Source organism: Thermoplasmata archaeon, assembly GCA_038851035.1.
Lineage (GTDB): Archaea > Thermoplasmatota > DTKX01 > VGTL01 > VGTL01 > JAWCLH01.
Window position 1 is genome coordinate 1 of the sequence record JAWCLH010000008.1, and the last position, 57671, is coordinate 57671.

39 protein-coding genes (1 of these 39 running past the window's edge) are annotated in these 57671 nt (G+C 60.9%); 23 read left to right on the forward strand and 16 right to left on the reverse strand.

Going from position 1 to position 57671, the window contains the following annotated elements; genetic code table 11:
• The coding region (locus QW379_03890) for a hypothetical protein (GenBank protein MEM2869548.1) at nt 1-180 on the forward strand (180 nt) is incomplete at its 5' end.
• A gap of 181 nt (nt 181-361) precedes the next feature.
• On the opposite strand, the gene QW379_03895 is transcribed toward QW379_03890, so the two are convergent.
• The 4 genes from QW379_03895 to QW379_03910 all read right to left on the reverse strand — a co-directional run bounded on the left by QW379_03895 (nt 362) and on the right by QW379_03910 (nt 8464).
• Complete coding sequence (locus QW379_03895; protein MEM2869549.1) at nt 362-1579, reverse strand: aminotransferase class V-fold PLP-dependent enzyme; 1218 nt, start codon at nt 1577-1579, stop codon at nt 362-364.
• A 56-nt stretch (nt 1580-1635) separates the two neighbouring features.
• Nucleotides 1636-6447, reverse strand: coding sequence for an alpha-2-macroglobulin family protein (locus tag QW379_03900; GenBank protein ID MEM2869550.1), 4812 nt, complete (start codon nt 6445-6447; stop codon nt 1636-1638).
• Between the two features lie 122 nt (nt 6448-6569).
• On the reverse strand, nt 6570-7838 hold the full coding sequence (locus QW379_03905) for a hypothetical protein (protein MEM2869551.1): 1269 nt from the start codon (nt 7836-7838) through the stop codon (nt 6570-6572).
• Nucleotides 7839-7972: 134 nt separating this feature from the next.
• Nucleotides 7973-8464 carry a DUF131 domain-containing protein gene (locus QW379_03910; protein MEM2869552.1) on the reverse strand — a complete coding sequence of 164 codons (492 nt, stop codon included), beginning with the start codon at nt 8462-8464 and terminating at the stop codon, nt 7973-7975.
• Nucleotides 8465-8555: 91 nt separating this feature from the next.
• On the opposite strand from QW379_03910, the gene QW379_03915 reads away from it, so the two are divergent.
• Together QW379_03915 and QW379_03920 are read left to right on the forward strand one after the other, a co-directional pair.
• Nucleotides 8556-9161 (forward strand): hypothetical protein, encoded by a 606-nt coding sequence (locus tag QW379_03915; protein MEM2869553.1) that lies wholly within the window; start codon nt 8556-8558, stop codon nt 9159-9161.
• A 120-nt stretch (nt 9162-9281) separates the two neighbouring features.
• Nucleotides 9282-10196, forward strand: a complete 915-nt coding sequence (locus QW379_03920; GenBank protein ID MEM2869554.1) for a DMT family transporter — start codon at nt 9282-9284, stop codon at nt 10194-10196.
• A gap of 24 nt (nt 10197-10220) precedes the next feature.
• Here the strand turns inward: QW379_03920 and QW379_03925 are convergent, their stop codons facing one another.
• From QW379_03925 to QW379_03935, 3 genes are all read right to left on the reverse strand, one after another.
• On the reverse strand, nt 10221-14411 hold the full coding sequence (locus QW379_03925) for a PKD domain-containing protein (protein ID MEM2869555.1): 4191 nt from the start codon (nt 14409-14411) through the stop codon (nt 10221-10223).
• A gap of 129 nt (nt 14412-14540) precedes the next feature.
• On the reverse strand, nt 14541-15002 hold the full coding sequence (locus QW379_03930; protein MEM2869556.1) for a hypothetical protein: 462 nt from the start codon (nt 15000-15002) through the stop codon (nt 14541-14543).
• 166 nt (nt 15003-15168) lie between these two features.
• Complete coding sequence (locus tag QW379_03935; GenBank protein MEM2869557.1) at nt 15169-16071, reverse strand: zinc metalloprotease HtpX; 903 nt, start codon at nt 16069-16071, stop codon at nt 15169-15171.
• Between the two features lie 97 nt (nt 16072-16168).
• On the opposite strand from QW379_03935, the gene QW379_03940 reads away from it, so the two are divergent.
• Entirely contained in the window at nt 16169-16621 is a 453-nt protein-coding gene (locus QW379_03940; GenBank protein MEM2869558.1) for a cytidine deaminase, read from the forward strand.
• A 298-nt stretch (nt 16622-16919) separates the two neighbouring features.
• On the opposite strand, the gene QW379_03945 is transcribed toward QW379_03940, so the two are convergent.
• Complete coding sequence (locus QW379_03945) at nt 16920-17117, reverse strand: hypothetical protein (GenBank protein ID MEM2869559.1); 198 nt, start codon at nt 17115-17117, stop codon at nt 16920-16922.
• A 341-nt stretch (nt 17118-17458) separates the two neighbouring features.
• On the opposite strand from QW379_03945, the gene metK reads away from it, so the two are divergent.
• Nucleotides 17459-18613, forward strand: a complete 1155-nt coding sequence (gene metK / locus QW379_03950) for a methionine adenosyltransferase (GenBank protein ID MEM2869560.1) — start codon at nt 17459-17461, stop codon at nt 18611-18613.
• Nucleotides 18614-18727: 114 nt separating this feature from the next.
• Here metK and QW379_03955 read toward each other — a convergent pair whose 3' ends face one another.
• On the reverse strand, nt 18728-22408 hold the full coding sequence (locus QW379_03955; GenBank protein MEM2869561.1) for a PKD domain-containing protein: 3681 nt from the start codon (nt 22406-22408) through the stop codon (nt 18728-18730).
• 217 nt (nt 22409-22625) lie between these two features.
• Between QW379_03955 and QW379_03960 the strand changes: the two genes are divergently transcribed.
• Both QW379_03960 and QW379_03965 read left to right on the forward strand, forming a co-directional pair.
• Entirely contained in the window at nt 22626-24344 is a 1719-nt protein-coding gene (locus tag QW379_03960) for a PQQ-binding-like beta-propeller repeat protein (protein ID MEM2869562.1), read from the forward strand.
• Nucleotides 24341-24832: a DUF4430 domain-containing protein gene (locus QW379_03965; GenBank protein ID MEM2869563.1), complete on the forward strand. Its 492-nt coding sequence runs from the start codon at nt 24341-24343 to the stop codon at nt 24830-24832. The genes QW379_03960 and QW379_03965 overlap by 4 nt, the downstream gene beginning before the upstream one ends.
• Here QW379_03965 and rpe read toward each other — a convergent pair.
• Nucleotides 24813-25481 carry a ribulose-phosphate 3-epimerase gene (gene rpe / locus QW379_03970; GenBank protein ID MEM2869564.1) on the reverse strand — a complete coding sequence of 223 codons (669 nt, stop codon included), beginning with the start codon at nt 25479-25481 and terminating at the stop codon, nt 24813-24815. The two genes, QW379_03965 and rpe, sit on opposite strands and share 20 nt — an antisense overlap.
• Nucleotides 25482-25592: 111 nt before the next feature.
• Between rpe and fsa the strand changes: the two genes are divergently transcribed.
• Together fsa and QW379_03980 are read left to right on the forward strand one after the other, a co-directional pair.
• Complete coding sequence (fsa, locus tag QW379_03975) at nt 25593-26240, forward strand: fructose-6-phosphate aldolase (protein MEM2869565.1); 648 nt, start codon at nt 25593-25595, stop codon at nt 26238-26240.
• Between the two features lie 12 nt (nt 26241-26252).
• Complete coding sequence (locus QW379_03980) at nt 26253-27392, forward strand: zinc ribbon domain-containing protein (protein ID MEM2869566.1); 1140 nt, start codon at nt 26253-26255, stop codon at nt 27390-27392.
• Between the two features lie 109 nt (nt 27393-27501).
• On the opposite strand, the gene hutU is transcribed toward QW379_03980, so the two are convergent.
• On the reverse strand, nt 27502-29145 hold the full coding sequence (gene hutU / locus QW379_03985; GenBank protein MEM2869567.1) for a urocanate hydratase: 1644 nt from the start codon (nt 29143-29145) through the stop codon (nt 27502-27504).
• Nucleotides 29146-29251: 106 nt separating this feature from the next.
• Here hutU and QW379_03990 point away from each other — a divergent pair, with 106 nt between their 5' ends.
• From QW379_03990 to QW379_04025, 8 genes are all read left to right on the forward strand, one after another.
• The gene (locus QW379_03990; GenBank protein MEM2869568.1) at nt 29252-29539 is read left to right on the forward strand and encodes an MTH1187 family thiamine-binding protein; all 288 of its coding nucleotides are present in this window, start codon (nt 29252-29254) and stop codon (nt 29537-29539) included.
• A 10-nt stretch (nt 29540-29549) separates the two neighbouring features.
• Complete coding sequence (locus QW379_03995) at nt 29550-31988, forward strand: tandem-95 repeat protein (GenBank protein ID MEM2869569.1); 2439 nt, start codon at nt 29550-29552, stop codon at nt 31986-31988.
• 241 nt (nt 31989-32229) lie between these two features.
• On the forward strand, nt 32230-34122 hold the full coding sequence (locus tag QW379_04000; GenBank protein MEM2869570.1) for a hypothetical protein: 1893 nt from the start codon (nt 32230-32232) through the stop codon (nt 34120-34122).
• A gap of 57 nt (nt 34123-34179) precedes the next feature.
• Nucleotides 34180-34482, forward strand: a complete 303-nt coding sequence (locus tag QW379_04005; GenBank protein ID MEM2869571.1) for a hypothetical protein — start codon at nt 34180-34182, stop codon at nt 34480-34482.
• Between the two features lie 177 nt (nt 34483-34659).
• A complete protein-coding gene (locus QW379_04010; protein MEM2869572.1) occupies nt 34660-35550 on the forward strand; it encodes a hypothetical protein in 891 nt (296 codons plus the stop codon).
• Between the two features lie 181 nt (nt 35551-35731).
• A complete protein-coding gene (locus tag QW379_04015) occupies nt 35732-36148 on the forward strand; it encodes a 30S ribosomal protein S6e (protein ID MEM2869573.1) in 417 nt (138 codons plus the stop codon).
• Between the two features lie 17 nt (nt 36149-36165).
• The gene (locus QW379_04020) at nt 36166-37395 is read left to right on the forward strand and encodes a translation initiation factor IF-2 subunit gamma (GenBank protein MEM2869574.1); all 1230 of its coding nucleotides are present in this window, start codon (nt 36166-36168) and stop codon (nt 37393-37395) included.
• A 19-nt stretch (nt 37396-37414) separates the two neighbouring features.
• Nucleotides 37415-37846 (forward strand): twitching motility protein PilT, encoded by a 432-nt coding sequence (locus tag QW379_04025; protein ID MEM2869575.1) that lies wholly within the window; start codon nt 37415-37417, stop codon nt 37844-37846.
• Nucleotides 37847-37995: 149 nt separating this feature from the next.
• Here the strand turns inward: QW379_04025 and ppdK are convergent, their stop codons facing one another.
• Nucleotides 37996-40791 (reverse strand): pyruvate, phosphate dikinase, encoded by a 2796-nt coding sequence (gene ppdK / locus QW379_04030; protein ID MEM2869576.1) that lies wholly within the window; start codon nt 40789-40791, stop codon nt 37996-37998.
• 266 nt (nt 40792-41057) lie between these two features.
• Here ppdK and QW379_04035 point away from each other — a divergent pair, with 266 nt between their 5' ends.
• Nucleotides 41058-43718 (forward strand): DNA polymerase domain-containing protein, encoded by a 2661-nt coding sequence (locus tag QW379_04035; GenBank protein MEM2869577.1) that lies wholly within the window; start codon nt 41058-41060, stop codon nt 43716-43718.
• A 465-nt stretch (nt 43719-44183) separates the two neighbouring features.
• Here QW379_04035 and QW379_04040 read toward each other — a convergent pair whose 3' ends face one another.
• Nucleotides 44184-44330, reverse strand: a complete 147-nt coding sequence (locus tag QW379_04040) for a hypothetical protein (GenBank protein ID MEM2869578.1) — start codon at nt 44328-44330, stop codon at nt 44184-44186.
• Nucleotides 44331-44542: 212 nt separating this feature from the next.
• On the opposite strand from QW379_04040, the gene QW379_04045 reads away from it, so the two are divergent.
• The 3 genes from QW379_04045 to QW379_04055 all read left to right on the forward strand — a co-directional run bounded on the left by QW379_04045 (nt 44543) and on the right by QW379_04055 (nt 46813).
• Complete coding sequence (locus QW379_04045; protein ID MEM2869579.1) at nt 44543-45313, forward strand: ATPase domain-containing protein; 771 nt, start codon at nt 44543-44545, stop codon at nt 45311-45313.
• A 192-nt stretch (nt 45314-45505) separates the two neighbouring features.
• Nucleotides 45506-46495 carry a hypothetical protein gene (locus QW379_04050; GenBank protein MEM2869580.1) on the forward strand — a complete coding sequence of 330 codons (990 nt, stop codon included), beginning with the start codon at nt 45506-45508 and terminating at the stop codon, nt 46493-46495.
• 30 nt (nt 46496-46525) lie between these two features.
• Nucleotides 46526-46813 (forward strand): hypothetical protein, encoded by a 288-nt coding sequence (locus QW379_04055; GenBank protein MEM2869581.1) that lies wholly within the window; start codon nt 46526-46528, stop codon nt 46811-46813.
• 25 nt (nt 46814-46838) lie between these two features.
• On the opposite strand, the gene QW379_04060 is transcribed toward QW379_04055, so the two are convergent.
• The gene (locus tag QW379_04060) at nt 46839-49448 is read right to left on the reverse strand and encodes a sodium-translocating pyrophosphatase (protein ID MEM2869582.1); all 2610 of its coding nucleotides are present in this window, start codon (nt 49446-49448) and stop codon (nt 46839-46841) included.
• Nucleotides 49449-49530: 82 nt separating this feature from the next.
• Nucleotides 49531-50733: a hypothetical protein gene (locus QW379_04065; GenBank protein ID MEM2869583.1), complete on the reverse strand. Its 1203-nt coding sequence runs from the start codon at nt 50731-50733 to the stop codon at nt 49531-49533.
• A 350-nt stretch (nt 50734-51083) separates the two neighbouring features.
• Here QW379_04065 and QW379_04070 point away from each other — a divergent pair, with 350 nt between their 5' ends.
• Nucleotides 51084-51365: a DUF749 family protein gene (locus QW379_04070; GenBank protein ID MEM2869584.1), complete on the forward strand. Its 282-nt coding sequence runs from the start codon at nt 51084-51086 to the stop codon at nt 51363-51365.
• A gap of 73 nt (nt 51366-51438) precedes the next feature.
• On the opposite strand, the gene QW379_04075 is transcribed toward QW379_04070, so the two are convergent.
• Nucleotides 51439-52050 (reverse strand): hypothetical protein, encoded by a 612-nt coding sequence (locus QW379_04075; protein MEM2869585.1) that lies wholly within the window; start codon nt 52048-52050, stop codon nt 51439-51441.
• A 151-nt stretch (nt 52051-52201) separates the two neighbouring features.
• Here QW379_04075 and QW379_04080 point away from each other — a divergent pair, with 151 nt between their 5' ends.
• Nucleotides 52202-57671, forward strand: partial view of a CARDB domain-containing protein gene (locus tag QW379_04080; GenBank protein MEM2869586.1) — the 5' portion only. 1208 nt of this gene lie beyond the right edge of the window; only the first 5470 of its 6678 coding nucleotides appear in the window; it begins with the start codon at nt 52202-52204; the stop codon falls past the right edge of the window.

Sequence of the window (57671 nt, forward strand, 5' to 3'; positions counted from 1 at the left end):
AGGCCGCACTGGAGCCTCAGGCTCGAGGAGTGCGAGACGCCGTTCCAGGCGTTCATCAGGAAGATGTGGCCTGCAAAGAGAAGGGCGTTCATCAGGGAGAACATCAAGATGGTTGCCAGATATGCCCCTGCCTATCTATTGGAAGAGGGATTCACGGTAGAGAGGGGGTCCGGGACATGAACTCAAATCAACGAGAGGAACTTAATTCAGGACTCCACAACCGGCAATTGCCGTCTCCTATGGGCACCTGCAAATTTTGGGCCATCCCCCATCAAATCAATATTCCCTTATTGCAGCCACGCTCCGCCAGTTTCCGCGCCCCCGCACCAGTCCGCCGCCCGGCCCACCTCGCCCCCCCGATTCACGAGGAGAGCTCCCCCGCCACCCTCCCCAGAACCTCGAGGAACGTCTTTACCTCCTCCTCGGTGTTGTAGAGGTAGAGCGACGCCCGGGCCGAGCCCTTTATCCCGCGCGCCGCGAACCAGGAGTGCACGCAGTGCTGGCCGGAGCGAATCATTATGTTCGCGACCTCGTCCAGAATCATCGCGATGTCATGCGGCTCCATTCCTTCAATATTGAAGCTCGTGATTCCGCCCCGCAGGGCCGGGTCGGCGGGGCCGAGAATTCTCGCCCCCGGGATTTCCTTCAGGCCCCTCGTGAGCATCGTGTTCAGCCTGACCTCGTGCTCGTGGACATTGCTCCTTCCTATGTTCATCAGATATTCAGCCGCCGCCGCGGCCCCTATCACGCCGGCGTAGTCCTGGAGACCGGCCTCGAACTTCGCCGGTGGCTTCAGCATTCTGTAGTCGTCGTAGGTGGTCCTCTCGACCGTGTCCCCGCCGACGATGAAGGGCCTGAGCGCGTCGAGGAGCTCGTATTTGCCGTAGAGCACTCCGGTCCCCGTCGGGCCGAGCATCTTGTGGACCGAGAATGCATAGAAATCCACATTCAGCTTCCTCACGTCCACCTCGCGGTGCGGCGCGCTCTGGGCCCCATCGAGGAGCACGACCGCGCCGTGGTCGTGGGCTATTTTAATGACCTCCTCCGCGGGGATTGTGTAGCCGTCCAGGTTGGAGGTGTGGACCATCGCGACCAGCTTCACCCTCCTGCTCATCAGCTTCTCGAAGGCCTCCAGGTCGAAGGTGCCGTCGTCCCTTGATTTGACGACGACATGCCTCACACCCTTCTCGTCGCGCAGCCTGAGCCACGGAACGAGATTTGAGTTGTGCTCCTTGTCCGTGGTGACGACGATGTCCCCCCTCTTCAGGTCGAAGGATCGCGAGACAAGGTTGAGCGCCTCGGTCGCATTGCGCGTGAAAACGATCTCCCTGTGCTCGTTGGCGTTGAGGAAGCGCCTCATCCTCTCCCGGCCCTCCTCGAACTTGACCGTGACCTCGGTCGCGAGCTTGTGCACCGACCGGCCCCCGCAGGCCGAGAGTCGGTTGTAGTAGTCGGTCATCGCCTCCACGACCTGACGGGGCTTCAGGGTCATGCAGGCGTTGTCTAGATAGATGATCGGCTTCCCGCCCACCTCCCTCTGGAGTACCGGGAAGTCGGAGCGAATTCTGGCGAGGTCCATGGTGACCCGAGAGCGCTGGTCCCTATTATTGATTTCCTTCCTCGACCCAGCCCCGCTTAGCCGGTCGCCTCGAACCCCACCGCCCCCAACTCGACCATCAGCGTCGTGTTGTACATGTCCCAGGCCCTGACGTGCTGGAGCAGCGAGGTCGCGGGCCTCATCGCGGTCAGCGTGTAGTCGAGCTTCACCGGCCTCTCTCTCTCGACGCCGTCCAGGTAGACCAGCGCCCTGTCCGCTCTCCTGAACTCATAGAAGCTTATTCTCCCTTCAGAGAGCAGCTCGCGGAAGTCGCTCTCGTCGAGCACGAAGCCCGTTGGCGCCCTGAGCTCGACCAGCACCATCCTGAGCATCCCGGCGGGGCCCCTGTATACGAGCTCCGCCTCCGCGACCACCACCTCGCCCAATGAGACCGTTGTGTTGTCGTAGCTGAGGCTCAGCTCCAGCTCCGGCGGCGGTAGGGGCATCGGCGCCGCCCACTCTATGTTCTGCTTCGTGTAGATGTGGTAGAACACACCTCCCTCGCCCGAGCTGCGGAGGCTGATGCTGACCTCCCTCGCCGCCACATTTCCCTCGCTGCTAAGGAACCAGGGCCTCAGGTCCATCATGTACGTCATGTCTTTGTTTTCATCATTGAAGCTTGCGCTCCCGACCAGCGTCCCGTTGGCCCTGACCTCGACCGTCATTGACTTCAAGGGCGTTATCTCGTCCAAGCTGTTCAGGGCTGTGAAGGCGACCGCGGTGTTGTGGGTTGAGCCCCAGTAGCCGCCAGCGCTCCTCTGGAGAACCAGGTACTTTGCCCCGGCCCTAACCAGCTCCGGCGAGCTCCCGGCCCTCGCGAGGGCCATCACCGCGTACCCCGTGGTCTCGACCGTGTTGTCGCTGCACCAGTACCAGCCCGGCTCCTTTTCCGCGTACTCCCAGTACCTCGCCCCCGAGGCCCCCTCCTTCACGGACGCGGCGAGCTTCTGGACGAGCGAGCTCCTGACGCTCCGGCTGCCCTCAGCCATCTCGAGCGCGTCGAGGCAAAGAGCGATGGTGAAGGACTCCGAGGCGCTCCCTATGTTCGCTTCGATGTATCTCACCGCTCTCTGGAGGGCGTCGCTCGAGCCGCTCAGGCCAGAGTAGGCCAGCGCGCGGGCGATGTAGGCGGTCGAGGCCAGCTTCTGGCTCTTCAGAGCGGAGTTCAGGGACCAGTGGCCGACGTCGGGTATCTCCCAGTGGCCGTCGGCGCCCTGCGCGGAGAGCAGGTAGGTCTGCAGGTCCGGGATTATGGAGGCATCGGCCAGGAAGCCGTTGTCCTGAAGGTCTTTGTACGCCTGCAGGGCCCAGGCGGTCAGCCATATATCGGGCGCCTCGCCCTGGTGCCACACGATCGCCCTTCCGTGCCCTCCCGTGTTCGAGCTCAGGTACTGGGCCTCGTGCTGGATGCCCATGTTGATAATGTCCCGGTAGCGCGTGACATTGGCCGGGTCGGGCCGGCCCTTCATGTAGTTCTCGTAGGCCACGATGTCCACCGAGAGGCGGGAGGTTGACTGCTCCCCGCAGCCCGAGACGATCTCGATGAACTGCTCCGCGCCGTCAAGGATGACCGACTCGACCCCGGCCTGTAATTTAACATAGGCCACCTCGCTTCCCGCGATTCTCCTCGGGTCGAGAGAGAAGGTCAAACGGGCGGTGTCGTCGTTCTCGAGAATTCCGTTCCTGATGTCCTCCACGAGCCTCCCGTCGGGCTCGACCGCGAGCTCCCTCACGACGATGTCCTGACGTCCGTCGGTGGTTCCGGTCACCCTGAGCCCGTGGACTCCGACCCTGAGCGCCTGGATTGTGAAGGCGACCGAGGAGACGGAGTTCGCCCCCACGACCACCGTGGAGGTGGGGGAGCTGACCATCCTGTACCAGTCCGAGGGCGAGAGCTCGACGAGCACCGTTCTCTCCTTGGACTCGTAGTTGAAAACCAGCACTCTGAATGTGAACCTGTCGTTCCTCACGATGGAGGCCGGGAGGTCGGGGTCGACGAAGAAGGGCTGGAAGACCACCAGGCTCCCGTTTCCCACGCCGACCCGGCCGTCCACCGTCGAGCCCAGCGCCTCGACGCGCCAGGTCGTGATCGAGTCAGGGGCGTGGAGGACAAGCCGGGCACTTCCGTCCTCGCCCGTGACAACCAGCGGGTTCCAGTACCAGAGCTCCGGGAACCAGGTCCGGACTGTGACCTCTCTACCCGGGCCGATGACGCCCCGGGGCTGGTACCCCATGCCCGCGCTCCCGTTGCCGGCCGCCGATGCTTCCCCCTTAGCGGGCTGCGGAGGCGCACCGCCGGAGCGCTCGGCCTGTCCTCGGTACATGTCGCCGTAGTAGCTCTCAGAGCCCGCTCTCGTGTAGCCGGTGAAGCTGAGGGGCTGGCTGGTGTCGGAGAAGGCCGCGGGACCATGCTGGGGGAAGAAGTAGAGCGCAGCGGGTACGGCTGCCGCAAGTATGAGAAGGGAGGCGAGTAGCGCCAGCGCGATTTTTCTGAACCTGATCCCGAGCTGGATGACGCCGAAGTAGCCAGCGACACCGAGTGCTGCAACGCCGAGGAGCACGCCCCTCGACACCTCCGTGTCGCCCCCTGAGACTGCACTGCCGGCGGATCTCACTTCCGATGAATAGGTGAGGATACCTGCGTCCGGGCGGTAGTCGCTGTAGAAGTCGGAGCGGAAGAGAGGCACCACCATCTCCACGGCCCTCAATCCGCCCCACACATAGGAGTAGATGCTGTACTGCTCGAACCCGGGGTCCTTCTGAAGGTCCTGGCGAATTTCCGCGAAGGCGCTCTCCCCGCCCATCGCGAGCAGGGCCTCGTCCACGATCGCGACTGCAAGGGCGGCGCTTGCGGGGTCCGTGCCGTTGAGCACATTGAACAGAAGCTCGACCTCCTCGCCGGGCCTGAGCTGCTGCTTCGATGGAGTGATGGTCACGTTGAGCTGGTTCGCTATCCCCACGCCGATCGCGGCGCGGTCGGTGGCGACGGTATATCTGCCCTCCAGCCTGTCTCCCGCCGGCCCTGACCCACCCCTGAAATAGTAGTAATAATAGTAGTCTTCGTATAAGCCGTAGTAATAGCTCTCGTACGACATGACAGAGAGCTTCCGCGCCTCAATTTCAATTGAGGGGACCATTTCCTCGGTCACCCTGAACGAGAGGTCACCCTTCCCCCCGACGAGCGCCACGCTCTTCTCAATGACAGGCTCTCCTTCGACGAGAACACTGACGAAAGCCAGTCCGGCGACGCCGTAGAGGTCGTCCTGGGGGTCCGCGTAGACTGTGACGCGGGCGGTCTCTCCTGCATTGTAGAACCTCTTTTCAGGAACGACCTTGACTGCCGAGATGTCCCAGAAGGAGTAGCTGGTGGTCTCTGCTGCTGAGGGGTCGCCTGTCCAGACCTTTAGCTCCAGAGTTTGCTCTTTGTTATAAATAAAGGTCACGCGCGCAATGCCCCGCTGGTCCGTCACGACCTCGGGCAGGGGCCTCTTGGCGCTCCATTTCTTTAGGGAGGGGGCCACGTGTGCCCCCTGCACCGGTGCTCCAAGCGGGTCCCTGACGAGGACCTGCGCCGTGAAGGGCTGGCCTGGCGTGGCGGTCTCCAGAATCGCGGTGGCGTAAAAGGCCTCTGGGCTTAGGACGATTGTGGTGTTTTTGGCCTCAGTGTGTCCACCTGTGTCCGTGACCTCGGCCCTGATGTCGAGATTGTACTGCCTGTATTTGTCTATCCAGGAATAACCTGTATAAGATATAAATTCCCGTGCTGGGGGGAGGGTGAAGGCGCACCTCCCCTCCCTCACCTCGGCCGTGGCGTTGCCGATTATTCTGTCCACCGCTCCCGTCTCCGTCTCGTACCAGTACCACATATCGCTCGAGTAGAGGCGCGCGGTTATTCTTGCCGAACCCTCCACCGGCTTTCCGAAGAAATAGCTCACGTATATCTCACCCGTCACAGGCCTGTCGAGGGTCAGAGGGCTGGAGACGTTCCTAAACTCTATCCCGAACTTTGGCAGGACGTACCGCTCCACCGGCACACTTTTGACCGTAAGGGCGGAGGTTGTGCTGGCCGAGACCCTGTACTCGCCCAGAGGAAGGATATCCGAGAGGGGGTAATCTAGGAATGTGACACCAAATTTGTTCGGGACGAGCGTTGTCCTGAAGAGCTTGTTCCCGGAGGGGTCGGAGATTTCATAGGTCACATTTTCGGTGTTGGCCGCGCCGGGCCAGAAGGAGAGGGTGCGGAGGCGCATCGTCTGCCCGGGCTGGTAGCGGGGCTTGTCCATCGTCAGGTATAATTTCGGGGGAACCCGGTCTTGAACGGAGGGCCTCTCACCTCCCTCCGGCGCCTTCGATGCGAAGGCGCCCGGGTCGGCCGAGAAGGCACCCGAGTAGGATGGTTGGTTGTAGACCTCAAGCCTCCTCTGAATCGTCTCCCTGCCCGCCACAACCGTGAGGAGGACCCTTCCGTCATACTCCGGGGCCCTCTCCCGCGCCCCGGACCCACCCGGCTGCTCCGGGACATAAAACCTCGCTTGGAGAACCCCAGCGTTGTCTGTTTTTCCATTGAAAAGCTCGAAGGTACCGCTGGAATTCGTGAGGTAGACCCTGACTTCCTGCCCTGGAAGGGGGTCGTTGTTCCTGTCAGCGGTGACCACAAGGAGCTCGTTCCCGCCGCCGCCGAAGAGGTAGGCGTCCGTAAAGACAAAGGCCCCCGTCGAGTAGGCGCCCGGCCGGAGGGTCCCGGAGTGGAGCGCCAGGACGGCCCCTCCGAAAACCGCTCCGAAGACCAATAGCCCACCAATCAGCAGCGCTCTGCCGGACCGTGACACTCTTTCTCTATCCCCGCTCACACCCATTCCTCCGGTCTTGCTGGCCAATCCTGTTGTTTGCTGTATATTAATTCATCTATGAATTGTAGCTTATATGTAGCCATGTAGCGTCCGGAACTGCAAATGTCGGGGGGCCCCGGGTCTTAAGATGGCTCCGACCTCGCGAGCAGCTCCTGCAGCATTCGGTCGACGTCCTCCATACCAGCGGTGTTCCCGTCCCAGTTCCTGAGCCTATCGCCATGCCTCTCCATTACCTTGTTAAGAATTGCCCTGACGTCCCTTCTCAACTCGGGGGCCTCATGGCCTGTAAAGACAAGGGCGATATACAGAGGGGGTGCGTGTTCAATAAGAATTCTGTGCTTCCCTAGACTTATCGTGCGGACGTTGTCCCGGCCCTCGGATTTGAAGGTGTGGAGGATGAACTGCTGGACCGCTGTCAGCATTCCGCCCGCGAGGTCCTCGTCCATGGCGGCTTCCGCCCTGCTGGCTGATGAGACCCTGATGCCGTTGTAGTCCATCAGGAAGACCTGCTCCAGCCTGCACTCCTTCCACTTCAGATCGGGGGCCAGCCATTCTACGAACCTTGTTCCCGAGTCATATATCGGCCTGAAGAACCAGGTCGAGATGACGACGATGAAAAATGTGAGGAGGCGTGCCTCACGCGTGACTGCTAAATTGAACATTACTGTGAGGACTGAAAGAATGGAATAGACCAAAGCCCCTAGTAACACGGAGGTGAGGAAAATCACGAGCCCGCTCCTTAGTATTATTTCCGTGTTCAGTATGTGGTATCGCAGCATCGCGTAGATTGCTATTCCCGATGAGAATGCCATGAAGTAGCCCGAGAGCCAAGTCACGTCCTGGCTGAGCAGAGGGGCGATGATTATGGAAAGGATGAGCCAGATAAAAGGAATCAGGAGAAAGACCACCATCAGCCCCTTCTGCGCTCTCGAGAGGGGGTTCCTTTCGAGCCTGAGGGTGTGAATCGAAAGGAACAGCACCGCGCCCAGCGCCCCTATCCAGAATATATAGAAGAGCCTGAAGACTGCGGGCTGGGCTAGTAGTAAAATCTGAATGATCGCGGGGATATAGAGCATCGATGGGGGCCATACCCTATCCACAAGCCACCTCGCCCTGCCAATATAAAGGAGAAGGAAGTGAATCTGAAGGGGGAAGAGGGTGACAATGAAGAGGGAATTCATTAGTGTCCAGAATAAGCGTGTCTGGGCGTCGGCGGAGAGAGTTATCATCGCCCAGGTCAGGGTTGTGACGCCCGCGAAATAAACGTAAATGGCAAGAATTCTCATTACGCGTGTGTGGGGAGTGAACAGGAGGAGGAAGTAGAGCATGAGGAAGGTCAAGAGGGCTCCGGTGATATTAGGTAGCGCCAGAGGCGTGAGCTCGTAGGCCAAGGAGGTCCCCCTAATCGATTATAAATGGACTTACGATAATGATAAGGATTGCTCCCGGGAGAAAGCAGGACTTTTCCCAGAAGATGGTCAAGAAGGAGAGACCCTAGGCGCGACCGGTTAGAGGGAACCGTGGCTTAAAGAATCACCAGCAGCACGAAGGTCATCAGGAGCGCGGCCATCAGCACAAGGGCCAGGAGGAGCATCCAGCGCGCTATTCCTGGGTCAGAACCATAGACAATCGGAATTGGTCCTATAAGAACCACCGCGCCCCCTCGTGTCCTCGCCCCTGCCGTTTCCAGCCGTGTGTCGGGCGAGCCACTGCCTGATTTCCTACTAGTATCTCCGCGCCAGAGCGCCCTCCAGACGTTACCCGCGTTGAGTGGAGCCTCATCCGGGGCCCCCTCCTCCCAGGCATCAGCCAAGCGCCGGAGAAATCCGGCGATGAGACACAGCCCCCCGGAGAAGAAGAGAAGAACCGCTAAAAAGGCAAGAGGGCCGGTGCCGTAGAAAAAGGGGATGAAGAGAGCGAGACCGGCTGCGCCCTCGCCCCTCAGCACGCTCAGTGCGAGGAGGGCGCCCCCGGCGGCGAAGAGGACGATCGAGACCCCAATGAGGCGCGGGCTCATACGTCTCAAAATGCGGGCGGGGCCTGATATCCCTTTCGGATGGCGGGGAAACCCCAAATACAGGGATGGCATCTACCGCACAGGGTTGTTCATGAAGCCGAGGCCGCGGAAGGGGGGTCCGGGCCCGTCCCTCAAACTACCGGACTTGTACATCGAGAATCAAGAGCCATTCTCGGAGTGGCTCATGCTCGAGTACAGGCACTGCATCGAGAGCTGGGAAGGGTTGATTTTCACAAATGTCCGTGATGAGAGGCTGATCGAGGCCCTCAGGCCCCTGAGCGTTGTTTATAAAGAAAGCGCGCGGGAGCTGGAGGGCTTCGACCCTAAGAGCACTCTTGTTCTCGACCCCGACGCAGAAAAGCCCCTCACCACCTCGGATGTCGACGCCTGCCGAGCGCTTGTCGTCGGCGGAATTCTGGGCAGCGAGGGCTTCACAGGAAAGACCAGGGAGCTTGTCACAAAAAAGCTGGAATGCCAGGCTCGGAATTTGGGTCCACGACAGCTATCCATTGACAGCGCTGTGGTGGTGGCAAGACTCATCGCACTAGGTATGAGGCTCGAGGACATCGAACTGACCTCGGAGGTTGAGGTGAGGCACGACGTGGGTCACAGCACAGTCCTGCCTTACGCCTACCCGATTCTCAACGGAAAGGTGATATTCACCCCCGGCCTTGCGGAGTACCTGAGGAAGCACTGATGCCCCGCGCGCTCTCAGGCGATTGCATTGTCCGGGCGAGCCCCACAGACCCCACGGTTGTGGGAGACGGGGACGCAAGGGACTTTGCCAGGGGGTAGAGCGATACAAGCTTGGGGAAAAATGAAGGATGCCGGAACTCCGGGAGGCTCCACCGGAAAAACAGGCCTCGCAATACTGCCCGGAGCGGGGGGCCTCAACGGCCGGCTCGCGGTGCTCGTGGCGATCCTAGCCGTAGGGACATCGGCCATCATGATTCGCTACGCGCAAAGTGGCCCCCTGACGATCGCCTTCTACCGCCTTCTATTCACCACCTTGATACTGGTCCCGTGGGTGGCGCTCAGGGAGAGGGGCGCGATGGGGAGTCTTGACAGGGCGCGCGTCGCCAGGTTGGGTGTGGTAGGGCTTGTGCTGGCGGCCCATTTCTCCCTTTGGGTAACGTCGGTGAAGCTGACGACGGTGGCAAACAGTGTGGTTCTCGTGACCACACACCCGCTGATGGTCGCCGCAATATCGACGGTTTTTCTAAAAGAGAGGCCGGCCGGGCCGGCGCTCCTTGGAGGGCTGCTCGCCAGCGCGGGCGTGGTGATGATGTTCTCCGGGGACCTCGGCACCGGGGGTCTGCTGGGGGACGCACTCGCCCTTCTCGGGGCCGTGGCCGCCGGAACATACATAGTCGCGGGGAGGTCGGAGAGAAGGGCCTTGCCCACCGGGACCTACTGCATCGTCGTCTACGGCTTCACCACGCTATTCCTGCTCCCGCTCGCCTTCTGCGAGACGCGCCTTCTCCCCACCGCGCAGACGGACTGGGTCTGGTTCGTGGCGATGGCCGCGGTGCCCGGAATTCTGGGCCACACGCTCTATAACTACGCGCTGGGGCATGTCCCGGCCTTCTTCGTTTCCACATCCCTTTTAGGCGAGCCCATAATCTCCTCCCTTCTCGCCGCGCTGCTCTTCACTGAGATTCCATCAAAGTGGACGCTTCTGGCGGCGCCGCTGGTATTCGCCGGGATAGTGATGGCTTCTTGGAGGCGATAGAGCCGGGGCCGAATCGGAGTGTCTTCAGGGCCCGGCCGGCGGCGGGGAAGGCGGCGGGAGCTGTGGCCCTTGTGGAGCAGCCGGCGAAACCGGAGTTCCCTGAGCCGCCGGGAGAGCGGCGGGCGGGGGCGGGGCTGGCTCCGGAGGCGGAGGGGGCGGCGCGGGAGGGGCAGGGGGCTCCGCGGGCGGGGACGCCGGAGGGGGCGGTGGCGACGGAGGCGCGGCCGGTGGCGGGGCCGGCGGGGGTGGAGTAGCCGGCGGCGCAGGATATGGAGGCTGGGCCGCCGCTGGTTGCGCGGGCTGGGCTGGGGGCTTCCTCCTCATCATGGCTGCGCCCGCGCCCACAAGCACGAGAATCACCACGACCAGCACAATCAGCCAGAGTGGAATTCTTCCTCCGGCCGGGGCGGCCGCGGGCTTCTTCGGGACCGTGGCCGAGACCGGAGCTGTGGCGTTGCTGCCTCCGACGCTGTTGCGCGCTAGAACCGCATAGTAGTAGGTCTCGCCGGCTTTCACGTTTGCATCAATGTATGAGGTCACGTTCCCGAGCTCCGTCAGAAGCGTCATGTTGGCGGCGCTCGGGCCCCTGAGAACCACATAGGCGGTTATCGGACTGCCACCGTCCCTCGAGGGTGCGCTCCAGCTCAGGGTGATTCTGTCCTTTGAGGCGACGGCCCGGAGGTTCTCCGGAGTGTCTGGCGCGGTCGCAATCAGCTCTCCCTCGATTATCACGGTCGAGTTCATCAGGTTGAGCCAATTGCTCGGCCTGATGACCATCGTCTGGTAGGGGCCGATGGTTATGCCCTTGCGCGTCACATTTGGCAGGCCGGTCGGTCTGTAGCTCGAGTTCCAGGTCTCCTCCATTATCACATTCCCCTGGAACTCGACGTCGAAGCTGAAGCTGTGCGGGCCGTTGTTGAAGAAGACGAGCGAGTTCAGGTCCGGGGTTGTGTTGATGACCGCCTCAGAGTCGCTGAAGAGGTCTGCGTTCTGTATCTTATAGACCCTCTCGCGAGGTCTGCGCTGCTCCGTCCCCATTTTTTTAACGAGCGTGGCGTTGTAGACCTTCTCGCTGTCCGTGGTTTTGTAGGAGAGGCGGCTCTGGAGCGGGTTGTCGCCATCGTAGCTCAGTCTGAGTGTGTCTCTGGTCCCGTTTTTAACGCCCGCTCCCTCCAGAGCGAAGCTCGAGTTCCCGTCCACGAGCTGTGCCCAATTGTAGGAGCCGTCACCGATGCCCTTGACGTGGGTGGTGTAGTTGCCCTGCGGGAGGTAGTAGCCCATTCCGCCGTACTCCCTCCCCTCCGAAAGAACAATGGGCGTGGCGTTGGGAATTCCTCCGGTCCACGTCCCGTTCTCCTCAATCGCGAGCCTGCGGCCCTCGCTGTCCTCGATGGTGGTTGTAGCGGAGCCGAATATCCAGTCCATTATGCCATCGACGGAGAGGGGCAGGGAGCGGTCGTCGTTGACCTTCCTGAAAGGTATGAAGACCATGCCCTGCGTACCGCCCCACCTGTCCCCGCCCGCCATGTAGAACTCCCAGGACCAGTAGGTGCCGGACTTGTTTATCTCGATATAGGGCGGGTAGTTGTCCGGGAAGCCCCAGTTCAGGACGGCGTCCACCGCCGTTTCTGGTTTGGAGAAGGCGGGCCTGTTGGAGTCGTAGACATAGATTCGCGTGTGCGTGGAGTCGACGTCCTCGACAAGGTATGGCACCATCGCGTGCCCTGAGGTGCCGTCCACTATGGACACGATGCCGTAGGTCCCGTCGGCTATCGAGTTCCTGATCATGTCGACGCACATCTTCATCCCATCTGGCCCCCAGTTGCCGATGTGGTTCTCGATTATCCAGGCGAGCTGGGCGGAGGATATCTGGGAGCCGTGCATGAAGTCTATCCTCCGCTCCACCTCGCCGCCGAGTGTTAGATTCGGGGTGTGGTAGACCCCCGGCTGGAGGTCGGTGGTGCGCACCACGCCGTTCTTGATTTGAAGCGCCGTGGCGCTGTAGCCGTAGCAGCGGCCGTTGCGCGCCAGGTACCAGTAGCCGACGCCGTAGACGATGGCTGCGAACGGGTCGGGGGCAATCGGCTGCTCGACCTCATAGCCCAGGCACTCCCAGCCGTCCCACGGGGTCCAGTAGGGGATGCCGATGCAGACCCAGATGTTGATGTAGACTTCGTCGGAGCCAAATGTGTCCTTGTAGTTGCCATCCTCCCAGAAGGCCCATGGGTAGGAGAGCTCGCCTTTGCCACTGTTGGGGAAGGAGAAGGCCCACTCGTAGCAGAACTCCGGAACAGGGTAGATATTGATGGCGCGCGCGTGGGTGTCCTCGCCGGCGTTCGTCTTTACCTTTACATGACCGGGTCTGTGAGGAATTCCCGCGTGGAGGGTGAAGTTGAAGGAGTGGTCCGGGTCGAGCTCCGTCGGCGTCGGTGCCGTCAGCACCGTGGCGGCCAGAACGTCATTGATGAAGACCTGCGCGCCCATCAGGTTAGACCCCTCGATGTGTATCTTCATTCCCGCCATCGCTCGGGGCGGGCTGAAGTTTGTGATTGTGGGTGGGAGTGGCGTGACCTTGATGGTGACCCGAGAGATGTTGTCGAAGGACGGTGTCGTGGCCTCCTTGCCGTCCCAGACCTCGAGCTCGAATATGAAGTGGACGGTGTAGTCCCTTATGTTGGGTGTGAAGTAGGGTCTGGCTGTGTGGCTGTTGTGAAGAGTCACCGGGTACTCTTCCGGCTCCGTCTGCCTCCAAGTGTAGAACAGCGCGTCTCCGTCGGGGTCCCTGCTCCGGGAACCATCGAGGTGGACGGTGGTCCCCTCCACCACATCCTGATTGGGCCCGGCGTTGGCCACGGGGGCTCTGTTGAACGGTGTCTCCGTGTAAATGCAGAAGGGGTTGTTGCTCTGCGAGGACTTCTTCGTGTTGTCTGTTTTTATCAGCTCAACCTTGATTTTGGCCTGCTCCGTGTCTATGAGAGGGGCGGTCCAGGTTATTGAAGAGGCAGTGCTGGAGGCATTGAGAATGTTACTCCAGCTCGTGCCGTTGTTCTCGGAGAGGTATATCTTGAACTCCCTGACCTGGGAGCGGGGCCCGGTGGTGCTCCACTTTATGGTGTACCTCTCCCCGCCCCCTATGATGAGGCCGCGCGGAACATAGGGGTTCGGGTCAATCAGTGAGACGGTCACGGTGTTCGGGTCCGATATAATCGTGCAGGGGCCGTCGCTGATGTCGCTGGCGAAGACATAACCGTCCAGGTGGGAGTTCTCGAGCTTTATGAAGACGTTTTCCGAATTGATTGAGGTGGGAACGTTCCAGGTGTGGCTGAAGTCGTTATCGGTGGACGCAATCATGGTCCAGCTCGAGCCTCCGTTGATAGAGTAGTAGATGTTGATTCCGTATATAACGTCGTGTGGGTCGTTCACGGTCACCCACGTGATCTCGAAGGGCTGGCCGCCGACCAGAACCTCCCCGCCGTTAGGCTTCTTCAGGATTATGATGGGGGATTTGAGTGTTATTTCAGAGGTCGTGTTCTCGGCGAGCACGGTGGCGTGGCTCGAGAGGGCCTGGATTTTGTACTGGAGGGTCGCCTCCTCGTAGAAGGGGGGGGCGAGCCACACGCCCCCCTGCGTGGGCGGCATGCTGTTATAGAACCCGCCCATGTCTTGCCATGAGCCCCAGCTCCCGTTGTCCTTCACCCTCCACTGGAGCTTGAGCGCAGCCACATGGTCATCAGGGTCGTACATGTCCCATCTGAGTCTGAAATAGCTCCCCCCGCTCACCTCCGACGGCACCTCCGTGAACCGCAGGACGAGCTTGGGAATGATTGTGAAGTTCGCGTCGCTGACGTCCCTGGCCCAGACTTCGTACGGAGGCAGCATGCTGGAGACAAGGGTCGCCCGAATTCTTGCGGCGGTGGTGTTCAGGCTGAGCGGAATCGTCCAGTTGTAGCTCCCTTTGCTCGTCATGATGGTGGCTATGGAATATGGATAGGACTCGCCACCGTCCGTGGAGAGCTCTAGCTTAACGCCCCCCTCGGGCGTGGACGCTATCCACGATATCCGGAACCTATCTCCACCGTATAACCTCTCCCCGCCGTTGGGGTCCTTTACCTCGATCGTCTGGGGCTTCGCCGCGGGCGCGAGCGGCTGCGCGAGGGGCAAAAGAAAGAGCAGGGCAGTCGCTAGCGCAATCCACCTGCACTTATTATATTTCATCAATCAACACCTTCCATTGATACCAATAGTCAGGAGGGTATAATGATATTTGTATATATATCATTGTCGGGGTTGTCGAAGCCCGTGAGAATGGGGCGGAAGACAATGCTCAGGGAGCGTGGGGGCGGGCTAGGCGAATGAATCTTTTGATATCGCGATGAGAATAAGAGCAATCAGCCCCAGTATCGAGGAGAGAAACAGAGGTCCTATGGATATCATACAGAATATTGCGCCCACGATTGCCACCGGAAAGGACTTCCTCTGGACGGCCATCGCGCCCCCAAGAAGGATAAGGCAGCCAAAAACGATCTCAATGGCTGCGCAGACTAAGAGGAAAGCGCCCGCCTCGCCGATTATACTCATTACCGCGCCGCCCGCGAAACCGATGAGCGCTCCATTGATGAGGGCCAGAATGCCCCCGATAATCAGAAGCGCCCCACCCGCAACGGGGGCGCTTGACCGCTCCTTCGGTGCCTGATAGCCATATGGATAGGGGGCGCCGTAGGGCGGGGGCGGCTGGTAGGCGGGGCCGGGACCATAGGCGGGCTGGGGAGGGGGCTGGTAGGGAGGCTGGGGCTGAGTGTACAGCACCGCTCCGCAGAACGGGCAGCTGGGCCTCCCCTCTGATATCTCTGCTCTGCAAGCCGGGCACTGCGTGAGAATTCCTCCGGAGCGGGATTGGCGTCAGCATTTATATAACTATTGAAAATTCACTCATCCGCCCGAGAACACCCAACGAGGGCCCGCCGGGAGCTGTTCACCGGTAGAGCCCCTCCTTATCCGCCAGCTTCTCGAGGCGTCGAATTCTCTCCTGAATTGGGGGATGAGTGGAGAATATGTTGAGGAGGCTGCTACCCCTGAAAGGGTTCACGATGAAGAGCGAGGAGTGGGCAGGGCTGGCGTGGTCCGCTCTCATGGGCCTCTGGAGGTTGCTTGCCTCGAGCTTCTCCAGCGCGCGGGCTAGCGCAAGAGGTTTGCGTATCGTCAAGGCCCCCACCCTGTCGGCCTTGTACTCCCTGCTGCGCGATATCGCGAGCTGGACGAGCATTGCGGCAATGGGGGCGGTGATGGCGGCCACGAGCAGAACCGCGGGGTGAACGCGGCTCTCCCTCCTTCCAAATAGCGTCTGGTAGAGCACCATCCTCGCCGCAACTGAGATAATCGCCGCCGCGGTGGCCACCACGCTCATTAGAAGAATGTCTCGGTCCTTCACATGGGCCATCTCGTGCGCCATGACGCCCTCGAGCTCCTCGTCGCTGAGCATGTCGAGAAGCCCCTCGGTCGCCGCCACGACCGCGTGCTCAGGATCTCTGCCCGTGGCGAAGGCGTTGGGCGTGTAGGAGGGGATAATCGCCACGCGCGGCATCGGAAGCCCGGCCTCCTGTGATACCCACCTTACGATGCGAACGAGCCGCGGAGCCTCGCTCTCGCTAACGATTCTGGCATTGTAGGCCGCCAGAACCATCCTATCCGAGAAGAAGTAGGTGACCAGATTGAAGAGAACGAGGATAGGGACCATTATCATGAGAACCCAGTAATAGCCGCTGTCCGGCGGAATATAGCCCGTGTAGAGGAGGGCGTAGAAAATCGCATACGCTATCCCTATGAATACGAACCAGATGAGAGCGAAGACCAGGAATATCTTGATTCTCGGGCCCATCGCCCTTTCTATTGTGGCGCTCCTATTTAAAAATTTTGAGAAGAGGGGGCAAGGTTAATCGTGCCGCTCATTTATGGCTGAGATAGGAGCTGTTGGCATGCGACTCTCTCTCGCGCGAGCAAGAAGAGCTGGAGGAGGTGCGGCTGGTCCAAAGGTGGAGCGGCAGAAGGAGTTGTTGAGGAGAGCGAGGGCCGCTTCGAGAAGGGCATACGCGCCCTACTCTCACGTCCGTGTGGGGGCCGCGGCCCTTGCCGCCTCAGGAAGGATGTTCACCGGCTGTAACGTGGAGAACGCCTCCTACGGCCTCACGGTCTGCGCCGAGCGCGTGGCGATTCAGAGCGCCATTTCTGCGGGCGAGAGGGAGATAGTGGCGCTCGCGGTCTCCTCTCCGGACATGAGGGGAATCAGTCCCTGCGGGGCTTGCAGGCAGGTGATGGCCGAGTTCGCCAGTAGGGAGGGGCTGGTGGTGGTCATGGAGGGGGAGAGGGACCCGAGGGCGGTGGTGCTGGAGAAGCTGATTCCGCAGGCGTTTAAGCTGTCGAGACGGTAGGGCTTCTGTTATTCAGTCGATTATAATCTTAAAAGAATAAAATCCTTTACTGACGTGGACCCTTTAGTGAAGACGAGGGTCCTCCAGACAACATTGCTTGACACAATATAAAATTCAACGGCTCTAGCTGAAATCATTACCTGTTTGCCGCTCGTTACCTCAACGGTTACATTGGTATTTTTAAGATTTGATGTTCCTATATGAATGGTCATCTATTTGACCATTCAGCCATGTTTAATTATACAATTCGATGTTTATCCACCTCACTTTTATCTATTTTATCTCCCGGGCAAATATATCACCCGGCGGAGACTCTGGAGGGGTCGATACGATTGCCACCCGCGTCCTTCATTCCAAAGAATTCGCCGTCTGTTTCGTAATTTATGCCCTTCTTTCCCGTCTTGTCCTCTCTCAGATAATAGAAATCCTCCGTTGGATTATATATTGTGAAACAGTCGCCATTTGGAGCCTTATTATCTCTCCCTTCATCAACCAACCACACGTCTCTGCTCTCCCACCATTTTCCCGCGGTGGGACCTCCGCATTATCCCTCAAACGAAGGGTATTTTGCCTGCGCTCCCCCCAGGCTTTGACCGGCAATTGGCCCCACAACCATCCTGCAGTCCACGAGCAAAAGCAGCACAGGCGCCGCCTGCCTCATTTTTATAGTCCCTTCCCCCCTCCCTCATCGCGGCTCCATAAATATTTTGCGTTTTGCGACCCCAAACCCCCCCAGGAAGCCTGCATCCAAAAGAATTGCAGGACTGATTTTGTAGCACCCACGACAACAAAACACTTAAATTCCCCCTCCGCTCTGCGCCCGCTGAGGGCATAATAATGAAGCGCTTCATAACGAGCGAGAGCGTGACCGAGGGGCATCCGGATAAGATATGCGACCAGATATCCGATGCCGTACTGGACGCGATAATCAGAAAGGACCCCGATGCGCGGGTCGCCTGCGAGACAATGACCACGACAGGACTCGTCACCATCGTCGGCGAGATCACGACAAAGACCTACGTCGATTTCCAGAAGATAGTCAGGGACACAATCCGTGACATCGGCTACACGAAGTCTGACTACGGCCTCTCTTGGGAGTACTGCTCTGTGCTGGTTTCAATACACGAGCAGAGCCACGACATCGCAATAGGAGTCGACGAGACAGCGGACCACGAACAGGGCGCCGGGGACCAGGGGATGATGTTCGGCTACGCCTGCACCGAGACCCCGGAGCTGATGCCTATGCCGATAATGGTCGCACACAGGCTTGCAAAAAGGCTCTCGGAGGTCAGAAAGCGAAAGGTCCTGCCCTACCTCAGGCCGGACGGGAAATCACAGGTCACCATTGAGTATGAGGACGGCATACCGAGGAGGGTGGACGCGGTCGTGATCGCTGCCCAACACGACCCCGATATAGAGCTGAAGCAGATAAGGCAGGACATCATTGACGAGGTTATAAAGCCGGTCTGCGGAAAGATGATGGACTCGGCCACGAAGATATTCGTGAACTCGACCGGCCGCTTCGTCATCGGTGGGCCGCAGGGGGATTCCGGGGTCACTGGAAGGAAAATCATGGTCGACACATACGGCTCGGTGGGGAGGCACGGGGGAGGAGCCTTTTCGGGCAAGGACCCAAGCAAGGTCGATCGCTCCGCGGCCTACTACGCCCGCTACATGGCAAAGAACCTCGTGAAGGCCGGGCTGGCGGACAGGTGCGAAATTCAGCTCTCCTACACCATAGGCGTTCCCGAGCCCACCTCCATGTACGTCGAGACATTCGGCACCGGAAAGCTCCCTGAAGATAAGCTCATCGAGCTGCTCAAGAAGCACTTCAAGCCCTCGCCGAAAAACATGATCAAGGAGCTGGATCTCAAGCGCCCCATATTCAAGAAGACCGCGGCCTACGGCCATTTCGGCCGGGAGGACGACCCCGACTTCACTTGGGAGAGGACCGACAGGGCCGAGGCCCTGAGGAAAGACGCAGGAATCTGAGGGTTGTCTGGGGGACCTTACCCCCCAAAGTGGAGGGGGTATTGGAGAGCCCCTCCGGGGCAGCGCAATTCAGCCGTTATTCAGGGAGGGCTCCGGGCTACCGTCCCCGGGAGGCTAGTCCTGGACGGGCTCCGCGACTGGGACGCTCTCGGTGGCTCCGGGTTCTTTTTTCCTCCCCCTCCTGAAACGTGTGAGCAGAATTCCAGCGAGGGCAATGAAAATGAGTGTGAGTGCTCCCGCCCCTCCCACAATGATGACACTTATGGACGGCCCCGAAGGACTTGGGGCCGGAGCCGGTTCCCGCGCCTCGTGGACCTCCACCTCCACCGAGGCCTCAGCTCTCTCCCCGTCGTCGTCGGTCACTGTGACCCGCACCCTGTACTCCCCGGGCAGGTCGTAGGCGTGCGAGACGCTCGCTCCCTCTGCCCTCCGACCATCCCCGAAATCCCACTCGATTTTCAGGCGCGGCAGGTCCGAGGGTGTGTCGTTGGCATCAGCTGAGAAGTTCACTGCCTCGCCCACGCGCACCCTTGACGCTCCCGCGGAGGCGCTGACCACGGGCGCCGCGTTGCGCACGCTGACCGTCAGCTCCGTGGTGGCGCTCTCGCCGTCATCGTCGGTCACAGTCAGGACCACTTTGTACTTCTTCTTCTTGGCGAAGCTGTGCTCGACGGACTGGCCCTCAGCCGAGGAACCGTCGCCAAAGTCCCAGTGGTAGGTGAGCAAGGGGAGGTCGGAGGGTGTGTCAGTCACCCCCGTGGCCGTGAAGTTGACTGTCTCGTCCTCGAGCGGGTTCATTTTCGAGGCGCGGGCGGAGGCCGACGGGGGGATGTTGCGGACCTCCACGTCAACGCGTGTGGAGCTCTCCGCGCCGTCGTTGTCGCGCACCGTGAGCTTCGCTCTGTAGAACCCGGAGGAAGTATAGCTGTGAGTCGCGTCCGGGCTTGCGGACCAGTCCGTCACATTCCCATCGTCGAAGTCCCATCTGTAGACAAGTGAGAGGGCATCGGTCGGAGTGTCGCTTCCCGAGCCCCGCAGCTCGATTTCCGCGTCCTCCTCGGCCACAACGCTCTCTGTAAGGACCCTGCACGATGGGGAAAGGTTGCGCACGGTGACATTGCAGACGGCAGATGCCATAGCCCCGTCCCCATCCTTCACCATGAAGGTTGCGGTGTAGGTCCCGCTGGTGGTGTAGACGTGGGTGGCGGAGCTCTCGGGACCCCACTCCGACGAGTTACCGTCTCCAAAGTCCCACATATAGAGAAGGCCCGACCGGTCGTTGGGGGTGTCCGTTCCGATTCCTTGAAAGGTTACGGGGGCGTCTTCCTCGGTCTCCACCCTCTCAATATCCACGGCCCCGCTCGGGGGAAGGTTGAGGACGGTAATGTTCAGCGCTGCGCTCGAGGAGGCGCCCTCCCCATCGACAACTGTGAGGCGCGCAGTGTAGACGCCGCTAGCGGTGTAGGTGTGGGTTACATTTGGGCTTATAAGGGGCCCCATTTTCGGGCTGCCGTCGCCGAAGTCCCAGGTGAATCTCAATGAGGGTAGATCGGGCGGGGTATCGCTCGCCTTGCCCCTGAGCTCGACCGGCTCGTCCTCTGCGCATGTGAGAGGCCCCTCGACCTCCACACTTGGGGGCAGATTAATAACGCGGACGGAGAGCTCGTCTTGGGCAATAGCCCCCTCCGGGTCCCGCACCTGGAGAATGGCCTGGTATGTGCCGCTCTGGTTGAAAGAGCGGAGGAAGATTGGGGAGCGGCTCCAGCCGCTCGAGAGACCGTCGCTGAAGGACCAGTTGTAGCTCAGGTTGAGCAAGTCGCCCGGTGTGTCTGAGCTTAGGCTCCCGTCGAACATGACCTGCTCGGTCTCATTTGCCACAATATCCGGGCCCGCGCGGGCGGTCGGGATGAGGTTCTGGGCGTGGAGCAAGAGGCTCTCCTGCTGCCCCAGCGAGCCCTGCGCGTCCATGACCCTCAAGGTCGGGTAGTGCCTCACCCCACGCTCGTAGATGTGCTTGACAGGAGCTCCGGAGCCGGTTACGATATCGAATACGCCGTCCCCCTCGAAGTCCCACATATAGGTGGAGGCACCTCCACTTGCGGTGCAGGTGAGTGTGACCTCCTCACCCGGAGCGGGGCTGAGAGTTGAGGCGGAAAGGGAGGTTATCCTGGGCCCCCCGGTGCTCTCCGTGATATTGACAGTCGTGTTGAGCCGGACCCCCTTCAGAACCTGGATGATGCCGCTCGGCCACCGGACCTCAACCGTCACTGTCCCGGAGTAGGAGCCGAAGCCGAAAATCTGGGTCAGGGAGTTCTGGTGGGCGTGGCCACCAGTCCCGCCCTCGACCTCTCGGGTCTGGGTGAGGATGCCATTAGAGACTATTACCCGCGCCCCTATGGCCGCGCGGTTGCTTACGGTGCCCGTCAGACGTACCTTCAGCCAGCTGTTCTCGGTGCCTAGGTTCTTGAAGAGGTGAAGTTCCCTGGGCCCTTGATAAGGATATGTCCCCTCGGTCACGTGGTCCGGTTGGCCGTCATTGTTGTAGTCCGCCCACGCACAACCGATACCCGCCCAGACCCGGATTCCCGCTTCGGCGCCGACATCGGTGAAGGTCCCGTTCCCGTTATTGTGCCAGAGGTGTGAGAAGGCCCAGGAGTGGTAGCCCTTGACCTCAGGGACATAGAGGTCGAGCCAGCCATCGAGGTCGAAGTCGCACCACGCACCTCCGAATGTGTCGTCGTCCCTCCACTGGCCTTCCTGAACCGCACCATTGGGAATCGTCGGAATTCCGGCCCTCTCCCTGAAGTCCTCGAATCTGTAGGGGAACCCGAGGTTTCTCAGAAGCATCGGGTCATCGCATATCAGGGCCCTCTGTGTGGTTCCCATGTCCTTATGCGCCAGATTTCCCACCCAAAGGTCAAGGTCCCCATCGTTGTCGTAGTCGCCCCAGCAGGAGCCCGCGGTGTGGCCGTAGTAGGGCCCGGAGCCGTCAATGTAATAATCGGGGTCGCCGGAGGCGTTGGCCCAGGCCCCGAGGTCGGTGAAAGTACCGTCGTGGTTGTTGTGCCAGAGATAGTTGGGTGCGAGGAGGTAGTTGCCCGCGTATATGTCGGGCCAGCCGTCGTTGTTGTAGTCGGCGGCGCACACTCCCATTCCAGCATATGCGGGATTGAAGTCCTGAATGCCCGCGGCCCGCGTGACCTGTGAAAAGGTGCCGTCGCGATTGTTGTGCCAGAGCACGTCCTCGTACCAGACATTGTTCGCGTCCCGCCAATTCATGACATAAATGTCCAGATAACCGTCTCGGTCGTAGTCGAGCCAGCAGCACGCAAGGGATGGCCTCATTCCGTCGTCCATTCCCCCGGCCTCGGCAGAGGCGTTGACGAATCTATAATCCGGCGGACCGGCGTTTCTCCAGAGGGTGTCACGGTAGCTCTCGTTGTGGCCGACGCAGTAGAAGTCCAGGTATCCATCGTTGTTGTAGTCGCCCCAGACGGCATAACCATAGCTCCCGCTTATGCCGGCCTGAGATGTAACCTCGGTGAAGTCGTAGTCGGGGGGGCCGTTGTTCCGGAAGAGCTTCCAGCCCTTGACCAGCAGGTCCTCGTCGCCGTCATTATCATAGTCTCCCCAGGCATAAGAATCGCCCAGAACGCCTACGAGGCCCGCCGAGACGGTGGCATTGACAAATACGGCGGGAGCGGCCTTTGTTTGAATTCCCTGCTCGTCGGCCGGCAGCGAGGTGACGGGAATGAGGAGGGCTATAGCGAGACACAGGACAGCTCTTCGCCTCATCTTCCACACCCGTTCTTCCCATGATTTTTCTGGCATAGATAACTTTTGGTGCTGTCCCGAGACCTGCGCCGTGGTCGGGAGGGCTCCGCAAGAGGCCGGCAACGAGGGACAACGGGAAGCGCCGTGGGATTGGTTGGCGCGGGGTCAGAGACAGGGAAAATTGAACGGAACCAATCGAAAGAAAAAGATATTAAGGGGATTGTCGTTCGGGAGTTGGATGAATCATCCAACCGCTTCCAGAATGTGTCGCCAGCGACCAGCCCGCCTGTCCGGAGTCCTTCTAGCGAGCTGCCTCCTTCTCCAGGGCTTTGCCCTCGGAGGAGCTTCAGGGGAAGGGGAAGACGTAAGCGTCCTTATTTTCTTCGATGACACAGACTATCACTGGGTCAGCCTCGATGTCCGTTCTGGCACAAGCGCCCTCTGCGCCACCCTATCCGCCTGCGGGAGACTCGGACTAAAGCTGAACTATTCAATGAGCCAGTATGGAGCCTTCGTCACGGGCATCGGTGGTCTTGAGGCGCCCCTTGACTTCTCTTGGTGGTGGTACCTCCTAATCTGGAATCGGAGCTCTGCGCGCTGGGAAGAGGCTCCCGCCGGTGCCGGTGAACTCCAGGTGTCGGGTGGAGATAGCCTCTGCTGGTGCCCGAGCTCGCTCGCGCCCCCTGTGCCCAACCCGCTGACTAAGTATCCCTGGCCCTGCTTCAGGGGCGATTCCCGTAACAGAGGAGTAACCTCGGTCCCCTCGCCCGATAGGGCAAATGTGCTCTGGTTCACAGACCTATCCAACGGGCCCATCGATACCACGCCCGCGGTGGCCGACGGCAGGGTGTTTGTTTCGACCGGCGGCATCTACAACTGGAGCACCATGGCATACGACGCCCCACCCCATCTCTACGCACTCGACGCCGCCACGGGGAGGGTTATCTGGTCTGTGGAGACGACGGCGGCAGGCTGGCAAGTATCCTCTCCGGCGGTGAGGGGGGGGAGGGTGTTCATTGGAACCACGGACGGGAAGGTGATGAGCTTCAGCTCCGGAACCGGCGAGAGGCTCTGGAGCTTCAAGACTGCACCAAGCGCAACGGGCATCACCTCCTCGCCTGTTGCCACTGGAGAAGCCCTATACGCTGCATCGGGCGACGGCAGGCTCTACGCACTCTCGCTCGACGGAGAGGAACTGTGGAGCTTCGAGCTTGGCGGCCCAGCCTATATGTGCACTCCCGCCCTTTCAGAGGATAGGATATTCGCAGGTTCTGACGCAGGTGTGGTCTGGTGCGTGGGCGTCAACGGGAGCCCCGTCTGGAACTTCACCGTGGAGGGGAAAATCAGGGCCTCGCCCGTGGTATCGGGAAAGCGGGTCTATATCGTATCTACTATCTATAGCGGCTGGGAGGCCACAGGCGGCCGGCTCTACTGCCTAGATGCGGCCAATGGTCGGAGCCTCTGGCCCTCGCCCCTCGAGCTCAACGCCTCCACGGCCACTCCCACTGTCGCTAGGGGGACAATCTATCTGGGGACAGCCTCGGGGGTTCTTGGGGTGGACGAGAGCGGTCGAATTCTCTGGGAGGTACCGTCCTCGGGCCCGGTTCAGGCCTCCCCCTCGACCGACGGGAGGATGGTATATTTTGCAGAGAACTGCAGGAACGGAACGCTGAGAGCGGTTAACTCGAGCACGGGCGCACCCGCGTGGAGCATGATTCCAGAGCCCCACCAGTACCTCCTCTCCTCCCCCGCACTTTCAGACGGCCGCCTCTATTTTGGCTCCGACAATGGAAGGGTGTACTGCCTTGGACCCCTGGAGCAGCGCGCTGACCGGAACTCGGGAAAAGGAACCGGTCCGGGGATTTACCTCATCGTCCTCTTCATCGTCGCAACCGTCTCGCTGATTTTTATTATCTCGCTTATGCTCTGGAAACAGAAGGGGAGGGGCGGGTGTTGAGGCGAGGCGCCGCCGCCCTCACAGCTGTCGTCGCTGCGTCGCTTGTCTCACTTGTCCTCCTCATCGAGCTCGGCCCGCGCTCAGAGACGGCTCCTAGGGGCCGCGCTGAGGCGACGCTCGTAATCGACTTCGGCGGCCAAACACCCTCCCACCCCATGGGCCGCGCGAGCGTCGTGTGGTACCGAAATGGCAGCGTCGAGGCCACTCCAGGCCCCGCGGTCTGGACAATTCATCTGGAGCTGGAGGGCGCCACGGTCTATGACGCACTCGAGCACGCCTCCGGCGTCGCAGGCTTTACCCTCGAATCGGAGTGGTACCCGGGCCTGCGCTCGCACAGGGTGACCGGAATCGCGGGTGTCAGGGACGGCACGGATGGGCGATATTGGCAGTTCTGGGTTAACGGCGCCTATTCGAATTTAGGCGCGGACCTGACCCCGGTCTCAGATGGAGACCTGATAACCTGGGCCTTCAGGACCCCGCTGCAGTGATGCTGTCCCTTATCGCCCTCAGGTTCTCGGATATCGTCCCCTTCCCTTTGAAAATCGCGTTGCCAGCTACGAGAGCCCTCGCACCCGCTCTGACGACCGATGGCGCGTTATCGGGCCCGATGCCCCCGTCCACCTCTAGGACGATTTCCCTGCCGGCGAGCATCCTAGCAGCGGCCCTTATTTTCTCGAGCATCCCCGGTATGAACCTCTGGCCGCCGAACCCCGGGTTGACGGTCATTATGAGGAGGAGCTGGATGTCGTCGAGGACGAACTCGACCACCGAGAGTGGGGTCGAGGGGTTCAAGGCCACGCCCGGCCTCATTCCTTTCTCTCGGATGTGTTGGAGGGTCCTGTGCAGGTGGGGATCCGCCTCGGCGTGCACGGTCAGGTAGACCGCGCCCGCCCTCGCGAAGGGCTCGATGTAGTCTGCGGGATTCTCGACCATTAGATGGACGTCGAGGGGGACGGCGACCTTACCCTTCAGGCACTCGACCACGGGGGGACCGATGGTGAGGTTGGGGACGAAGTGGCCGTCCATCACATCGATGTGTAGCCAATCCGCCCCCGCCCCGACCGCCTCCTCTATCTGCGGGAGGAGGCAGGAGAAGTCTGCCGACAGAATCGAAGGGGATATCAAGACTCGTTGCATGCGGGGTGGAGGGGGTAGGTGGCTTATTACCCTTGCCGTCAAAAGCTTAATGAGGGGAGAGCGGGATTGAGGTCGGCGACGTAGAGGCAGAGCGAGAGGGAGGCAGGCGTGATGAAGATTTTCATAGATTCGGCTAACGTGGCCGAAATAAGGGAGGCGCAGAGCTGGGGGGTGCTCGACGGCGTCACAACCAACCCTAGCCTCATTGCGAAGGAGAACAGGGAGCCGAGAGAGCTGATTCAGGAGATCTGCTCCATCGTAGACGGCCCCGTGAGTGTCGAGGCGACGTCGCTCAAGGCCGACGGTCTGATTCGGGAGGCCGGGGAGCTCGCGGCGATGCATAGGAACATAGTGGTCAAGATACCGATGACGACGGAGGGCCTCAGGGCGATTCGCGAGCTGTCAAAGAAGGGAATAAGGACCAACGCCACACTCATCTTCACTCCGGTCCAGGCGATGCTCGCGGCCAAGGCGGGGGCGAGCTTCGTCAGCCCCTTTATCGGCAGGCTGGATGACGTGGGTTCAGTCGGTATGGACGTCGTCAGGGACACCCTCCTAATATTCAGGAACTACAACCTCAGGAGCGAGGTCATCGTGGCGAGCGTCAGGAACCCGCTACACGTTCTCGACGCCGCCAGGCTCGGGGCGCATGTAGCGACCATTCCTTTCAAGGTCATGGAGCTCCTGACGAGGCACCCTCTGACCACCGCGGGAATCGAAAAATTCCTCGAGGATTGGCAGAGGGTCCCAAAAAAGTAGCCGGGGGCAGGAATGGAGAGCGGTGCGACTGGGAGCGGTGCCCGGAATCGAGGCAACGCCACCTTTGCCTCAACCCCGACGATGGGCCCGGGAGAGGACGACGAGCTCCCTTCTGGGCCATCCTCCCCAGAGTCTCGCCAGCCCCTATCCCTTAGAATCGGATGGACCGGAGCGGCCCTGATTGCCGCCGGCCTCGCCCTAGCGCTGGCTATCATTATTTTTGAGGTCTGGAGATCCGGCGGGCCACCGGGGGCGTGGGCCCCGATACTCGCGGGAACCGTCGTCGGCGTGGGCCTGATGCTCATCGGTTTCCTCATCCACCTCCAGTCACTCATAACCACCTTCGAGCATCGCTCGAGTGCTCGCCACCGAGAGCTCGCGGAGAGCCACAGGGAGCTCGCGAGGAGGGTGGAGAGGCTCCACGCGATCCACGCTGCGCTGTCAACTCGAGACACCGGAGCGAACACTGCAGCGGTTCCTGAGGGTGGGGGGCCCGGCAGAGGGCCGGTCCGGGTCACCACGGCGGCGACCGCGGCCGTAAAAAGGGAGGGGATGGGGAAGGTGGGGCCCGGGAGGCCAAGACCGGCTGAAAAGTGCCCTGTGTGCTCACGCGAGTTGAAGGGGGGCCGGTGCGAGCGCTGCGACACCAGCGCGCAGATTCAGTCGGCCTATCTCGAGGTCAGCAAAGTTCAGAGCACGGGTGTGGCGGTGGAGGAATCGGCTAGCCTGCTCGCGAGCGCGCGCGAGTGCCTCGAGGCCGGTCAGTACGACGAGGCCCGGAAGTTCGTGGAGAGCGCCCTCCACTTTGCGAGAGTCTCCGCTGGAAGACACGACGAACTCAGCGCCCGCTTCAGGAAAGCGGAGGACGGGGTGCTCTCGCTCAGGGCCTCGGCGGGGACGGCTGACGAAATCACCGCCCTGAAGGGGTTGCTGGTGCAGGCGCGGGAGGAGATGAGCCGCGGGCTTTATGATGAGGCGGGGGAGACCCTCGACCGCGTCCTCAGGGCGGTCGAGGCGCTCGCGAAGCCCCAGCCGCGCGAGGCTGGAAAGCCCGAGAGGCCCTCGGCGGGTATCTCTAAGTGCCCGAAGTGCGGAAAGAGCGTGCTCACGGGGTGGCCGAAGTGCCCATACTGCCTCGCGCCTCTGAGCTGACACTTCACCACCTGCCCGGAAGGAGTGCCCTACCTTCCCCGTTCATCCCGCCTTGAGATAGGCCGCCACTCTTCCTCAATGGCCTCGCCTGACTCTCCACGGCCGTTGCTCAGCCAGGGCCACTGACTGGAATTCGAAGCCCAGCCCTCCGCGCCGCCGCTCGCGCCCCTGCATAGCCCGCGTCGGCGTGCCTGAGGACGCCTATGCCGGGGTCAGTCGTGAACACCCTCTGAATTCTTTTCTCCGCCTCCTTCGTGCCGTCGGCCACAACGACCATTCCAGCGTGAATCGAGTAGCCCACTCCGACCCCGCCGCCGCTGTGGATGTGGACGGAGTCCGCGCCGGCGGCACAGTTGAGAAGGGCGTTCAGGAGAGGCCAGTCCGCCACGGCGTCGCTGCCGTCGAGCATCCCCTCGGTCTCCCTGTTCGGAGAGGCCACGGAGCCGCAGTCGAGGTGGTCGCGGGTGATCGCAATCGGAGCCGAGAGCTCCTTTCTCCTAACCATCCTATTTATAGCTTTAGCGAACTGGGCCCTCTCGCCGAGGCCCAGCCAGCAGACCCTCGCGGGAAGGCCCTCGAACGGAACGTACTTCTCGGCGAGCTGAATCCAATTGACGAGCGTCCTGTTCTTTGGGAAGAGCCGGAGCACGACCCTGTCCGTCTTGAGAATGTCCTCAGGGTCGCCGGAGAGCGCTATCCAGCGGAATGGCCCACGGCCCTCGCAGAACATCGGCCTTATGTAGGCGCTGACGAAACCCGGGTAGGAGAAGGCCTCCTTCACACCCGCCTGAAGCGCCTGCCCGCGCAGGTTGTTTCCGTAGTCGAAGACCACCGCCCCCCTCTTCTGGAACTCAAGAAGCGCCCTGACGTGCGCCGCCATCGATTCATAGGACCGCCGGAGGTACTCCGCGGGGTCGCTCCTCCTGAGCTCCGCCGCCTCTCCAACACTCAGCCCCGCAGGGACGTAGCCGTTGAGGGCATCGTGGGCGGATGTCTGGTCGGTCACGAGGTCCGGGACGACGCCCCTCCTCACGAGCTCTGGGTGGGTCTCGGCGCAGTTCCCGACAAGGCCTATTGACAGCGCCTCGCCCCTATTTTTTGCGTCGAGGGCAATTTCGAGCGCCTCGTCGAGCTCCCCGACCATTTTGTCACAGAATCCCCTCTCCACCCTCCTCTTTATCCTCTCCGGGTCCACCTCCACGATGAGCGCCACCCCACCGGCCATTTTTATCGCGAGCGGCTGGGCTCCGCCCATGCCCCCGAGACCCCCGCTGAGCACTAGCCTCCCCTTCAGGCTCCCGCCGAAGTGCTTTCGCGCGGCGGCGGCGAAGGTCTCATAGGTCCCCTGTATAATTCCCTGGGTTCCTATATAGCACCAAGAGCCCGCCGTCATCTGACCGAACATCATTAGGCCCTTTTCCTCGAGCTCCCTGAAGTGCTCCCAGGTGGCCCAGCGTGGGACCAGGTTGGAGTTGGCGATGAGCACCCTCGGAGAATCCCGTGTGGTTCTGAAAACGCCCACCGGCTTCCCCGATTGAATGAGCAGCGTCTCGTCTCCCTCCAGCCTCCTCAGCTCCCTGACAATGGCGCGGAAGCAATCCCAATTCCGCGCCGCCCTTCCGGTCCCGCCGTAGACAATCAGCTCCTCGGGTCTCTCGGCATTCTCGAGATTGTTGTAGAGCATGCGCAGAATCGCCTCTTGGCGCCAGCCCCGACAGGAGATTCTGCTACCCCGGGGTGCCCTGAGGGGCATTTTCGGCGGTCTTCCCAGCTCCACCATTCCATCCACCCAGACCCCCATTGCCTCACCATCCAAAATCCTTTTCTCCACAGATGGTGGTGTTGATTGTGGTGGTCGAATGATAGTGGCGGACGTCAGCGTTGTCCCTATAGGAGAGGGGACGAGCGTGAGCAGGTTCGTCAGGAAGGCCGTCGAGGCCCTCGAGTCCTCTGGTCTGAAGACGATGCGGGGCCCGATGTCCACGAGCGTGGAGGCCAGGGACATCGACGAGCTCTTCGCGGCGGTGAAGGCGGCCCATCGAGCGGTCCTGGCCGAGGGAGCGAGGCGTGTGCTGACCACGATAAAAATCGACGAGAGGCTGGACAAGGAGCATACAATGAAGAGCAAGCTCGACGCAATAAAATAGGGGGTGGGGAATGATGCGCTCCACAAAGTCCGCGCTCGGAATCGCTCTCGTGATTCTCACTATGTTACCTCCCTTTCCCGGCACTTCCTACGCGTCACCGGACCTCGAAGGAGAGCACGGGGCCGGGGCGCCGGTCCACCGGAGCACCCCCGTTGAGGCGCCCGAGTGGGCGTCCGGGAGTTACTGGACCTACACCACTGACGAGGAGTTGCTCTACTGCGCCACACTGGAGAGCGCCACCCTTGTCGTCACCCACATCTCCGGCGCGCTGACGGAAACGCTCGCGGGCAAGGAGCTACTAGGCTCCACGTTCGTCTACAGACTCGAAGGAAGCCTCGCCCAGACCATCCGGGGGAATCTCACGGTCTACATCGGCGGCTTCCCGGTAACGACGCCCGTTACCTGGCCGCTCGTCGGCAACACCACGGAGCTGCTCAGGGTCGCGGATCTGGCCACGCTCTATACCTTCTCGCACCTTGTAGTGGACATGGGCACCCTCGGAAGCCTTCAGGTCGACACCTCTTCCTCCTTCTCCCCTCCGCTCGAGAGCTATAAATTCCCCCTCTCCCCCGGCCTCAGCTGGCGCCTCAGCTCGACCGTGAGCGCATGGACCCGGACCTCGGGAAGCATGGGGGCATTCGAGTACAACACCACCACCGTCATAGAGGCCATGGCTACGGTGGCCGGCGAAGAAACGGTCCCGACCCCGGTAGGTGCGCTGCGCTGCCTCAACATCACCCACCGCGGGACCAGCACCACACCTGGCGGGTCCCCGGAGCCCTACAACAGGACCATTCTTTATTCACCGGGGGCTGAGAAAGAGGCCATCAAGACCTCCGGGCTCGGCTGGGCCCCCGTCGCCCTCGCCCTCTCCGATTTCAAGGTCAATCACGCGCCGAGGGTAGTTTCGCCCCCAACCCCCGTCTCCTTCCCCGAGGACACCGTTGACACCTCCCTGAATCTCTCGGGTATTTTCTCGGACCCGGACAATGGCGACGAGCTGAGGTTCAGCGCCTCCGGCCTGGCCAACATCAGCGCGCAGGTGGATGCCCGAACGGGAGCGGTGAGGCTTGTGCCCCCACAGAACTGGAGCGGCTCAGAAACCGCACGCTTCAGGGCACAGGACTCTCGTGGCGCCGCCTGCGAGACCTCCCTACAGATCACAGTGACCCCCGTTAACGACCCGCCCTTTGTCTCAGCCCCGCTCGGCGCGGTCGTGATGGACGAGGATACCGTGGACGAGACGCTCAACCTCACCCCCCACTTCTCCGACCCGGACCTCCTCTACGGGGACGGGCTCAATTTCTCCTTCAGGAATAATGGAAGTGTGGCAGTTCAGGTCCATGCGAACGGCACCGTCCTCCTCTCCCCCCTGACGAACTGGAGCGGGTTCGTCAATATCACATTTGTGGCGACTGACCTCGAGGGCGAAAAGGCGGAGGGGATACTGGAGCTCGCCGTCCGCAACACCCCTGACGCTCCCGTCTGCACCTGCGCCACCCACCGCCTCGAGGTTCCTGAGGACGGAGCGCTCACCCTCAGCCTTCCGGAGCGCTTCTTCGACGCAGACCTTCCCTACGGGGATAGGTTGGTCTTCAGCGCCTCCTCAGCTCTGCCCGGGATGGTACTAGACATCGAGCCCGGGAGGTGGGAGCTCCGCGTCACCCCTCCATCCAACTTCAGCGGCTCTGCGCCCCTGCTCTTCCGCGCCACGGACTCCACAAATATGAGCGCAGAAGAGGAGGTGGAGCTCTCTGTTGTTCCTGTCAATGACCCGCCCGTAATTCTGGCAAGCTATCCCGTCGAGAGAAGCGTGTCGCTGCCCGAGAACTCCACTCTAGAATTCCACGCGGTCGCCATGGACGCTGACTCTCCCGCCCTCCAGTATCTTTGGTTCCTTGACGGCGCAGTTGTGGGCGAGGGGCCCTCGTTCAATCTCACGCCCACCTTCGACTCCGCTGGCGTCCACGACCTGCGCATAAGGGTCTCGGACGGCGAGCTGGAGGCTGAAGCGGATTGGAGAGTCACCGTCCTGAACGTAAACAGGCCACCCCAGAACGTCCGGGTTCTCTCACCCGCGGAGGGAGCCAGAATTCAGAAGGGGAGGAAGGTTGTTCTCAGGGCCTGCGCGACCGACCCGGACGGGGACGCGCTCACCTTTGTCTGGAAGGAAAGCGGGAGGGTGCTGGGAACGGGCGAGCTGCTGGAGCTGGGAGGATTCAAGGAGGGAAGGCACACGCTCACAGTCTTGGTCAGTGACGGAAACTCGACCGTGGATGCCTCGGTCTCGTTCGCGGTCGCACCTCCACCCTCTTCGAGCTCGCCGGCCCCGGGGGGCCCGATGCTCCTGCTCGCCGCGCTCGCGCTCCTGTATGCGAAGAGATTTTTTCTGGAGAGGGAGAGGCGAGAGATAGAAAAAATTAAATTCGATGTAACAGATGAGCGGTGATGGGCAGGGCCCTCCCGGCGCCCCGTGCGCAAATCAATACGCGCGGCGGCTCAGACCGGAGGCCTAGAGTGCGGCACACTGATGCACGGCGGTGCGGCGGCAGGTGAAATCGGGCCATTGTATTTTGGGGGGAAAAGGTTGGTGCGGCCCATCGGCCCGGGGCCGGAGCGAGACTCTACAGGAGGGCTGGGACTGAGTCTGAACCACCAACCTACATCGCTGGCGGCGAGGGGGCGCGGGCATGGAGGGGGAGAGGGATGAGGCGCGAGTTCTGAAAATAGCCCGCGCCCTTTCCTACATCAACTTCTCGTCTCTTGAGAGCTGGTACGGGCATCCCGGATTCATCAAGATATTCCAGGGACTCAAGGAGAGCGGTCCGGACCTCGGATGGGCGCTAGTGATTGGCGGAATGGAGAGGGCCCTCCTTGGCGACAGGAGCACCCCGCCCGAGATCTACTCCGGAATTCTAAAAGAGAACAGAGTGACGATTCTGCATCTCCTTGGGCTCTTTCCACAGCACCCGCCCATCAGGCTCCATGGAAGGGGCTTTAGAATACACGGCCTGAGTCCCTTTCATGCGGACATAGCGCCGCATCTCCAGAGGGTACTGGAGCGCTTCGGGAAAGGAGAGCTCGGACTCGAGGGCCTCGGGGAGGAGCTATACCGCCTCCACACGAGCGACATGAGGGACTCCTTGTACTACCACGCTCTTCTGGCCGCTCGCGCCGTGCGCCACCCCGTTTCTGCCCACCTGCTCTGGAAGGCGGTCACGCTCCTTCCAAGTGGCGGTCTAGGGGGTTCCGAGGTCGAGCGCTCGATTCAGAGGCTCGAGCTATGCCAGAAAGAGCAGCTTAGCCTGGCGCTGCTCAGGGACCCGAGGTCCGGGAGCGCCCGTCTGGAGAGGTACCTGCCGGCCTGTCCGGGCGACACCACAGCCATTCCCTCTGGGACAGTACAGCCGCCCGTCGTCGCGCTTTTCCCCGGCGCACCCCACCCCGCAGAGCCGACTCCACATCCAGAAGACTACATGACGAAGGCGAGGCGCTTTCTAAAGGAGCGCGGGGTTCCGGAGTGGAGCCCCGGGTCACCAAGATTCCCTGGCCTCGAGGGCCTCTCCACCGCCTCGCTCGAACGCCTCCTAGCGCCCTTCCTTCTGAGGTGCTTCTCCCGTCCGGGAGAGCTAATCGACAATAGCGAGCTGATTCTGGCGGTGGGTCCTCCAGAGGTGGACAAACTGGCCCTGCTCCGCTCCATCGCGGGCGGGCTCGGCCTAATATTCAAGATGGTGCCCTGCCACCAGCTCTATTCGCGCTGGGCCGGAGAGACGGAGAGCAAAATCATCGCGGCTCTCTCTGCGGCCAGAGAGGAGGCGGAAAGGGGTGGGGCACCGGCAATGGTCGTATTCCCGAGCTCCGCCGACCTACGCGAGGGTCGGGGCTCGAAAGGGCTGCGTAGGAGCGAGACCCGTGAGTTGCCGCTCCCGTCAGCTTGTGGAGGGCTCGGAGGCGAGCCGGGTGCGCTCTATGAGGACCGCGGGGCCGGAGGCAGCCCGGACCAGGACGTAATTCTCGCCCTGGCCGCCCTCCTCACTGGCCCGAGAAAGCTCGAGGCCTTGGGCGCGAGCCGGCGCCCAGTTCTTCCTGTCGCCACCGCCCCCTCGGCGTCGGTATTGGACTCGGTGCTGAGGAGCAGGCTCACAGTCGTTCGCTTTGACCCGCCGAGCGAGGAAGAGCTCGAGCGGCTGCTAATCCAGAACGTCGTCGGGAGATACCTCGTCTGCGATTTTGAGAGAGTGTCCTTCGCCTCGCTCGCGTCGGAGGCGCGGGGGCTCATGCCCGCTGACATCGCCGCTGCTGCCAGGGCGGCGAAGCTACGCGCACTACAGAGAAGGGCCCGAGAGCTCGGGACGAGCCTCTCCTCTGCGCCCCCCGGGCTCAGGGAGAGAATTCGCGACAGTTACATCATTCTTGAGGAGGACCTCAGGGCGGCGATTCGCGCGAGGAAAGGGGGCCCAGCGGGCGAGAGGGGTGGGCGCGCTCGCGAGCTCTCTTGCGAGCTCTCTTTAATCAATGGCCAGCCGAGACTTGGGCAGGCTCGCCTTTACAGATGGAGCGACGGGGAGGGGTCTCATTGAATTTCAGCCCCGAGCAACCCCGGAACCAGGAGGAGGGCCCGGGCGCGGGGAAGAGAGTTGAGACAGTTCGAAGGGGGTGAGGAGACGTTTGTCTGCGCGGGATGCGGGAGGGTCGAGAGGGAGATTGCCGCAACATGTCCGGAGTGCGGTTCCGTGATGAGGAGCGAGAGGGAGCTGGTGCATAGGTGGGTAGGAAGCCCCGGGCCAAATCAGGGCTTCATGCTGAACTGCAGAGAGAGGAGTCGGGTTGCATTCATGGACTACGAAATCGCCAACGAGCTGCCCTACTGCCCCTTCTGCAGAAAAGAAATCGAGTATAGGCCGCGTAATCTTCTAGGGAGCGAGGGCGCAGAGCTCTGAGAGTTTTGTGGCGCGGGCCGCGGATGCGGCCTCAAGGAAGTCCCGCTCTTCTCCCGTCCAGCTCAGCAGCCTATTGCGTGTGGCGAGGTCTCTTTCCCCCGGATTTCTCTCGTAGTAGAGGAAATATAGGGGAGGGGCGTAAGAAAAGGATTATAGAGGGGTAAAGCATATCTGCCTATGCATCGACGCTGGAGGGAGAGGATGGTTAAAAGTAGGGCTAAATCCACATGGATTGTCATCCCGAGCTGCGCAGGCCTGTTCCTGTGGAAAAAAAAGAAGGCAGAGCCTTCCCCACCCTCCACGCCCACGCAGCCATCGCCACCACCGGGAGGCGGGGCTGGTGTCCCTCCCTCCCTCACGCCCGTAGCGCCGCCCCAGCCCGCCCCGCTCTCCGGCAGTATGGGAACGGAGTCGTATCCTAAGGCCAAGCCCGCACCACCGGAAAAGCTCAGAGAGTGGGCCGAATTCGAGAGAATTTATGGCCAGCCCCATCCCGAGGCCGGAGGCTGGGTCAACCCCCCGCCCGCCGGATGGGTCAGCGGTGGAAGGCCTAGGTGCCCCGTGGATGGCTTCAGCGTCTCCTACGAGGTCTTCAGCGGCCAGTACTTCTGCTCCCGGTGCAACAAGAGGTACACAAAGGAAGAGGTCGCTCCCAAGGGGCCCTCGCGCGAGTACGAGTATTTTGCAGTGAGCGCTTCCCGCGTGAGGTCGGAGGAGGAGGCAGGGGAGGCCTCGAGCCGCCCGGCCGGTGAATCGGCCCCACAGCCGCTCTGGCTGAGCGCTGGCGCGACGTTGGAATCCGGCGGAGAGGAGGCTTCACCGGCGGAGACTGGGCCCTCTCCCGAAACTGCCGGAGCGCCCGAGCCGTCCCCTAGAGAAGAGATGGAGTCACCGGAGGGCACACCAGCCGCTCAGCCGGAACCGGTCACCGAAGCGGAGCCGGTCCCCCCCTCCGCAGAGCCCCTACCTGAGGCCGAACCAGCGGAGCTAGAGCCGGGCGCCGGAACTACCGAAGCCGCCCCCAGGGGAGAGACCCCAGAGAAGCCGAGAAAACCGGAGGGCGGCTGAGGGTCTAGGCGATGCCCAGCCCCTCCCCCTTTGATTTTTCCGTTTAGCTCTACGAATAGGCGTGGTGGCGCGGAGCGAGACCGCTACGCTGAATCTGATGCCTCTCGCGCACCGCCCTCGCCAGTCAGCAAAAATAATATATTCTACCTGACTGTATGGTGCCCTCCCTGAGAGGGATGAGATGGTACAGTTCACGGCTGTGATATCCGACCCGAAGACGGGGAAGTCGTACCAGACAGTGGTCTCTGGACACCACGCCAACTCCCTGATCGGAAAAAAAATAGGCGATGAGTTCGACGGAATCTTCGTGGGCCTCCCGGGCTACAAGCTCGTTGTCAGGGGCGGGAGCGACAAGGACGGGTTCCCAATGAGGAAGGACCTTCCGGGACCAAGGAGGCGGGAGGTTCTGGTGAGCAGGAGCACCGGCTACAGGATGGGCGAGCCCGGCGTCCGCCGGAGAAGGCATTTTAGGGGAAACACAATCTCTCCCGAAATCGTGCAGATCAATCTGAGAATCTCTGCCCACGGCTCCAAGCCGATCGAGGATGCACTGAAGGCGAAGGGAGATCAGGCCCAGCCCCAAGCGAAGAAGGCCTGAGCAGAAGGGAGCGAAGGATGAAGGTTCCGACTCAGCCTGTGGTCAACATCGGGATGGTCGGCCACGTCGACCATGGCAAGACCACCCTCACGAAGGCCCTCACGGGCGAGTGGACCGATAGGCACTCCGAGGAGATAAAGAGGGGCATAAGCATCAAGCTCGGCTACGCCGACGCCGCCTTCTACAGATGCCCCAAGTGCGGCGAGCCGGAGTGCTTCTCGACCAAAGAGGAGTGCCCCGTTTGCAACTCGAAAACGGAGCTCCTGCGCTCCGTGTCCTTCGTCGACTCTCCCGGCCACGAGACCCTGATGGCGACAATGCTATCGGGCGCGGCCCTGATGAACGGCGCGCTCCTCCTGATAGCGGCCAACGAGCCCTGTCCACAGCCCCAGACCCGCGAGCACCTGATGGCGCTGGACATCGTGGGCATAAAGAACATTATCGTCGTGCAGAACAAGATAGACATCGTCAGCGAGGAACAGGCCGTACAGAACTATCGTGAGATTGAGGAGTTCTGCAAGGGAACGGTTGCGGAGGGCGCACCCATCGTGCCAGTCTCCGCACACCACGACGCAAACCTGGACATCTTGATTCAGGCGATAGAGAAAACCATACCGACTCCTAGGCTGGACCCCGATAAGCCCTCGAGAATGTACATCGCGAGGTCGTTCGACGTCAACCTTCCCGGTACAAGGCCCAGGGAACTTAAAGGCGGAGTGGTGGGCGGGTCGATTATCCAAGGGACCCTGAGCGTCGGCGAGGAAGTAGAGATTCGGCCCGGCCTTAGGACGGCCGACAAGAAGCCGCACTGGGAGCCGATACGAACGAGGGTTGTCTCCCTCGTCTCAGGAGGAAGGGAGGTGAAGAGCGCCGCACCCGGCGGGCTTGTGGGGATAGGAACGGAGCTAGACCCCTTTTTCACGAAGTCCGACGCACTCGTGGGCAACATGCTCGGGGCGCCCGGGACCCTACCACCCGTCTGGGACACTCTGGTCCTTAAAACCCATCTTCTCGAGAGAATGGTCGGCACGCAGGAGGCGGCGGAGGTCAAGGAAATCAAGACCAAGGAGCCCCTGATGCTCAACGTGGGCGTGGCAACGACGGTCGGGGTGGTGACGGCCTGCCACGGCGACATCTGCACATTCTCCCTCAAGCTCCCTGTGTGCGCCGAGAAGGGCCAGAGGGTCGCGCTCAGCCGGAAGGTCGGGGGCAGGTGGCGGCTGATTGGATACGGGGAGATTCAGTAGCGGGCCGGAGGGGGAGGGAGTGACCGGCGAGGGCGGCGGGGAGGAGCGAATTCAGAGGTGGAAGACAAAAATGGTGAGGGAGGGGGGAGGGCCTCTCGTCGTGCTAGACGCCAACGCGCTCATGATGCCCTTCCAGTTTTCGATCAATCTTGACGCAGAGCTCCAGCGAGTCCTCCCGGGATGCAAGGCGGTCGTGCCCTCCTCGGTGGTCGAGGAGCTCCGCGCCCTCAGCGCCTCGAAAAAGCGTCCCGAGGCGAGGGCGGCGCTCGAACTCGCGAAGCGCTATAGAGTTGTAGAAGCGGAGGGCGGGGGGGACGAGGCTGTTCTGAGCGCGGCCCTCAGGATCGGCGCGGTGCTCCTGACCAACGACGCCTCGCTCAGAAAGAGGGCAAGGGGGGCCGGGCTGAGGGTGATGTACCTGCGGGGGAGGGGCCATCTCGAGATTCTGTGAGGGGCGACAGATCACCGACGACGCCTCGTTTCTCCACCCTCCGGGGCCACATCGAGATCCTGTGAGTGGTGACCGTCTGCCCGGACCGGCCGGGACAGCGCGGGCCCGGGCGGGATCGCAACGGGGCCCTCCGGTCGCGCGCCGGGCCCTCACTTCGGCGGCTTCAGAACCCCTCTCTTCTCTTTGAGCGCCGCCTGCGCGGCCGCGAGCCTGGCTATCGGCACGCGGTAGGGCGAGCAGCTCACGTAGTCCAGATTGATGATGTGGCAGAACTCTATCGCCTGAGGCTCGCCCCCGTGCTCCCCGCAGATGCCGAGCTTCAGGTCCGGGCGGGTCTTCCTGCCCCACTCGACGGTGATCATCATTAGCCTCCCCACGCCCTTCACGTCCAGAATCTCGAAGGGGTTGTCCTGCAGAATTCTGCGCTCGTTGTAGAGCGGGAGGAATTTGTTCTCCGCGTCCTCGCGGGAGAAGCTGAAGGTCGCCTGAGTCAGGTCGTTCGTGCCGAACGAGAAGAACTCGGCCATCTCGGCGAGCCTCCCGGCCCTCATGCACGCCCTCACCACCTCGATCATCGTCCCGAGCTTGTACGGGACAGTGACGCCGAGCCTCTCGGTGACCCTCTGCTCCACCTTCTTTATTATCCCCTGCACCCACTTCAGCTCCTGCGCGGTGCAGACCTGAGGGACCATTATCTCGACCCTCACGTCCACTTTGTCCTTGATGAGCTCCCCAGCGGCCTCGAGAATGGCCTGTATCTGCATTTCATAGATGTCGGGGTAGGTGATCCCGAGCCTGACGCCCCTGTGCCCGAGCATAGGGTTGACCTCCCTGAGCGCCCTGACCTTCCTCAACGTCTCGAGCTTCTTCTCGATCGCCCTTTTGTCCAGCCCGAAGGACCTGAGCTTGGCCAGATTCTTCACCATCGTCCCGTCCATCGCCAGGACGCTCTCGAGCTGGGGGTCGAGCGCCCTGATTATGCCGGGCAGGTTGTTCAGGTCCTCGATGACCGACCTGAACTTCTCGATGTTCCTGATGTCGCACTGAATCTCCTCCTCTGACGGGAGGAACTCGTGGAGGGGCGGGTCCAAGAGGCGGACGGTGACGGGCAGGCCCTCCATCACCCTGAATATCGCCTTGAAATCCTGCTTCTGGAGGGGCAAGAGGCGCGCGAGCAGCGCCGCCCTCTCCTCTTTCTTTTCTGACAGAATGAGCTCTTGGAATATGGGGAGGCGGTCGGGCGCGTTGAACATCCTCTCCGTCCTGCAGAGACCGATGCCCTCCGCGCCGAACCTTCTGGCGGTCCGGGCGTCATGGGGAGTGTCGGCGTTGGCCAGAACCCTCAGCCTCCTAAACTCGTCGGCCCAAGAGAGAACCAAATTGAACTCCTCCGACATTTCGGGCTCCCTCATCGGGACCTCCCCGAGCCACACCCTACCCGTTCCCCCGTCTATAGTCAGGACGGTCCCCTCCTCAATCTTGTGGTCCTTTATGTAGGCGGACTTCTCCAGATGGTTGATTCTGATGTCCCCGCAGCCGGAGACACAGGGCTTGCCGATGCTTCGCGCCACGACCGCGGCGTGGCTGGTCTTTCCGCCCACCGCTGTAAGAATTCCCTGGGCGTGGAAGAAGCCGTGGACGTCCTCGGGCTTGGTCTGCTCCCTGAGGAGAATAACCTTCTTCCCGGCCTTACCCTCCCTCTCCGCGTCGTCCGCGGTGAAGACCACCCTCCCAGAGGCGGCACCGGGCGACGCCCCGATTCCGGTCGCTATGGGCGGCTCGCTGAACTTCGGATCAATCTGCCTGTACATCAGCTGCACGAGCTGGGCGGGCTGGAGCCTGAGAATCGCCTCCTCCTTCGTGAGCACACCGTCCCTGACCATGTCCACGGAGGTCCGGACCGCGGCGGCGGCGTTCATCTTGGCGTTGCGGGTCTGGAGCATCCAGAGCTTTCCCTCCTCCACCGTGAACTCGATGTCCTGGACCTCCTTGAAGTGCTTCTCCAGAGTCTCCCTGACCTTCAGGAGCTGCTCGTAGACCTCGGGCATTTGGTGCTTCAGCTCCGCAATCGGCCTAGGGGTTCGAATTCCAGCGACGATGTCCTCGCCCTGGGCGGACATCAGGTAGTCGCCGAAGAAGACGTTCTCGCCCGTCCCTGGGTCCCGGGTGAAGGCGACGCCCGTGGCGGATCGCGGGCCCAGGTTGCCGAAGACCATCGCCTGAACATTGGCGGCGGTCCCGTTGGCCATTTCAAGGGTTATCTTGAACTCCCTCCTATAGTCCACGCACCTCTTCCCGTTCCATGAGGCAAAGACCGCCCTTATCGCCAGCGCGAGCTGCTCATAGGGGTCGGAGGGTATCGGGCGGCCGTAGTTCCCCCTCACAATCAGCTTGTAGACGTTCACCAGCTCCCTCAGGTCCTCGGTGGTGAGGTCGGTGTCGTACTTTGCCTTTCTGTCCTTCTTCATCGTCTCCATGGCGCGGTGGAACTGATCCGCGTCTATGCCCAGCGCGATGGAGCCGAAGAGCGATATGAAGCGCCTGTAGGAGTCCCAGGCGAATCTCTCGTTCCCGCTCTTTTTAGCCAGGCCGACGACGGTCTCGTCGTTGAGGCCCAGGTTGAGAATCGTGTCCATCATTCCCGGCATCGATATCGCGGCCCCGCTCCTGACGGACACGAGGAGCGGGTTGGCTGGGTCGCCGAAGCGCTTGCCCATCTCCCTCTCCACCGAGGCCATCGCGGTCCTGACCTGGCCCATCAGCTCCTCCGGGAACCTCTCTCCATTGTCGAAGTACTCGACGCAGGCCTGCGTGGTGATGACGAAGCCCGGCGGGACAGGGAGGCCTAGCCTAGTCATCGCACAGAGGCCCGCGCCCTTTCCGCCGAGGAGCTTCTTGTTCTCCGGGTCGCCCTCGGAGAAAAGGTACACGTACTTGTTCTCCATCTCACTCCCCCTCCCGGCCCATGAGCCTGCCCTGTAATTTACTTTTCGTAACGGCGATGGGGCTTCCGCGCCCAGCGAATTCCACCGCCCGGAGCGCCTCCGGCTCATTCGAGTGCCGGGCCCCCACATTCACTCCCCTCCCCCCATCGGTGATATTAACCCCGCGGGCTGGAGGGGAGAGACGGCGGGGGGCGCGGCCGTTCCTCCGGCGAGGGAGGGAGGGGTGGAGCCTGACGGCGGAGGTAGCTCCTGGGAAGCGCCCGGCGGTGCCTGCCGGTGAGGGAGCGGAGCCCGCGCGAGGCGAGGGCTCCTTCGTCCTCGACGCCTTCCCCGACCACCGGACCGGCAGGATGGTGGTCTGGCTCGCCGGGCCGGGGGGGGCTAGGAGGCTCGCCTTCCGCTACCTTCCCGATTTCTATATCCACGGCCCACCCTCGGAGCTCGAGAGAGCGAGGTGGCGCTTTCTGGACGCGGGCCTCTACGACTGCGAGCTGACCAGCCGCCGGATAGGAATCGGGAGCGAGAGGCTGCACAAGGTGCTCCGGGTGGTCCCCCGGGTGCTTGGCCTGCACATGCGCGCCGCCCGCGCCGCGGACTTCTTCGGCGGCTACGGCCGCCTCCGCTTCTACAATCTGGACGTGGAGCTGGGCCAGCGCTTTCTTCTCGAACAGGGCCTCTTCCCGATGGCTAGGGTGAGGTACCTTGGAGGCTGGGAGCTGCTGGACAACAGGCTGTCGGTGCACTACCCGCTCCCGCCCCTGCGCGTTGCATGGCTCCGGGTCCGGGTGAGGAAGAGCGGCCTCCTGCCCTCCTTCAGCGACCCGCTGGAGGCAGTGGAGCTCGGCGGGGAGAGAATCTCGGGGGGCGAGGAGGGGGCTCTGAGGGAGCTGGCAGCGCTCGTCCGCAGGCTGGACCCGGACGTTATTCTCACCGACGGCGGCGACTCCTTCGACATCCCCTACCTCTACCACCGCGCCCGCCTCGCCGGTCTGGAGGGCTTCCAGCTCGGGCGCGAGCCCGGGCCCCGCCGACCGGAGAGGGGGGAGAAGAGCTACTTCACCTACGGCCGAATTCTGCACAGGCCAGCCTCCTACCACCTGCGCGGCCGGCTCCACATCGACCGGCGCTCGTCGTTTCTATATCAGGAGGGCGGGCTCGAGGGCGTCGTGGAGCTCTCGAGGCTCTCGGGCATCCCCCTCCAGAGGATGGCCCGCTCCTCGCCGGGGACCGCCATAAGCGCGATGGAGGTCAACCTAGTGCTCTCCGAGGGAGGGCTGGTGGCGTGGAAGAAGAACCTCCCGGAGGACTTCAAGAGCATGAGGACCCTCCTCTCGGCGGACAGGGGCGGCTTCATATTCGAGCCCGCGGTCGGCCTGCACGGGAGGGTTCTGGAGGTTGACTTCGCCTCGATGTACCCGCACATAATGGTCCTGCACAACATAAGCCCCGAGACCGTCAACTGCCCCTGCTGCCGGCCGCAATGGGGTGGAGATGGGGAGGAGAGGGGTGGAGGGGACCGGCCCGGCGCCGGGGGCGATGAGCCACGCCGGGGGGCCGGGGGCGCGTGGTCCGGAGGGAGCGGGAGAAGCGAGCCACCCCCGGAGGCCGGGGCCGGGAGTGCCGGAGGGAGAGAAGGGGGAGGAGCGCGGACCGGGGCCCGCGCTCCGGGTGGGCGGGATGAGCTCCGCCAGAGGGCCGGGACCGGAGGCCCCGGAGGAGCCGGGGGGAGAGGACCTCCATCCGGGAACGCGGCTTCTGACGCGCGCATGGATGCTGGAGAACCGGGCTCGCGAAGGCGCTCGGGCGGGTCATCGCGGCCTCCTGACGCGCGTGTGGATACCGGAGGGCGGGGGCCCCACGCCTCCGGACGCGCCGGGGGGTGCGGCGGCCTCCCCGTTCCCGGGCTGGGCTACTGGACGTGCGCTAGGAGGAGGGGCATCATACCCAGAATTCTCGAGCCGCTGGTCAGGCGGAGGCTGGAGCTGAAGGCGCTGAGGAGGAGGCCGGGCGACAGGTGGGACAGGAGGGCGAGGTGCCTCAAGCCCCTGCTCGTGACGTGCTTCGGCTACACGGGCTACCGCAACGCCCCCTTCGGGAGAATCGAGTGCCACGAGGCGATCAACGCCCACGGCCGGGAGATTCTGCTCGAGAGCGCCAGAATCGCGGAGAGGAGGGGCTTCGAGGTCCTGCACGGCATAGTGGACGCGCTCTGGCTGAGGGGGCCCCTGGAGGAGAGGGCTGGTCTTATTGAAGAGATATCCCGGGCCTCGGGAATTCCCCTCTCGGAAGAAGGCGTGTACAGGTGGCTGGTCTTCCTGCCCTCCAAGGGGACCGGGGCCGGGGCCCTGAACCGCTACTACGGTCTGTTCGAGAGCGGGGAGCTGAAGCTGCGCGGCGTCGCGGCGCGCAGGCACGACAGCCCGTCGCTGGTCCGCGCCCTCCAGGCGGGGATGCTGGAGGCCCTGGCAAAGGGTGAGGACGCGGCCGGCTTCATGCGGCGAATTCCGGATGCGCTGGATGTCGTGAGGGAGTTTGCGCGGAGGGTTCTGGACGGCGGCTGCGCGCTCGAGGAGCTCGTGCTGACCAGAAGGGTCTCGAGGGCCCTCGAGGATTATGTCCAGTTCAACGAGACACGCGCCGCGCTCGCCGCGCTGAGGAGAGCGGGCGTCAGCGTCCCGCCGGGGGAGGCTGTGAGGTACGTTCTGGTGGACGGGGGCGGGGGGAGGGGAGAAGCCGTGCCCGTGGAGACCCTGCGCGGGACGGAGAGCTACCACAGGGGGGACTACCTCCGCCTCCTCCTCAGGGCCGCCGAGGAGCTTCTCCTGCCCTTCGGGTATGATGAGGAGAGGCTGGACAGAATTCTTAGTGGGCGCGACACCGTCCAGACGGCGCTGGGGGCGGGCGCGGGGCCGGGGCCGGTTTGTTGAGGGGAGAGGGCCTCGGCCGGGGGGCCGCGGGCGGATGCCATCCCGGGCCCGTTATCAAGTATCATGAGGCAACGGCGGAGGCCGGTCGGTTTTCCGCATGTGGAGTCCTGAATTAAGTTCCTCTCGTTGATTTGAGTTCATGTCCCGGACCCCCTCTCTACCGTGAATCCCTCTTCCAATAGATAGGCAGGGGCATATCTGGCAACCATCTTGATGTTCTCCCTGATGAATGCCCTTCTCTTTGCAGGCCACATCGCACTCCTTGCGCTTCTTGCTCCAGTGCTGCCTTCTGTAGTTATAGCAGCTTAATGCCCTCTCAAGCCCTTCGAAATGCCGGATGAGCTTCATAATAGCTCCCGCCGCCTTCTCCACTTTCCTGTTGGATTGAGAATGGGAATTGTGTTCCATGGTCGGTCAGGAGCTGCCTGGGCTTGCCATAAGACGCCACAGCCTTTTTGAGGGCTCTTAGACTATTCTGAGCGGTGGCATTTTTATATCTCTTGCCCTCATTACATATTCCCTCTCTTCATCGGTGATTAACTTAGGGGATGCCCCGGGCTTTTTAGGATATGGATATTCGCCCCTCTCCCTATACCGCGGTAGAGCTCCCATACCCACCGTTCCGATATCTTCTGTATCCTTGCAAGTTGAGATGCAGAGGCCTCACCCTTTTCCATCTCCCTGATGAGCCATCTGAGCTTTCTCCTTGTGAGCTTCCGTATGTATTGATATGGTTTTAGGGCTCTTATATTTGCCGAGAGGAAGTTATTTCGGGATTCGACAGCCGGCCCCTGGCATGGACCCCCCCAAAACTGTTAAATAAGATGCAGGTCGTTGACTCATCCCGGCTCCCTCAGGGGGTGGTGGTGATGGAAGATAGCAGTGGTCGTGTCCGGACGTTCGTCAGAGGGCTCGATGAGCAGATGGAGGGTGGAATTCCACGGGGGCACGTCGTCCTGGTCTGCGGCACGCCGGGAACAATGAAGTCCTCCCTGAGCTGGAGCATCCTCTGGCGCAACGCGCGAGAAGCTGGGAGCCGGAGCATCTACCTATCTCTCGAGCAGAGCGAGCGCTCTCTGAGGGCCCAAATGGAACGAATGGGGATGGGTCTGGCGGGGCTCGAGGAGAGGATGAGCGTCATAGACTTGGGTACCATTCGGGCAGAGATGGCCAAGGCGGGGATTGAGTCCGATAGAGAGAACTGGGCCAGAGTCGTCAAGGGACTTGTCCAAGAGGCGAAGGAGAGGGGAGGTCTGGACCTTCTGGTCCTTGACTCACTCGACGCCTACGAGCTGCTGTTCGAGCGCTCCATATCCCGCAACGAGATGTTCACCTTCTTCGAGTCACTGAGGCAGCTGGACTGCACGGTTTTCCTGATTTCGGAGATGTCTCCCGACTCGAGCAGGTACAGTAAGTTCGACGAGGGTTTTCTGGCCGACGGCATCATCCACCTTAAGCTGGCAGAAGTGAGCGACATAGACGTCCAAAGGAGAATTCGGGTCGTGAAGATGAGGGGCACGAAGCATGCCCCCGGCTACTTCACCCTTCTCGTGGAGGGCGGGGAGTTCGCGGTCACGAAGGCGATTCTGAAGTAGCCCCGCTCCTCGCGCCGCGCGGGCCCCGAGCGCTCTCAATGAACCGGCGGTATGGCAACGCTCTCGATAGCAAACAGCCCGGAGGAGTTCGGAACCGAGCCTGGCGCCCAGTTCGCATATACACGTGGTTGCGCAGAAAAAACATAATAACCTGCAGCGACATGCTGCATCGGACCCGCGGGGAGCACTGGAATGACCTTTGAGATAATCCTTGACTCCAGGCCCACCGGAGCGGAGGAGCCGGAGCTTGAGCGTGTCGCTCTTCGATTTCTCCGGCTCATCGGCTACCTCCCGCCCGGCTACGACACTCGCACCGGGGCGTCCGATGCGCTCGAGAGTATCCCCTACAGGCTCTTTGTGGATTGTTTCCTAGGAAACCCAGAAAAGGCCTGGAGCGTCGGAGAGCTCGCGCGCGCCCTTGGGACCTCAATCCCAACCGTCTACCGCCATCTCGACAAGCTCGCCGCCCTCGACCTCTTGGGGCAAGGCAGCCTAGAGGGCGACCTCTCCCGGAAGGGCTACTTCCTTCGCTACCACGACCTCAGGCGAGCCTGGAGGTTCACCGAGGTGAATGTGGAGCTCTCGATGGCATCTTACCGCAGAGTGGTGGACATTATTCAGGCCTCGGTCGGGACGGAGAGGAAGAGGGACGAGGCCGAGCCCTCCCGGAATTCGGTCTCGGCGGGGGCAGAGAGGGAGTTCCGCATCAGGGTCGTCAACCACCGCTTCAACTTCAGCGATAGGTGGGACAAGCTTGCGGTCGAACTCCTCACCGCGGCGGACTATCTCTCGGATATAGGGCCAATGGACCTGAAGAGGGCGAAGCGCAGCATACCCTTCCGCCTCCTTGTGGAGTGTCTTCTTAAGCGGCCGGAGGCGGGCTGGACAATTGACGAGCTCTCCACCACGCTCGAGACCACGAAACCCACGGTCTACCGTTACCTCCGCAGGCTCGGCCAGCTCGGGGTACTCGAGCGGAGCCTCCCCGGGGAGAGCACGCCGGAGGACGCTGGAGCGGCGCTCCAGAAGAGGCGCTTCAGAATTCGAAGGGGTAACCTCTCTAAGGCGTGGAACGTGACGGAGTGGTACGCGAAATCGGTGATGAAGAGCTATCGGAGAACGGTGGAGCGCATAGCCGAGCTTGCTGAGGAGGGGAGGGAGAAGAGGAGCAGCTCTCAGTGAGAGGTGGAGCGGGGAATCGGTGGGCCGGAAATGACGTCAGTTCTAAGGGGGAGCCTGGAGGAGAGAATTCTCGAGCTTGCTCTGCAGCGCTACCCAGCCACGGCCGCGGCGCTGGCGCGAGAGCTCGGTCTGTCGGAGCGGAGGCTGATGATGGAGCTCAGGAGAATGGCCTCGAGGGGCCTCGTCGAGCTGGACATTCTCCCAGACGAGGTCTTCGTGAGGCCGCTCGCGCTTCTGGGGAAGCGAAAGGGGTCGGAATGCAAGGATAAAAAGGGGAGGGGTGTCGGGAAGGGGGCGCCGCCGCCGGGATACGCCTGAGGCCGCCACGTGCCCTCGCATTGGTCTATAGCGTTCCAACGAAGAGCGGCGCGAGCACCAGCGTGATGGTGCTCAAGAGCTTTATGAGAACGTGTAGCGAGGGGCCGGCGGTATCCTTGAACGGGTCCCCGACCGTGTCACCGACGACCGCTGCTTTGTGCATCTCGCTGGTCTTCCCAAATATTATCGCGTCGTCCTCTGACTCCTCAGCCCTCTTGACGAGGTCGTTGTATATCTCGGGGGCACGCTCCCTCACGCCCTTTAGTATGTCCTTGTTCTCGCGCAGGTCCTTCGCCCGAATTTTCCCGAACTCCTCAACGAACTTCTTAGCGTTGTCCCAGGCCCCGCCTCCGTTGTTGAGCACCATGGCGAGTATGAACCCCACGATTGTGCCGACCATCAGGGTGGCCCCGAGCGCCTCCGCCCTGAGGAAGAAGCCCACCAGAACCGGAACAATAACCGCGAGCAAGCCCGGCACTATCATCTCTTTGAGCGCGCTCTTGGTCACGATACTGACCGCCCTCCCGTAATCCGGCTTTTCTTCATAGGTCATTATTCCCGGCTTCTCCCGGAACTGTCTCCTGACCTCCACGATCACCGATGAGGCGGCCTTGCCCACGGCCCGGATGGCATAGGCGCTGAACACGAAGATCAGCATCGCACCCATCATTCCACCGATAAAGACCTCCACCTTGTCTAGGGCGATGTGCGTGAGGTGGGAGGCCTCAAGGTAGGCCGAGAAGAGCAAGAAGGCCGCTAGGGCGGCGGAGCCGACCGCGTAGCCTTTAGTCAGTGCCTTGGTAGTGTTGCCCACTGCGTCGAGCCTGTCTATCTTCCTCCGCACCTCCTCGGGCTGGCGTGACATTTCGGCGATGCCGCCTGCGTTGTCGGCTATTGGGCCGAAGGTGTCCATGGCTAGTATATAGGCACAGACGGAGAGCATGCCCATCGTGGCTATCGCTGTTCCATAGAAGCCGCCGGCTAATGGGTTGATGCTAAGGTCTCCCGCGCCCCACTCACCGAATTTGAAGGCCGTGAAGAGGGCTATCGAAACCACTACGACGGGAATTCCGGTGCACTCCATCCCGACGGAGAAGCCCGAGAGGATTGTTGTGGCGGGGCCAGTTCTCGATGCCTTGGCAATTTCCTGGACCGGTCTGTATTTTGATTCAGTATAGTATTGGGTTATATACACAAACGCCCACGATGTCAGGATGCCCGTTAGACCGGCCGCGAAGTACCAGTTGGAGTGGAGCATCTGGGAGCAAGCGATGTAAAATCCTGCTATTGCCAGAATCGTTGTGACGATGTAACCCCGGTTGAGCGCAACGACGGGGTCCCCATCCTCCCTTGTGCTCACGATAAAAACGCCGATGATTGTGCCTATAAGACCGAAAGCGCGCGCGACGAGCGGAAACATGATGCCGTTGATGCCTAGAATCGGATAGAGGGCGATACCGAGCACCATGGCCCCGATGTTCTCCGCCGCCGTTGACTCAAATAGGTCGGCCCCCCTGCCCGCGCAGTCGCCGACGTTGTCCCCGACCAGGTCCGCGATGACCGCGGCATTGCGCGGATCGTCCTCTGGGATACCTTTCTCTACCTTGCCCACGAGGTCGGCTCCGACGTCCGCCGCTTTTGTGTAGATGCCACCGCCGAGCTGGGCAAAGAGAGCGACGAAGGAAGCTCCGAAGCCGAAGCCAACGATGAGCAGGGGCGTGAGCCTCGGGTCCTGGCCGATGCCGTATAAATAATAAATTCCCGCGACGCCAATCAGGCTCATTGCCACGACCGCAAAGCCCGATACCGCCCCTCCCCTGAGCGCAATCTGGAGGGCCCGGTTCAGACTGCTTCTCGCGGCGCTTGCCGCTCTGATGTTGGAGCGAATCGAGACGAACATCCCAATGTAGCCCGCGATCGAGGAGCAAAGGGCGCCGAGCACGAACGCCCCCGCGGTCTTTCCGCCCTCCATCCAATTCCCGGAGCCCAGGCCGATGGCGAGCGCGAGGATTACTGCTACTATCCCCGCAATCATCCAGATGGTAGAGTACTGGGTCTTGAGAAAGGCCTCCGCGCCCTCCTTTATAGCGTCCGAGACTGCCCTCATCTCCTTGCTGCCCGTGTCCTGCTTTAGCACCCAAATAGTCAGGAAGCCGGCGAAGAGGAGTCCCGCGAAGCCGCCTAGCGGAACGACGAGAATACAGCTCGAGGCAGCCGGCGGCACCGAGACCTCGACATCACGCGTAGCGCTGTCGGTTATGTCGCCTGTGACATTGACGGCAATCCTGTGAGTTCCTTCCGTGGCCTTCCATTTGACCGTGAAGTCATTTTTGCTTTTCCCCGGAATCGTTTTCCCCGTGAGGTTTCCACCCTCGACAGGACTGCCATCGATTGTGATATGAACGTTCACCGTGGCGGCATCGGGGAGTGTGTTGTGGATGATTGCGTGAATCTCCACGTCGTCCCCCGAGACCGGGTTCTCCACTATAATTACTCCACCCGGGGTCCTCACCTTGAGCTGAAGCTCGACATAGGAGCTCCCGACCGGTTCGGCTCCAAAAGATGATGAGGCACCGGTGCACACAAGAACCAAGACCGCCAGAATCAGAATTCCCGCGCTCTCTCTCCACCTCATCCGTTTCGTGCGAATCCCCCTTTCTGGCGGGGGCATGAACAATCCCATAAATAAGAATTGCGAGACAACGCGCTCCGGCACCTCAGCCCGTGCCCTTCTCTCTCAAGAGCGGCTGAAGAGCCGGGTGGACCATGAAGGTCTCCCCCTTCCCGAAATACTCGATTACTGCGCCTAGGTCCAGAAGCGAATCAAGCACAGCGTCCACGGGCGAGCCCTTTTCGAGATTTACCCGTGCGAGCCTCTGCCACTCCTCCGGGCTCAGGAGCCGCCTCATCTCCCGCCTGTAGTCCTCGAGCACCCGCTCCACGACGCTCGCAGTGATGCGGCTCCTGCCCTGTATTGACGCCCTGAGACATGATGCCGCTGTGAACCTAAGAAGCTCCCCCGGGCTGCCGCCGGAGTTGAGCAGCAGGAGGTCGAGGGCGGGTAGCTCGAACAGCTCCTCGCCAGCACGCTTGTCGACGATATCCCTGAGCTCCAGCGCGGACCCCTCCCTGAGCGCGAGCGCTCCTGGTGCGAGCTCGGCCGGGGCCTGAACCGATATCATGTCGTAGGCCTGCCTGAGTTTCCTGTAATCCTGCGAGTGAAGTGTCGCAAAGGGGATAGTGGAGATGGCCTTTATGCCGAGCCTGATGAGGCCGGATTCCAGCAGGAACTGAACTGCCGCTCCCTTTTCCATATTGTCGATTCCATCGAGAATCAGGAGGGGTTCTTTGCCATTGCGGGTCCCCGCATCTTTGACCATCTCCGTGAGCCTGCCTGCGAGCTCATCCCTGCCGCCCTCGAGTGCGCCTACGAGTTCGGTCCTCGTCTCCTTGTTTCTCGCCCTCTCCATGGCCCTACCCAGCATATCCGCGGCCCCCTTCAGATCAGTCCTCTCTTCCAGTGGGCCCCGGATCGTTTCCCTGAGCCACCTCGTGAAGCCCCGGACAGACGCCTCGGACGGCGGGGCACCGCTCTCGGCGAGGCGCTCGCAAATCCCTCGGGCTAGTAGAAGCATAATCTCTTGTGGAGATGGCTGGGGGCTGGGGGGTGATATCCTGATATAAAGAGGGGTCATCGAGGGGCCAGTGTCGTGAACCACCCTCATCAGTTCCACTGTCTTACCCGCGCCCCTCTGGCCCGCGAGCAAGGCCTTCACGGGCCTTTTGTCCATCAGCATCCTTTGGATGAGCTCTAGCGACGCCCCGTTCTCTCTGGCGATGTAGTACTTCAGAAAAGCCTCCTTGTTGCTTAGATCCTCACCGCATGCCTGATAGGCCTCCTGAAGCGTACGTGCGGCCATTTCTCATTCTCCCGGGCGAATGGAAGGCTTTCGGCTCAGATAAAGGTTGCGCGTACTGCGTTCCATTGAAAACCCACTGGAAAAATGTACAAAAAGGGCAGCCTGCGTGACCTGTAAGGGAGGGCGGTCTTGAGGTTGAAGAAGCCCCGGGTCCGGTAAAGTCTCTCCGTGAGCTCGACAGTGCTGTTTCAAATGGCGGCGTGACTTATCACATCTAGCCACAAAAGGCCAGCTGAATGGCTTCTATTGGCCGAGGGAAAGCCCCCCTGCGAGCAGCATTCTGGAGAACGGAGCCCGGAAACAGCCACGGCAGAGAAAAAAACATAATATCTCGAGCGAATAACTGTCTCATGTTCCAGAAGGCCACCGTGGTGATGATAGATAGGGCTAGAAAGATACCGACAGAATTCCAAGGGCTAATTCACCTTCGCTCCGGCATGGAGCACAGGGAGCATGGGGAGGAGGAGCTGGTGGCGATTCTCCACATCGGCAGGGAGAACTGTTATTATGCCATCTTCCTCGACGAGCAAACCGACCTCAGGGTGATCGAACTGAAGCTGAGCAGAATTCACGCCAGACTCACCAAGGAGGCGAGAAGAAAGCTCGAAAGCGCTTTGATGAGTCTCACCTAGTTCTTTCCCGAGCATGCAATTCCCCACCAAAGGAATGCAAGGCGCAAATTCCGCGCTACTGGGGTAGAGAGAATCACTTCAGCGTTTTTTTCGCATCCACCACCTCGGCGTCGTAGACCTCCTCCACTTCGACAACCTCGTGGCCGTAGAGCTCCTCATGCTTTCTCAGGAGCCAATCCCGGAATCGCTCTATTCTGTGGGCGTTCCTCCGCCATTCGTCGTCAAGGCTCTTGAACATACCCATTGCCGTCAGTTTGTATGTGAGCTGTAGCATATGCCCAAAGAATATTTCCTTGACCAGTTTCCTGTCTACTTTGTCTAACGGGCCGCCGGAGTCGATGTAGGCTCTTCCGATGCTGGTATAAATCTCTTTCATGTCCATCTCATATACCAGCCACTCCTTCTCCACGAACTGAATTCCAGTGAAAATCCTCCGGAACTCATCTTTGATTTCCTTTTTTTCCAGGAGCTGCACGAACTCCTCCACAACCAGAGGAATCACCCTCTCTCCGATGTCGACGCCCTCCAGCTTCTTCAGGAGAAGCTTGCCAAGAATCTCATGCGTGGTTTCCTCAATGGGTTTGTAATACAACTTGGTGAGCGTGGCCCCGGTTTCTCTTGCGATAAAATCCATGGCGTCTTTAATTCTCTTCTCCAACTTGATTGCAAAGAGTTTCGCTTCCATCCTTTAATAAATTCAGCTCCATCTATAAAAGGTTGTTGTCGACCCGTTTTACAATCGTTTTATCCAAAAGCCTTTTTATGAATTTTTAGTAAAATTAGAATTCCGGAAGATTTAAATGGGAGGCCTGGGGTTCTCATCCCGAGGGTTCGGTATGAAGCCCAGAATTTCGAAGCGGAGCGCGGCCCTTGCGGCCCTTCTGATGATTGCGAGCGTGCTCGTAGTTCCGACGACAGTCTCAGCAGGACCAGTGGTCGCTATGTCTGTGGCGAACGAGAGCACCCAGACGACCACTCCTGGCGGCTCCGTCACCTACAACATCAGCATCTCAAACACTGGAGATGCGACCGCTCTCGTCAACCTCTCAACTTCCGGCACACCCACGACCTGGAGTTCCCAGCTCTCCTCGAGCCAGGTCTCGGTGTCCGTGGGAAACACTGTCACGGTATATCTGACCGTTGGCGTCTGTGCCACCGCTGTCGCCGACAATGTAGGTGTCTCAATCGTAGTGATAGGAAAATACGACTCAGGTGGAATGGAGCAGACCAAACAGGTCTCTACGACCACAAAGGTCTCCCAGATCTACAACTTCGGCATGTCCATTGACGGCGCTTTCAACAAGGACATAGCCCCGGGGAGTTCAGGGACCTTCACTCTAAACGTATCGCAAGTGGCCCAGGGCAACGGCCTGAACTACATCAACCTTACGCCGGTCGGGGAGCAGCCCGATGGCCTCACGATATCCTATAGCGCCAACCCCGCCACCCTCCAGCCATTTTCCTTCAGCACCGTCATAGTAACGGTCTATGTGCCCCCAGGGACCGAGGCCAAGCAGTTCCCCTACACGATCACCGGCAACTCACAAGGCGGGGGCGCGGCCAAGACGGCGAGTATTATTGTTAATGTAACACAGGTTTGGGGCGTCTCCCTCTCCGCTACCGACCCTGTCAGATACCTCAGTCCCGATTCAATGACCACTTTCACCATCAACGTTAACAACACGGGGAACAAGGCCGATACCTTCGACATCGCGTCCGTAGAGTTCCTTTCCCCGGCACCGGGGTGGACCGAGACCCACACCAGCTCCGTCGGGCCGATCAGCCCGAAGTCAGTCGCCCAGGCCACGGTGCAGGTCTACGCCCCGGCCAACGCCTCCTATCCGACTAGTATGCAGCTCCGGGTGAACTTCGTCTCCGAAACCAACGCCAGCGTCACACGGAACATCACCCTGACCGCCGTGGTCAACAAGGTGAACAGCACATACGTTTCCGCCACGCCATTCATTAATACCTCCGACCCTGGTGGAACGACCGGCTTTACTATAGAGGTCAAGAACTCGGGGAACGGGCAGTCCACCATCGACCTTACCCTCCCGTCCTTTCCGGCCTACCTGACACCATCCCTCGAGCGGTCGTCCATGGAACTCGGGGCCGGAGCCAGCGCAAAGGTAAATATGACCGTATCGGTCAGCAAGAACGCGCCGGTGGGAGACAGCAATATTGTGGTCAGGGCAACGGTGCGGGACACTGTGGTCAGCTCCAACTACACGATCATCGTCAGGGTCAATCAGGTCTACAATCTCTCAGTGTTTCCGTCCGGGAGCTACTCCCAGCACATCTCCCCAGACTCAAAGGCGACCTATGGGGTCATGGTGAAGAACACGGGCAATGGCAACGACACGATTACAATGTCCGTCGGGACCGTCCCCTCGGGCTTAACTGTCTACTTCGATAAATACAGCCTCTCCCTGGGACCCGACGAGACCTCCGTAATCAACGCCACGGTTGAGGTGGCGAGGGACACCCCCGCGGCCACCCATAACATCGAGCTCAAGGGTACATCCTCCTCCGGAAAGACCGCCAACACCACAATCATCGCGATAATAGACCAACACTACGAAGTGTCAATCACCACCACATCCGCCTACAACACCACGAAACCGGGCAGCTCCGCCAACTACACTGTCGCCATCAGGAACCTGGGCTCCGGCAATGACACCTTCTCGATAACAGCCGGGGGGGACAGCCCCTCCTGGGTCTCGTTCAGCAACTCTAGCCTTCCCCTCAGCCCGGGCGAAGGAAGTAATGTCACGGTCACAGTGGCCGTGCCTGCAAACGCGAAAAAGATGAATGTGACCACGACAGTGACGGCGACCTCGACCTCAAAGTCCTCCGTTAACGCCTCCGTGAGTCTCGTGACCATTATCGACCAGACCTACGGGGTTCAGATGTGGATCTCGCCATCGAGCATGGACATCAGGCCGGGCGAAAGTGGAAAATACACCGTGATCATCAAGAACTCCGGCAACGCAAAGGACACATTCTTCGTAAACATGAGCCAGAATCCGAATAACTGGGCTTCCCTTGACATCTCCTCGCCCTTCCTCACCCTGAGCAGCGACGAGTATTACAGCCTCAATCTGACCGTGAGCGTCCCCGTGGACGCCGCTGTGACTACCGTGAAGAGCGAGGTCATGGCGACCTCACAGGGCGACACATCTGTGTACACAAAGGCGGGCGCAACTACCAGCGTCACCGCGATATACAACTTCGAGCTAATAGTGAACAACGCCAACGCGAGCGGAGAGCCAACCGACACTGTCACGTTCGACGTGAGAATCAAGAACACTGGCAACACCCCAGACAACTACACCCTTGACCTCACGGGCGAGAAGCGCTCTTGGGCTAGCCTCGCGAGTCCCTCAATCCGTCTCGACACGGGGGAGAGCCGGACGGTTCTCATCAACGTCACGATACCCGACAATGAGAAACCAGCCAATCACACGATATCGCTCAAGGTGACTTCTCTGGGGAATACGTCAAAGAGCCAGTCAGTTTCATTGACAGTCCAGGTTCTCCCTAAGCATGACCTGGAGCTGAGCAGCGGGGATTTCCAGACAAGAAAGACGGGAGATCCGGGGATGAAAGTTGTATTCAAAATCAATGTCACCAATAAAGGCCCCGACCCCGATACCGTCGACCTCACCTTATCCGGCGCTAGGGTAGACTGGGCTTCCCTCTCGCAGGACTCTGTTGTCTTGGGCTCTGGGGCTTCGATAATGGTGAACCTAACGGTCTCGATTCCCAGCAACGCCCTGCCTGAGAATGTGCTCTTCACCGTTTCAGGGAAGCTCAAGTCCACGGCTAACCGAACCAAGAGCCTCGAGCTCACCGTCTCTGTGGGGCAGATATATAAAATCGAGCTCTCAAGCCTTCTTTCCGAGAATGAGACCACTCCCGGCGGGAGCGTGAACTACAATGTGAAAATCAAGAACCAGGGCACGGGAAACGACACCGTCCAGCTCACCGCCCTTAACTACAGCACTTGGGTTTCATTCAGCAAGTCCAGTGTCACCCTCGGGCCCGAGAGCTCGGAGGAGGTCACCGTAACCGTGACCGTACCTTCCAAGCCCCTCCCTGCGATGGGAGACTACAACATAACCATTGAGGGTAAGTCTGTCGGGAACGACTCTGTCAGGTCGAGCCTAAGGCTTGTTCTGACGATCAAACAACTCTATGGCGTGGCGATATCCAGCAATGTGAGCGTCAGCTATGTCGACCCGGGCGCAAGCACTTCTTACGAGCTGACTATAAAGAACGAAGGCAACGGAAGGGACAGCTTCAGCTTGACAAAGTCAGGCGAGCATACTGACTGGGTGACCTTTTCTTCCTCCTCCATCACCCTCGCTGGGGGGGCATCGTCTTCAGTCATTATGACCGTCGCCGTCCCGAGCAACGCCATCGCCCAGTCGTTCAACATTACCGTGAATGTAAAGTCGCAGGGAAACCTAGCTGTGCAGCAGAACATAACCGTGATGACCACCATAAACCTTCTTTACGGTCTGGAGCTGACCGCCTCCGATACCTACAAGGAGCTGACCAGCGTGGCCTCGGCCTACTTTAACATGACCATCAGGAACACGGGCAACAGCATAGACACATTCGACTTCGAAGCTATTGGGGCGCGCCTTGACTGGGTCTCTTTCAACACCTCTTCGGTCATTCTAGGCCCAGGAAACTCCACCATTGTGAAGGTGACCGTGACCCCGCCTTGGGCCACCCCCTATGACAAGCTCTCCGGAACATACACAAATGTGATTAAGGTCACATCGAGGGGGTACAGCTTCGCCACCGCCAATGTAACACTGACGACAAAAATAGACATAAGGTATGGTCTAGAAACAACTTGGGATGCAATCCAGAAGACGACGGGACCTGGGGGACGAGTAACATTCAACGTGACAATTAAAAATACAGGGAATAACCAGGATACCTTCAGCCTCAGCGCCCTGACCTTCACCACTTGGGTAACCTTTGATAACGACAACATAAGCATCATTCCCGCGAGCCTCTCTACTGTGATGATGACGGTGAACGTTCCTGCGGGTCAGGCTAACCAAGACTACATCATCACGGTCGAGGTAAAGTCGCGAGGCAACGACACCCTGAAGAGGAGCCAGGACATCAAGGTCACCGTCAGCGAAAGGTTCGGTGTTGGCCTGAGCAGCGAGGACACCTCGAAGGACTGCGGGCAAGGCGATTCCGTGGTTTACACGATAAGGGTCAAGAACACCGGGAACGTCCTGGAGGATATTGACCTGAAGGTCGTGGAGGGCAACTACAAAGAGTGGGCCCAGCTCAGCGTCTTCTCCGTCCAGCTCCGGGAGAGCGAGGACCGCGAGGTTGCGGTGACGGTCCGAGTGCCCTCGGGACAAGCGGCCGGAGCATATGATGTAACAATAAAGGCAGAGGTTCGAGGCCACACCGATTTCTCTGCTCAGATTGTTCTCTCCACGAGCGTTTTCTATGGCGTGGAGCTGACAACCAAGGAGGCGAAGAAGAAGGGCAAGGCCAACGAAATCGTGACCTTCAATGTGACGGTGAAGAACAGGGGCTCCGGCAACGACACCTTCGACCTCTCCATCCTCGATCCCTACTCCTCTTGGCTCGTCGGCTTTGACTATGATCTGTTCGAGCTGGGGAAGGATAAGAGCAGACTTGTCCAGGTGAGCATCAGGATAGACAAGGACGCCCTGATGCAAGACTACATAATTTCCCTCAAGGCGATGTCCGACGGGGACATCACAAAGACGGCGGTGCTTACATTGACCATAACCGTCGAGCGCACACCGGCCCTAAAGCTCGAATCGGCCGACACGGAGGAGACTGTGAGGCCCGGCCAGAGCGTGGCCTACACCTTCAGGCTGACCAATGACGGTAACGGTCAAGATACCTTCAAGCTCAAGGTCCAAGAGGGCGACTACATTACCTGGGCCTCGGTCAGCAAGGAGACAACAATTCTTGCGGTGGACCAGTACGAGGAGCTCACCTTCACAGTATCAGTGCCGGGCGACGCGCCGGCCGGTCTCTACAACCACACGCTGAAGGTGTGGTCGGCGGACAACGAGAATGTTTTCCTAACCCTCACCTTCAGAACAAAGGTCGACGCAGTATATAATTTCCAACTGAGCGCGGAGGAGCCCTTGCTGGAAGGCAAGCCGGGCGAAGAACTCGTCTACACCGTGAAGGTGGAGAACATCGGCAACGCTCCTGACACGTACGACATTCAGGTCAAGGACCTGCCTTCGGGCTGGGGGTCTACACTGAGCAGCTCAAGCGTTACAC

Coding starts and splice junctions, on each gene's coding strand:
- QW379_03895 (MEM2869549.1), bottom strand. CDS start 1,579: ATGGACCTCGCCAGAATTCGCTCCGACTTCCCGGTACTCCAGAGGGAG.
- QW379_03910 (MEM2869552.1), bottom strand. CDS start 8,464: ATGAGCCCGCGCCTCATTGGGGTCTCGATCGTCCTCTTCGCCGCCGGG.
- QW379_03915 (MEM2869553.1), top strand. CDS start 8,556: ATGAAGCCGAGGCCGCGGAAGGGGGGTCCGGGCCCGTCCCTCAAACTA.
- QW379_03920 (MEM2869554.1), top strand. CDS start 9,282: ATGAAGGATGCCGGAACTCCGGGAGGCTCCACCGGAAAAACAGGCCTC.
- QW379_03925 (MEM2869555.1), bottom strand. CDS start 14,411: ATGAAATATAATAAGTGCAGGTGGATTGCGCTAGCGACTGCCCTGCTC.
- QW379_03935 (MEM2869557.1), bottom strand. CDS start 16,071: ATGGGCCCGAGAATCAAGATATTCCTGGTCTTCGCTCTCATCTGGTTC.
- QW379_03940 (MEM2869558.1), top strand. CDS start 16,169: ATGCGACTCTCTCTCGCGCGAGCAAGAAGAGCTGGAGGAGGTGCGGCT.
- metK (MEM2869560.1), top strand. CDS start 17,459: ATGAAGCGCTTCATAACGAGCGAGAGCGTGACCGAGGGGCATCCGGAT.
- QW379_03955 (MEM2869561.1), bottom strand. CDS start 22,408: ATGAGGCGAAGAGCTGTCCTGTGTCTCGCTATAGCCCTCCTCATTCCC.
- QW379_03960 (MEM2869562.1), top strand. CDS start 22,626: ATGAATCATCCAACCGCTTCCAGAATGTGTCGCCAGCGACCAGCCCGC.
- rpe (MEM2869564.1), bottom strand. CDS start 25,481: ATGCAACGAGTCTTGATATCCCCTTCGATTCTGTCGGCAGACTTCTCC.
- fsa (MEM2869565.1), top strand. CDS start 25,593: ATGAAGATTTTCATAGATTCGGCTAACGTGGCCGAAATAAGGGAGGCG.
- QW379_03980 (MEM2869566.1), top strand. CDS start 26,253: ATGGAGAGCGGTGCGACTGGGAGCGGTGCCCGGAATCGAGGCAACGCC.
- hutU (MEM2869567.1), bottom strand. CDS start 29,145: ATGCCCCTCAGGGCACCCCGGGGTAGCAGAATCTCCTGTCGGGGCTGG.
- QW379_03990 (MEM2869568.1), top strand. CDS start 29,252: ATGATAGTGGCGGACGTCAGCGTTGTCCCTATAGGAGAGGGGACGAGC.
- QW379_03995 (MEM2869569.1), top strand. CDS start 29,550: ATGATGCGCTCCACAAAGTCCGCGCTCGGAATCGCTCTCGTGATTCTC.
- QW379_04000 (MEM2869570.1), top strand. CDS start 32,230: ATGGAGGGGGAGAGGGATGAGGCGCGAGTTCTGAAAATAGCCCGCGCC.
- QW379_04010 (MEM2869572.1), top strand. CDS start 34,660: ATGCATCGACGCTGGAGGGAGAGGATGGTTAAAAGTAGGGCTAAATCC.
- QW379_04015 (MEM2869573.1), top strand. CDS start 35,732: ATGGTACAGTTCACGGCTGTGATATCCGACCCGAAGACGGGGAAGTCG.
- QW379_04020 (MEM2869574.1), top strand. CDS start 36,166: ATGAAGGTTCCGACTCAGCCTGTGGTCAACATCGGGATGGTCGGCCAC.
- ppdK (MEM2869576.1), bottom strand. CDS start 40,791: ATGGAGAACAAGTACGTGTACCTTTTCTCCGAGGGCGACCCGGAGAAC.
- QW379_04040 (MEM2869578.1), bottom strand. CDS start 44,330: ATGGGAGCTCTACCGCGGTATAGGGAGAGGGGCGAATATCCATATCCT.
- QW379_04045 (MEM2869579.1), top strand. CDS start 44,543: ATGCAGGTCGTTGACTCATCCCGGCTCCCTCAGGGGGTGGTGGTGATG.
- QW379_04050 (MEM2869580.1), top strand. CDS start 45,506: ATGACCTTTGAGATAATCCTTGACTCCAGGCCCACCGGAGCGGAGGAG.
- QW379_04055 (MEM2869581.1), top strand. CDS start 46,526: ATGACGTCAGTTCTAAGGGGGAGCCTGGAGGAGAGAATTCTCGAGCTT.
- QW379_04060 (MEM2869582.1), bottom strand. CDS start 49,448: ATGAGGTGGAGAGAGAGCGCGGGAATTCTGATTCTGGCGGTCTTGGTT.
- QW379_04065 (MEM2869583.1), bottom strand. CDS start 50,733: ATGGCCGCACGTACGCTTCAGGAGGCCTATCAGGCATGCGGTGAGGAT.
- QW379_04070 (MEM2869584.1), top strand. CDS start 51,084: ATGTTCCAGAAGGCCACCGTGGTGATGATAGATAGGGCTAGAAAGATA.
- QW379_04075 (MEM2869585.1), bottom strand. CDS start 52,050: ATGGAAGCGAAACTCTTTGCAATCAAGTTGGAGAAGAGAATTAAAGAC.